Raw genomic sequence first — 57,671 nt, 5'->3', positions numbered from 1 at the left:
GCAATTTCCCCAGCATCGCGCCAAAGCCCATGATCAACGCCAGGCTACCCAACGTACCGCCGACCCCATTCTTAATTGAGGTCATCACTTTTTGCACCGGCATTCCCTGCATCATGCCCACGGCCAGGGCAACCAGAATCAGTGCAATAAAGCCGTTCAATTTAAAGCGAATCATCAGCACCAATAACAGTGCGACGCCCACAGCGACAATTACGAGTGGCATAACTCTCTCCGGCAGCCCTGTAGCGGCACCGCAACGGCGGTGCCAGCAACAGGGTATTTTCTGGTGTCTTGCGAAAGCACCCGGTGTTTTGGCTGCACCTTCGCTACAGTAAGGTCAGGCGTTTAGGGAGGGTTCCCGATGTGATATTCATCACAACGCACAATGTTACCGGTATCATGATACCGGTAACATGTTAAAGTCTGAAACCAGCAAGAAGCATTTAATTTACACTTTGGGATAGAGATCAAATTATGTCAGGACAAAGTATTATTCTGATGGGGGTTTCCGGCAGCGGAAAATCCAGCGTGGGGGCGCAACTCGCCCGGGAGATCAACGCCAAATTCATTGACGGTGATGACCTGCATCCCAAAGCCAACATCCAGAAAATGGCGGCAGGCCAGCCGCTTAACGATGATGACCGCGCCCCCTGGCTGGAGCGCCTTAATGATGCGGCCTACAGCCTGCACCATAAAAATGAAACCGGCATTATCGTCTGCTCTGCGCTCAAAAAACGCTACCGTGACCGACTACGCCACGGCAACGACGGTATGGTGTTTTTGTATCTGCAAGGCAGTTTCGAGGTCATTTTACAGCGCCATCAGGCGCGGGCCGGGCATTTTATGCCCACCGCCTTGCTGCAAAGCCAGTTTGATGCGCTGGAACAACCGGATAAGACAGAGAGTGATGTGATAACCGTTGATATCAATGGCTCAATGGATCGGGTGGTAGAACGCTGTATCGCCGCCCTGCGTGCGCACCTGCCGCACCAGCGCTAAACGCTTTCACCGTTCTGTAGCACAAAGCCGACATCGACATGGGTCGTCGGCAGGATTTCGCCATGCAGCCGCGCCAACAGTTGTGTTGCCCCTATCTCGCCGATGCGCTTACGCGGCGTCAGCACACTGGTGAGGCGCGGCACGGTGGTCTGGCCGATGTCATGACCGTGAAAACCGGCAATCCCCATCTGCTCCGGCACCCGAATCCCCTGACGCTGGCATTCAAACATCGCCCCGATCGCCAGATCATCGTTGGTGCAAAACAGGCTATCGAGCTCAGGGTACTCAAGCTGTGCTCGCCGCAACAATTCACCACCCAACGTATAGGATGACGGGTTTTCACTCATGACGCTGTAGCAGGGCAGCCCGGCATCCGTCATCGCCTGCTGATAACCACGCTGTTTTTGCAGCGTGCGTTCATCCTGACGCGCGCCAAGGTACATCCACCCGTCGGCGGCCACGCTCAAGCATGTAGTGCGTCATCTGGTAAGCCGCTGCGACATTATCAAACCCGACGGCCATATCCAGACAAGGCGATACCGAATCCATCAGTTCCACCACCGGAATACCGGCAACGGCAATCATCTGCCGGGTGCGGTCAGTGTGGGTACGTTCAGCCAAAATCAATCCATCAATGTTGTAAGCCAGCAGTGACATCAAGCGCTGCTCTTCCACCTCCGGTTGATAACCGTAATGGGCCAGCATGGTTTGATATCCCTGCGCTTCCGCCACTTTTTCAATACCGCGCAGCACCTCGGCAAACACCTGGTTCGTCAATGACGGCAACAGCACGCCAATCGCCCGGCTGGTGGAATTAGCGAGAATATGCGGCGTTCGATTCGGGATATACCCTAACTCATCAAGTACGGCGGCAAGCTTGCCCCGCAAGGCCACAGAAACCTGCTCGGGGTTACGCAAATAGCGGCTGACCGTCATTTTGGTCACGCCCACCCGGTCTGCAACATCCTGCAACACCGGTCTTTTTTTCTTGATCATCTCGTTATCGTCCGCTGATAGTCCTGTGCTGAAAAAGCGTGATTATACGGAATAAATGGTTAGCATAATATGAATCACATAAGGTATTTTTCAAAAAAAAGTAATTTCATTAATTTAATAATATAATCAACTTTATTTCTAATGTGATTAATTCTTTATTCGTCAACTGCCATCCGGCCGAAGCCATGTTATTGCCCTATATTCACCAACCACAGCTTCACGACGCAATATCGTTTCCATCTCTGCCATTAAAACATATCGGGTACTGAGTATTAAAAATTTCATCAGGAAATTAATGTTCCCTCTTTAGTCACCGGGTAATCAGGAAAAAGCCGCCTTTTAATGGAAACATACCTGTAGTGAGACTTTACTTCTGTTTACAAAAAAAGTAGTTTATTAATAACCTGTGTTAGGTAACGGTGAACCCAGTTTTTGGATAGTCTCAATGTCTTTTCTAAAGAGGACATTAGGCCAGATAGACATATTCACATTTAAGTTTAATACAAGTAATCACCCCAGTTTAATAATTGGGATAAATTGATATAACCGTAAGAAACCAGGCATCATTGAATTAAATCAAGAAAAAGCATTTCGATATATGCCATCTTTTTTGACATTAACAGTAAAATATATGTGTCGTAGTTTTTATATTTTTTCTTTATAAAAAATCATAAAAATGAATCGGCATCGATTTAGCGTAGATTTTATCGCAGCGTCATTGGCATTTATTCTCGGTTCTGCGAGGGTGGAAACCCGTGTTTCCGCTGAGGCAAAAGGTCTTGAAAAACGTCCCATCAAAGGCGTTTTTAACTAAAAATAAAAAAGATGGCGTTATCGTGATTCAATCCGCACCTCCGTACTCAAAGTACGGCAACGCAGACTGTAGCACAGCGTTCAAAGATTATGATTGTGGCTATATTCATTCATGTAACACTACCTTTGATTTTGGTGCATGGTGTATTGGCATCCCAACGCAGAAAGATATCGGTTCGGGAGGAAAAGATTGCCAATACACCACGCCTGAGCCTAGGTCTATTGCCACACACACGCTGGTACGTAGCGTGCGGTTATCACATACAGGCATACAGGAGAAAATGGTATGAACAGTATTCCTACGCTCGGCTCACTCTCGATGGCCGTTTCAGACTTGAAACTGAATGCAAACGTTTCAGCTCAACAGCAGGCTACAGATGGTTCCACCACCACAAGTGAAGTCAAAACCGAGCGACAGATTGTAGAAATCAGCGCCGAAGCCTTTAAGAAGTATAATTCAGAAAGAAAGACAGGAGACCTGATATCTAAACCAGTAACTATAACTCAAGAGCAACTGCATAACGATTTTATGGAGATACTCACTGCAAAATGGAAAAGAATCGATGAAGCATCGAAAATCGAGCAGGCGATATCAACACAAATTTTTCAAACTTACTTATCTTTTATCGATAAATTTGTCAAAAATAATCCAGATTTAAAAGATACATCGTTTGGCTTTAGCGTGAGCCAGTACGGAAGGCTGGTGGTAACACAACAGGAGGGGCTGACAGAGGAACAGATTACACGCATAGATCGGGCGCTTAACTCATCAAAAGAACTGGTCGAACAGGCCGACAAACTGGCGGATGCACAAATAGCACTCTTTGAAGCCGAAGATCTTGACTTCGGTATCACTTTTAATCGAAGCAACTATGCCAGAACGATTGATATCGGCGCGGATATTACGACAAACCATCTCGCCAATATCACACCTCGTGACCACCCTTTGGCGATGAAAATCTATGGACAGGCTTTCAAGAGTTATTGGCACGAACAATTATACGATAAGGGTGAGCGTAAAAATTCATAGCAGGAACACAGCACAGGGGGTCTGGAACATCATCCCCCAAGACAAGTAGGCAGACATATGGCCTGCCTATATCCTTTAAGATAATCAGCACTGCATCCATTCATAAATGCATCTGGTGCTGATTTGCCGCGAGTGACTATGCGCATTCATGAAAGCGAATATTCAAGATTGCCCCTTCACCCCTCTTCGTCTTATTTTACCGGCGGCAAATCAAACAGCAGGATTTCGCTGTCTTCGCTGGCGCGCACGGTGATGGTTTCCTCATCCCAGATGGCCAGCGCATCGCTGGTGGTCGCTTGCTGACCATTGATCTCAATGGAGCCTCGCACCACCTGAATCCACACCTGGCGGCCCGGCTGCGTCTGATACGTCGAGGTTTCCTGTGCCTTCAGCGCCCAGCGCCACAGCGTCATGTCTTGAAATACCTTCAGCGAACCGTCACGCGCATCGGGTGACAGCACCAGTTGGCGGCCCTGTGGATCGTCAAACCGGCGTTGCTCATAGCGCGGCGTCAGGCCGGTTTTTTCCGGCAATATCCAGATTTGGTAAAGGTGCAGGGGAATGTCCTGACGCGCGTTATATTCCGAGTGGCGAATGCCGGTGCCCGCGCTCATTATCTGGAACTCACCGGCCGGGATCTGTTCCTTATTACCCATACTGTCCTGATGTTCTACCGTGCCTGCCAGCACATAGGTCAGAATCTCCATATCGCGGTGCGGGTGGGTGCCGAACCCCTGACCGGCTTCAATGACGTCTTCATTAATCACGCGAAGCGCGGAAAAACCCATAAAATCAGGATCATAATAATCAGCGAATGAGAAAGTATGCCAGCTATCCAGCCAACCGTGATTGGCATGGCCGCGATCGTGTGCTTTACGTAAATAAATCATGTTGCGCTCCTGTTGCGTTTTTTTCAGTCTAGCGGGCAGCGCATAATATGAAAGCTGAAAAAACTCACCGCTCTGTTCAAAAAATTTCCGCGAGAGCAGGCGTTCTCCGGCGGTGCCAGCGGTGCGAAGCAACAGGAACAGGAACAGGAACAGGAACAGGAACAGGAACAGGGAACAATAGGAAACCAGATTCCAAAAAATACGACGCAAAAAAATAAGCCAGCACCCGAGCTGGCTAAAGTAATACTGGAAGCAATGTGAGCAATGTCGTGCCTTCACAGTCAAACCGCATGAGTCACAAGGAGGGATTCATCAGGTTTTCCCGGAACGCATGGCAATAATAATCATTATCATTTGCATCTGTAAAGCACTTTTTTTGCTCAATATCAGGAAAAGTGGCAAGCCCTTATCGGAAAAGACCGTGGCCTGCTGATTACCTATTCATCATCAATGCGTTACGGCATTCGCTCTCGTGAAGACGCGCCATAAAAAAAGCAGGGAAACCTCCCTGCTTCTGTTGGCCTGCGCTGTAGCACAGTTATGCGGTGGGCAATGCCCTTGCCAGTAAACTGAATGGGTGTTCACAGGGTTTTTGCGTAGACATCTCGATTTGCCATTTGCAGGTTTCGCAATCGGTGATGACCAGGTCAGCGCCACTTTCCTCAATTTGGCGAAACAGCGGCGCACCGATCCCCTGCGCGGTGTCGTAATTCTCTTTCTTAAAACCATAGGTTCCGGCAATGCCGCAACAGCGTGAATCCAGCACCTGCAACTCAAGGCCTGGGATCATACGCAGTAGCTCAAGGGTATAGGCCGTCCAGCCCATGCGTTCAAGGTGGCATGGCGTATGGTAGACCACCTTGAGCGGCACTGGTTGCAGCGCCAGTTTATTCCCCTGCTCCAGTAAGCGGTAGAGATGGCGGGTCGCCAGTTCAATGCCGTCACGCACATGCTGGTTCTCAAGGCCCAGCAAATGCGGGTACTCATCACGCAGGGTGAAAGTGCAACTCGATGACGTGGCAATTACCGGCAGGCTGCGCTGATTGATGGCTTCATCGAGCGCATTGAGGTTAAAACGCGCCTGTTTGCGCGCTTTATCGAGAAACCGGTTGGCAATTAACGCCACGCCGCAACATTTCTCTTTTGTCAGCAACTGTACGCCAACGCCTACGGCATTAAACACCCGGATCAGGTCTCGTCCCAGTTGCGGGTGGTTGTAGTTGACATAGCAGCCGTGAAAATAGGCGACCTGTTGCTCAAAACGCAGCTGTTGCGCCGCCTGCTGGCGATACCAATGGCGAAAAGTGCCGTGGGAATAGCGCGGTAACTGGCGACGATGGTCGATTTTCAGCGCTTTGTCGAGCAACTGCCGCATCGGTTTTAATCCGGTCAGCGTATTGACCAGCGGGGCTAACGGCGTGGCGACGCTACCCATCAAATCGGTGTGGCTTAAGATGGCATCCCGCAGCGTCGGGCGGTGCTTGCTGTGGCTGGCTTTCGCCCGCTGGATAATATCGCCGATACGAACATCAGACGGGCAAGCCACTTCACAGCGCTTACAGTTGGTACAGTATTTCAGCGCTTCATCAAAGAGCGACGGGTCTTTACGCCGCAAGCGCTCGCCGTCCGGCCCGGCCTGTTTTGGCCCCGGATACAGCGGGTTAACGCCTGCGACCGGGCAAGCCGTGGTGCAGACTGTACATTTAATGCAATTCTCAAAACTGGTATCCGCCTGGCTCATTACGGCTTCTCCCTGACTATCGTTTGTGCCACATGCAACGCGCTCAGTAGCGATACCCCGCCGCCACACCCCTGACGCAGCGGGTCATAACCGCGTAATACCGAGCCAATCGCAAACACCCGAGGCTGGCTAACGCCCGCAATCGAGGGATGCAGGTGCGCATCCACCTTCACGCCAAATTGCAAATAGGGCTGAGAGGCGAACACGTCTTGCTGGCTCCAGTCGGCCTGAGTTGGCAAGAAATCAACATCCAGCCCGAACACCGGCTCAATCACCCGCTCGCGTTCGGCCACCAGGCCGTTACTGAAAAAGCTGCCGCTCGCCAGGACGGTGTACTGCGCCCGCAGCGGCATATCGCCGTGGCTACGGGTATGCACCACCACCTCGTTCGCCAGCGCTTGCGCTGATATGACTTTGTCACCCGGCATCACGGTGCCGCCGGTCTGACGAAAACGCGCCAACAGCGCCTGATGTAACTGCATGCCGGGTAGCGAGGGCGGCAATGTCGCCAGCAACCCGACCGGTTTGCCGAGCGCGGCGTTCAGTTGCGCATGGGCCTGAGTACCGATGCACGCAGGCAGAATCACGGCATCATTGCCGTGCGAGCACGTCAGCAGTTCTTCCGTCAGCGCGGCAAGGCCCGCCGGGGTTTCCAGCACGCGGGCCAGATTAAGGGAGCGGAACTCACTCGGGTTCTGGCGCAGATTATCCAGTACCGGCAGACGTAAATCGTCAGCACGCGCGGCGATACCCTGCGCCTGTAGCTCGCCGACCACCAGCCGGGCCTGAAAATCCATAAACCCTTCGATACCGGCAACCAGCGGTTGATGCCAGGCCGGTGTTCCCGGCAGGCCGCGCGATACGCTGTCTGCCGGGCTTAACCAACAATCGCGCCAGATGCCGAGCGGCGTCAGGCGTTGATGCGACTGCGTCAAGGAACCGCGCAGCCATAATCCGCAGCGTGCCAGCAACGCTTGCGCTTGCCCGGCAAGCGTCGCAACGGCGTCGGGCCCCATCAGGCTATAAGGGTGATGCGGAGCCTGATTTGCCAGTTCCCCAAGCGCGTGTAGCGGGTGTGTTACCGGCGTGCCATCGGGCAGCGCGTTGAGTAAATCCAGCGCGCCGGAGGCAAACGTCAGGGCGCTCTGCCCGACGCTCACTATCGCGCAGCGTTTACCCTGCTCTTGTAGCTGGATGCCACAGGCCAGTCCGGCCAGCCCGCCGCCAATGATCACCACGTCATAACGCATCGCCATTCTCCTGCTGCGGCTGTGACTGCAATCCGCACAACCCTTGATAAATCCAACTGGTAAATTCGCTCTCACGCAAGGTGTTGCCCCAGGCTATCGGGCGCATCCCTTTCCAGCGTTCATTAAGGAACTGGCTGAGTTGCGAAATGGCCTGCTGCGGGGTGGATTGCCCCAGGCGGCAAAGTAACCCTGCGGCACGGCACGCGCACAGCTCGCCCTGACAAGTGCCCATGCCTACACGGGTGCGACGACGTAAATCGGTCAGGTTGTTGACCTGAAGCGACTCGACGGCATAGCGCACTTCGCCAGCCGTCACCGCCTCACACTCACACACCAGGCTGCTATCGACGCGCTGGCCGGAAACCAGCGTGGCGGCGCGCTGCCCGTGGCGGTAAATCGCTGACCCCCGCAACGGCGCAGAGAGCGGCGAAGCGGCCTGGGGCTTATCTTCCGGCTGCGACTCTGAGCCGGGCAACGGTGTTGACGCGGTGGTACACGAGGCACGATGGCCCAGCTTTTCGCAGACTTTATCTGTCACCCATTCGGCCATCAGGCGGTAAGTCATCAGTTTGCCGCCGGTGATGGTGACAAACCCTTCCAGCCCGTCACGGCTGGCATGATCCAGCAGCACAATCCCCCGGCTGACGCTGCGCCCGGAGGGGTCGTTGTCACTGGCGACCAGCGGACGAACCCCGGCGTAGGCGCGTAAAATGCGGGTCTGCGCCAATTGCGGAGCCAGCAGGCTGCCTTCACGAATCAGGGTATCGACCTCTTGCGGCGTCACCTGCATGTTGTCTATCTGGTCATAGTCGATACGCGTCGAGGTGGTGCCAATCAGTGAAATGGTATCGCCCGGCACCAGAATGTCGGCATCAGCCGGTTTGCGGCAGCGGTTAATCACCCGGTTATTGATGCGATGACCCAGAATTAACAATGCGCCTTTGGCCGGAAACATCCGCACGCTCAAATCGGCGTATTCGGCAATGCGCTGACCCCAAATACCGCCCGCGTTGACAACCACCTGCGCGTAAATTTCACTGGCGATTTTGCGTTTATGGTCGAAAACGCGCACACCGACGACACGACAGCCCTGACGAATCAGCCCAATAACCTCATGATAGGTTAAGACTTCTGCGCCATGTTCACAGGCATCAACCATGTTGGCAGCCGTGAGTCTGAAGGGGTCTACCGTGCCATCCGGCACCCTGACGGCCCCGATTAAATCCGGGTTGGCCGCCGGTTCAAAGCGTAGCGCTTCCTGTGGCTCCATGGCCTGCGCATCAATTCCCGCCTGTCGGCAGGCATCGATAAACTGCGCCTGATACTCAAGGGAGTCTTGCGGTAGCGTTAAAAACAGCCCATCGCTGGGTTCTATACAGTGGCGAGCAATGCGGCGCAGAATACGGTTCTCTTCAATACACTCACGGGCCGACTCGCTATCCGTCACGGCATAGCGCGCACCGCTGTGCAGCAACCCGTGGTTACGCCCGGTTGCTCCGGTGGCAATGTCATGCCGCTCCAGCAGCAAGCAGCGCAGGCCACGCAGCGCGCAATCGCGCGCCGTCCCTGCCCCGGTTGCACCGCCGCCAATAATGACGACATCGGTTTCCCGCCGTAAGCCTGCGTTAGCCATATCTGTTTTACCTCGGTTGGATCGCGCCCATATTGGGATATTGAGGCAAAGTAAGACATAAACCCACACAACAATGATTGATAAAGAACAAAAACACTCAAAAAACGAAAACAAATTGCGCTAACAAAAATAGAAATGTGACTTAAATCACCTTAATTTGAAAAATGATTATTTCAATTATGTTATTTAGAGCTCAAAATGACGTACTTCGTCATAAAAGTGTAACAGTTGCGCGTTAACTCACATCAAAGACTGCGCACATTCGATACGCTTACGCGCGTTATAGAAAATAACTATCGGGGATTTTTATGCTGAGTATTTTTAAGCCTGCGGCGCATCAGCCGCGAGTGGCAGAGCACCAGGTCGATCCACTCTATCGCCGTTTACGCCTGCAAATATTTCTGGGTATCTTTTTCGGCTACGCTGCTTACTATCTGGTCAGAAAAAACTTTGCTCTGGCAATGCCTTTTCTGGTTGAACAAGGTTTCTCTCGTGGCGATCTCGGTTTTGCGCTGTCCGGCATCTCCATCGCTTACGGGTTTTCCAAGTTCATCATGGGCGCGGTCTCTGACCGCTCCAACCCACGGGTGTTCTTACCCGCAGGCCTGATTCTGGCGGCAGCGGTCATGTTGCTGATGGGCTTTGTGCCGTGGGCGACGTCCAGCATTATGGTGATGTTCTGCCTGCTGTTTATCTGTGGCTGGTTCCAGGGTATGGGTTGGCCGCCGTGTGGCCGTACCATGGTGCACTGGTGGTCACAGAAAGAGCGTGGCGGTATCGTGTCTATCTGGAACTGTGCTCACAACGTCGGCGGCGGTATTCCCCCACTGCTGTTCCTGCTGGGGATGGCGTGGTTCAACGACTGGAAAGCCGCGCTGTATATGCCTGCTTTTGGGGCCATTCTGGTGGCACTGTTCGCCTTCGCCATGATGCGCGACACCCCGCAGTCTTGCGGCCTGCCGCCGATTGAAGAGTATAAAAACGACTACCCGCCGGATTATGACGAAAAGGCCGAGCAGGAGTTAACCGCCAAAGAAATTTTCATGCAGTACATTTTCCCGAACAAGCTGCTGTGGTATATCGCCGTTGCTAACGTGTTCGTGTACTTGCTGCGCTATGGCATTCTCGACTGGTCGCCGACTTACCTCAAAGAAGTCAAACACTTCGCACTGGATAAATCCTCCTGGGCCTATTTCCTGTACGAGTACGCCGGTATTCCGGGTACGCTGCTGTGCGGCTGGATGTCTGACAAAGTGTTCAAAGGCAACCGTGGTGCAACAGGCGTGTTCTTCATGGCGCTGGTGACTATCGCCACCGTGGTGTACTGGATGAACCCGGCGGGCAACCCCGGCGTAGATATGGCTTGTATGATTGTCATCGGCTTTTTGATCTACGGCCCGGTCATGCTGATTGGTCTGCACGCTCTGGAACTGGCACCGAAGAAAGCCGCAGGGACAGCCGCTGGTTTCACCGGCCTGTTCGGTTATCTCGGTGGTTCGGTTGCGGCAAGTGCCATTGTCGGCTACACCGTTGACTATTTTGGCTGGAACGGCGGTTTTATGGTGATGATTGGCGGTGGTGTGCTGTCAGTTATCCTGCTGGTACTGACCATGATTAATGAAACAAAACATAAAGCAGAACTGGCAAAACGCGCCTGATTCTGTCATCCCACCGGTGCCGTCGCACCGGTGGGCCTTAGCGAGCCCTCGCTGATTCAAGCTATACGCTATTGATCACAAAAATCTATTGCTTACAAAAGCCTATTGCTCACAAAAGCCTATTGATTACAACAATCTATTGATTATAACAATCACGCTTTCACCACCCGGTTTTGCCTGACACAGCACAGACTTCCTTCCACTCAAAAAGGACGCTGCAATGAAACCTCTGTTAACACCGCTACTGGCTGCGGGTATTACGCTTACCCTGTCATACCCGACACTGAGCCAAGCGGCTGCGAATACCGATGCTCGCTCGCAGGACGCACACCCACACATTGTCATCGCTCACCGTGGTGCCAGTGGCTATCTGCCAGAACATACGCTGCCCGCCAAAGCCATGGCCTATGCACAAGGCGCGGATTATCTTGAGCAGGATTTGGTGATGACCAAAGATAACGCGCTGGTGGTGCTGCATGACCATTATCTCGATCGCGTTACCGATGTGGCGCAGCGTTTCCCTGGCCGGGCGCGGGCAGATGGGCGCTACTACGCCATTGACTTTACCCTGGCAGAAATTCGCTCGCTGCACTTTACCGAAGGGTTTGATCTAAAAGACGGCAAGCCGGTACAAAGCTATCCGAACCGCTTTCCGATGGGCAAATCGGATTTTCGTATTCACACCTTTGAGGATGAAATCGAATTCATTCAGGGGTTAAATCACTCGACCGGTAAAAACATCGGTATTTACCCGGAAATTAAAGCGCCGTGGTTCCACCGTCAGGAAGGCAAAGACATCTCGCGGGCGGTACTGGAGGTGTTAAAGCGCTACGGCTACAGCCAAAAAAGCGATCGGGTTTACCTGCAATGTTTTGATGCCAGCGAACTCCAGCGCATCAAAAACGAGCTACAACCCGCGCTGGGCATGAACCTGAAACTGGTGCAGCTTATCGCTGAAACCAGCTGGAAAGAGACCCAGCAGCAGCAACCTGACGGCAGTTGGGTCAACTATGATTACGACTGGATGCTCAAGCCGGGCGCGATGGCCAAAATCGCCCGCTATGCCGATGGCGTCGGGCCGGATTACCACATGTTACTGAGCGGCAATGCCGGGAACGTCACCGTCAGCCCGCTGGTCAAAGAAGCGCATGATAGCGGCATGGCGGTACATCCCTATACCGCGCGGGCAGATCGTCTGCCGAAATACGCGCACGATATCAATGCGCTGTATGCCCTGCTCTACCGCAAGGCGAATGTCGATGGGCTGTTTACCGACTTCCCCGATAAAGCCGTTGCATTCTTACACACCGCTCAAGCTTCTTCAGCCAAATAAAGACGGCGTAAATACATCGGCACCGCCTGATCGCGGTTGGTGCCGATAACTTCATTGTGCGGCAAGCGGTCTTTCAGGCGCTGGTGAGCGTTATGCATAATGCAGCCCTTGCCCGCCATCGCCAGCATTTCATAGTCGTTCATGCCATCGCCAAAGGCGATACAGTCTTTAATGGTGTGACCAAGAATCCCGGCTACCTGCTGCAACGCATGGCCTTTGGATACGCCGCCCGCCATCACTTCCAGACAGGTCAACGTCGAAAAACTGACGTTGACGCGCTCGCCCCAGCGCGCATTGAGCGCCGCTTCAAGCGGTAGCAGCTTGTCGTGGTCTTCACAGGTGAAAAAGACTTTGCCCACCCCGTCGGTGTCGAGCGTCTGCGGCTCAAACACCCGGTAGCGAAATACCGTCTCGGTAAAAAAACGCTCCTCTTCGGGGCGAGAGCGGCATAAATACCACTCATCGTCGCGATAGACATGGGTCATTATCTCCGGGTGGTGATACACCATGCCGTACAGCTCGCGGGCGATATCCTGATCCAGATTGTGGCTAAACACCAATTCGCCGTCGCTGTTGTGTACCCGCGCGCCGTTGGAGGTGATCATATACGCGCTGATGGCAAGATTATCGCGCATCTGCGCCACGTCCATATGATGGCGTCCGGTAGCAAAAACAAAATGGATGCCTTGCTCCGTCATTTGACGCAGCGTTTGTTTGGCATAAGGAGACAAGGTGTGATCGGGCGACAACAGCGTGCCATCCAGATCTGATGCAACAATCGGGTACATAAGGTGAACTCCAACCTCCGCTGGTGCCGTGCGGCCAGGCCGCGCAGACGTATTAATGATAATCGTTGAAATGTTGCAAAATCAGTCGAAACGCGGCGGTACGCAGCGCATCCTGTTCCGACAGGATATCGTGCCGAGCGCCCTGAATAATGGCCGGGCCACCGCCCGCACAAGGATGACCGGCAGCAGCCAGCGCCTGACAAAACCGCACCTGACTGCGGTTATCCACAACGCGTTCGTCCTGTGCTTGCAGCACTAACAGCGGCGTCGTTATCTGCGCAGCCTGTTGCAATAGCTGGTCAGGCACCTGTAACGCTTCGCGCACCCAGTGATAGGTCGGCCCGCCGATACGTAAATCCGGGTCATCAGCGTAAAAGCGCACATGGTGGCGATAGCGCACGGCACTGTGGGTCAGAACGTTCATCCGAAATGGCAAGGGCTGCCACGGGCTGGTGCCGATAGCATAGTAATCCCGTATGGACGGATGACGCTGCGCCCAGTTAAGGATACGCCACGCCAGCCAGTGTGGCATCGGCAGCAAAATACCGCACATCGGCGCGCACAATGCAGCGGCATCAAATGCCTGCGGCTGACGCGCCAGCGCTAATGCCAGCACCGCCGCGCCCATTGAATGGGCCAGTGCGAAACGGCGACGATAGGGTGCGGGAGCCACCTGCTGCTGCCACAGTGTCAGCACATCATCAACATAGTCGTTGAAGCGGCGCACGTGGCCACGATGACTGTCTGCCAATAACCGCCCCGAACGCCCCTGACCACGGTGATCCATCATCAGCACATCGTAACCGCACTGAAACAGGTCATAGGCGACCTCGGCATACTTTACATAGCTGTCGGTACGCCCCGGCAACACCAACACCACATCGGAATGCGACGGCGATGTAAAACGCACAAACCGAATGGGCACATCCTCCACACCGATGAACATGCCTTCCTGACGCTGACGCCAGAAATCCAGCAATGGCCCGGTAACGAAGGCAGCATACTGCCATTCTCTGGTCAGCAGGCTCTGCGTATACGGATTCATCAGGCTCTCTCTCAGGGGTGGCTTACTCATCGGCGTGGTTTTTGTGAGCTATGGCACAAACACAGGCATTGGCGTATTGTGGCATAAAACGCCGCATTCAGGGAGTATTCCGCTATGACGCCAGACTGGTGGTTAACCTATCTTGTCACCACACTGATTTTAAGCCTGTCACCCGGTTCGGGGGCGATTAACACCATGAGTACCAGCATCAGTCACGGCTACCGTGGGGCTGTCGCCTCTATTGCCGGGCTCCAGCTCGGGTTATCCATACATATCGTGCTGGTGGGGATTGGCCTGGGGGCGTTGCTGTCACAATCGGTACTGGCGTTTGACCTGCTGAAATGGTTTGGTGCCGCCTACCTTATCTGGCTTGGCATTCAGCAGTGGCGCAGCGCAGGCGCACTGGATTTGCAAACGCTGGCCAACAGCCTGCCGCGTCGTCGTCTGTTCCAGCGCGCCGTTCTGGTCAACCTGACCAACCCGAAAAGCATTGTGTTTTTGGCCGCGCTGTTCCCACAGTTTATTGTGCCGCACCAGCCCCAGGCGATGCAGTATCTGATACTGGGCGCCACAACGGTGTTGGTCGATGTGGTGGTGATGATTGGCTACGCCACGCTGGCGCAGCGCATCGCACGCTGGCTCAAAGGCCCGCGCCAGCTCAAACAGCTTAACCGCACCTTTGGCTCGCTGTTTATGCTGGTCGGCGCATTGCTGGCAACCGCGCGCAAAGCCTGAATAAAGCCTGAATACCGACGACAGTGGCCGCTTGCACGCGGTCACGCAGCCCCTGGCGGTTCTCGCCGACCCACAGCAATACCGCACCCCGCCGGGCCTGCCTGAGCTAGTCAGCCTTCTGCACGGTGAAACGCTGCCACATCGGGTGGCGGCGTAAAATGTTCACCACGCTGCCGAGCAGCACGATGATGACCGCGCCCACCAATACCGGCGTCAGCAAGAACGACCAGCTTTGCCCTGTCAGCATAATCAGTAACGGATTGGCACCCGCAGGCGGGTGCGTGGTGCCGGTCAACAGCATGGCGCTCACCGCAAGCCCGGTCGCCAGCGCCAGCGTCAGCGGGTTAACGTCGCCCCACTGTACAAAGCAGACGCCTATCAACGCGGTGATAACATGCCCCAGAATCACATTCTTCGGGCGCGCCAGCGGGCTTGTCGGGACGCCGAACACCAATACCGTCGTCGCGCCGAACGGTGCCATCAGTAATATCCAGCCCGATTGCAGTGAATCCACATACGACAACAGACCAATCGCCAGGGCTGCGCCCAGGCCGGATACCAACGGAAAAACCCACTTTCTTATCATGCACAGCTCCTGTTAACCAAAGTAGACAACTCTGTCTACATTCAGGGTAGACAAATCGGTCTACTTTTGTCAATATATTCTCAGGAGGAAAGCTATGAATGACAAACGGCAACAGCTCATCATCACCGCCCTGACACTGTTTAATCAGAAGGGCATAAACTCGGTGGGTATCAACGAAGTGCTAGAGGTGTCGGGGATCGCCAAGAAAACCCTTTATCATCATTTTCCCAGCAAGAATGAGCTGGTGCTCGCGGCGCTGGCACACCGGGATCAAATCTTCATGAACTGGCTCTCTTCCGCGTTGGCACAGGCGACCAGCCCCAATGAGGTGGTGCGCTGCCTGTTTCATGCGCTGACGGACTGGTTTAAGGGAAATGTTGAGGTACTGAGCGCCTTTCACGGCTGCTTTTTCATCAATACGGCGGCAGAAATTCGCGACCCTTCCAGCCCGCTGGCGCGCTATTGCCGTGAGCACAAACAAAAAGTCCGTCTGCTACTGCAACAGCATTTACCCACCGTCAGCGCAGAGGGCCTTGAATTGCTGTGCTTACTCAAAGAGGGGGCGATTGTGGCAGCGTTTGTCGGCCAAGACCTCGACGCCGCTGCAAAATGCATTGCGCTCGCCGAGTACGGATTAACCATGAAAGGCTGAGGGTATGACCTTCGGCGCTGGCGACGCGGGCCCTGCCGGACAACGCAGGAGACCGCAGCGCCGTAGCAAAGCGGTTGATGACGATTCGCCAACGGACTATTTGACGACACTCACCCGCTTTTACACATTTACGCTTTTACATATTCACGCCTGGCACATTCGCGTTTGGCAGATTAACGCGAAATAATCAGGTGAAGACCAAAACCGGTAAACAGCGCACCGGCCAGGCCATCAATCCATTTTGCCAACCGCTGATAGCCACGGCGCATTGCAGGCAGAGCAAACACCAGCGCCACAAGGCTAAACCACAGCAGTGTTTCCAGCGAGATCAGCGCAAACAGGCCCCAGCGAGCCGCCGCGCCAACATCATCCCCGACAAACAGCGAGAACACGCTACCAAAATAGATAAGCGCTTTGGGGTTAGACAAGTTGGTCAAAAAGCCACGCATAAAAGTTTTGCCCTGATGCGACAGCGCAGTCTCAGCGGGAGCGTCAGAAGACCTACGTTGACGCAGCGACGAACGCAACAGCTGCCAGCCCATCCAACACAAATACACGCCGCCCCCAACGGTGACAATCTGGTGCAGCCAGGCCATCCGCTCCAGCAGCAAATGCAAGCCCATCAACGCAATACCGGCCCAGACGACGACGCCGAGCGTAATGCCCAGCACGCCCATCAAGGCTTCGCGTCGTGAACGGCTGACAGCGGTTTGAGAGACGAAAAAGAAATCCGGCCCTGGGCTCATCAGCGCCACCCAATGCACCAGCGCCACGGTCATAAACAACATTAACATCGTCTGTCTGCTCCTGTTCTCTTTGGTCAGGGTTGTCAGGCTACCGCTTTACGCTTCGCCATTATCCAGATGTTCACGAATCACCGTCATAAACGGCGTACCAAAACGCTCCAGCTTACGCTGGCCTACGCCATTGACCGCCAGCAACTCACTGGCTGTCACCGGCAGCAATTCCGCCATTTCCAGCAAGGTGGCGTCACTGAACACCACATAGGGGGGAATATTGTCTTCATCGGCAATCGATTTACGCAATTTGCGCAGTTTAGCAAACAGCTTGCGGTCATAGTTGCCGCCATAGCTTTTCTGGCTGGCTTTGGGTTTGCTCAGGCTGCCAACGCGCGGCACCGCCAGTTGCAGCGGCATTTCACCGCGCAGCACCGGCCGGGCAGACTCGGTTAATTGCAGCGCGCTGTGGTGAGCGATATTTTGCGCCAGCAAACCAAGATGGATCAGTTGACGCAAAATACTGACCCACTGCTCCTGGGTTTTGTCTTTACCAATGCCGTAGACCGGCAATGCATCATGGCCGAACTCACGAATACGCTGATTATTCGCGCCGCGCAACACTTCCGCAATATAGCCGATGCCAAAACGCTGGCCGACGCGGTACACGCAGGATAACGCTTTTTGCGCATCCACCAGCGCGTCATAACGCCGTGGCGGGTCAAGGCAGATGTCACAGTTACCGCACGGCTGCTGGCGGTTCTCGCCAAAATAGTTCAGCAACACCAGACGGCGACAGGTTTGCGCTTCAGCGAACGCGCCCATGGCATTGAGCTTGTGGCGCTCAATATCTAACTGCATACCAGCCGGTTTTTCCTCCAGACAACGGCGCAGCCACGCCATGTCCGCCGGGTCATAGAACAACACGGCCTCCGCAGGCAAACCATCGCGCCCGGCGCGTCCGGTTTCCTGATAGTAGGACTCAATGTTGCGGGGAATATCAAAGTGCGCCACGAAACGCACGTTGGGTTTGTTGATCCCCATACCAAAGGCGACCGGTCGCCACCACCACTTGCAGGTCATCACGCAAAAACGCTTCCTGCACCTGTGCCCGACGCTCATTTTCCAGCCCGGCATGGTAGGCTCCGGCACTCAGGCCCCGGTTTTGCAACCGTGCGCACAGGTCTTCCACCTTGGCCCGGCTGTTGCAATAAACAATGCCGCTTTTACCGCGCTGGCCTTGAATAAACAGCCAGAGTTGGTCGAGGGGTTTGAATTTTTCGACCAGCGTATAGCGAATATTGGGCCGGTCAAAACTGCTGATGTTAATCAGCGGGTCACGCAAATCGAGCAGGCGGGCGATGTCCTGCCGGGTAGTCTCATCTGCCGTGGCGGTCAGCGCCACCACCGGCAGCGCTGGAAATTGCTGTTTGATTTGACCGAGCGCGCGGTATTCCGGGCGAAAATCATGGCCCCACTGGGAAATACAGTGCGCCTCGTCAATGGCAATCAGCGTGGTGTTCCAGTAAGCCAGCTGTTCCAGAAACCCTTCGGTGCTCAGGCGCTCGGGCGCGACATACAGCAATTTCAGCTCATTACGGCGGCAGGCGTTGAACACCTCTTGCTGCTGTTCACGGGTTTGCGTGGAATTGAGGCAGGCGGCCGCCACACCGTAAGCCTGTAGCTGGTCAACCTGATCTTTCATCAGCGAAATCAGCGGCGACACCACCAGCGTTAGCCCATCCAGCACCAGCGCCGGAATTTGATAACACAGGGATTTCCCCCCGCCCGTCGGCATAATCACCAGACAGTCACGCCCGCCGATGGCAGCATTGATAATCGCCTGCTGGCCGGGTCGAAACTGCTGATAACCAAAGGTTTCCCGCAATACCTGCACCGCCAGCGTTTCTCTATTCACTACGTCTGCCGTAGACACGCCTTCACCGCTTTAAAGTTATTCCCGCACCGGGAGAAAAACGCAAACAGGCGCTATTTTCAGCGCCGTTTGTCAAAACTGCAACGTCTGTGGCGGGCTTTTCTGCCGCGCCAGTGCCGGTTATCAGAACAGATCGTTCAGCGTCACGCCAATGCCATAGCGGGTCTGACGGTGGTTGTAATCAATGAGTGATTCACCATAACCGCTGAACACCTTGGTATAAAAACGCACATTCGCGTTAATCGGGTAGCTCCAGCCAAGTTCGCCGCCGCCATAACCGCTGTTCCAGTTATAACGCCCTTCGGCACTGATAATCGCCTCACCCCAACGGTAGCCAACGCGCACGCGATAATGCCCCATGTAGTCGATAATGTTCGGGTTATCGTCCTGGCTGTCATGTAAGCGCACCCAGGGTTTGAACTCGACCTGCCAGTTGCCGTTTTGCGCCATCAGCCGCGCGTAAACCCGGTTCCAGCTACGCGAGGTCGGGTCTGCCCGGCCATTGGATTGATGGTTGAACCCCACCTCGACGTCGCGCAGTGTCCAGCCCGCCAAGCGGTAATCCGTCGCCCAGCCTAAAAACAGCTGCGGTTCATAGTTGGTTTCACGAAACGGTGTCGATTGGCTTTTGTTCGACATCTGCCACCATGAACGCTGGGTATAAGACGCCCCCAACAGTGAATTATCACCGGCAATCCCTCGCCACAGCGGGAAGCCCAGGCTTATCTGGAAATTCACTTCGTCTTTGCGGGCATGTTCAGCCCAGCTATAGCTCTCTATCGCCTGTTTATTGATGTTGCTGGTGTAGGTGTAGAGCAAGTAATTGCTTTCATAGGGATAAAGTATAAAGGGCGTGTCATGCTTCTCGAGCAGACCTGCAATAATGCTGCCCGGCACCTGAGGCGCATCATGAATTTCTTGTACCCGTGCTTCCTGCGCCTGAGCGCTGGCCGCCAGCATCCACGCTGCGGCTATCCAGCCCGATTTATACATCATGTTCTCTTCCCACGTTCAATAGACAGGCATAAGGCAGATAACACGCCGCGAGGGTTGCTTCAGCCGTAGTCGAGGCCCAGTCCTGGTCATCACTGGCACGAGGCTCATCAGGCTGCATAGTGTACACAGCTCATGCAACAGGTACAGCGGCGTTTATCGCCACAACGTTGTTCATGCCACAAAGCGCGCCCGGCGCATTGTGATGACATGGCGGGAAACCACAGCGGCGGCTAAAATAACAATTTATTAACTTGCACATAAACAAAAACAAACAACAGGATCGTCATGATGTCCAACGCCCCGCTTTCTCAAGACAGCATCCGCCAGCTTGTCGGCGATCTGTTTATTTATCAGATGCCGTTTAATCAGGAGCTAGGCCTGGTGCTGGACACCTTCACCCCGGAGACGGTCACACTGCATTTTCACCACCAGCGCAAGCTGGTTGGCAATGCGTTGCAGCAGATTTTACACGGCGGCGTGATTGCCGCCGGGCTGGATGTGGCCGCCGGGCTGGTGTGCGTCGGCAGCGCCTTGCTGCGCCATCCTTCGTTAACCCAGCCGGAACTGCACCAGCGGCTGGCGCGCATGGGCACCATCGACCTGCGGGTAGACTACCTGCGGCCCGGGCGGGGCGAGCACTTTACGCTGACCAGCCAGCTTCTGCGCAGCGGCAATAAAATCGCCGTGGCCCGCGCCGAACTGCATAACGAAAAGCACGCACATCTTGCCAGCGCGGTGGCGACCTATATCGTTGGCTAACCCCCTCATCGTTGGCTAACCCTCTCGGTGGCTAATCATCGGCCACTCGAAAACAAGACAGCATGCACATCGTTCGATAGACTGGGTTTTTAGCTTGCAGGGTCAGGTCTCTCCATGCGTGTTTCTTCACAACGTCAGGGCATGCTATTCGCGCTCGGCGCTTATTTGATTTGGGGCATGGCCCCGGTCTATTTCAAACTGCTCCATCAGATACCGGCCAGCGAAATTCTCAGCCACCGCATTCTCTGGTCATTCGTTTTTATGGTACTGCTGCTCAGTCTGAGCCGTAAGTGGGCAGCGGTGCGGCAAGCCTGCCGCCGTCCGCGCCAGTTGTTATTGCTGGCATTAACCGCCGCGCTGGTCGGCTGCAACTGGCTGGTGTACATCTGGGCGGTGAACCACAACCACATGCTTGAATCGAGCCTGGGCTATTTCATCAACCCGCTGGTGAATATTCTGTTGGGCATGCTGTTTCTCGGCGAGCGTTTCCGCCCGATGCAATGGCTCGCGGTGATACTGGCGCTATGTGGCGTACTGGTTCAGCTATGGACGCTCGGCTCGCTGCCGGTCATCGCCCTGACGCTGGCATTCAGCTTTGGGTTTTATGGCCTGCTGCGCAAAAAAATCGCCATCGATGGCCAGACCGGTATGTTATTTGAAACACTGTGGCTGCTGCCTGCGGCGATGATTTATCTGCTATGGCTGGCGGACTCGCCCAGCAGCCATCTCGCCAGCAACCCGATATCACTCAATCTGTTATTGATGATTTCAGGCATCGTCACCACCATTCCGCTGTTGTTCTTCACGGCGGCGGCCGTGAGGTTACGGCTCTCCACGCTGGGTTTCTTTCAGTATCTGGCCCCCACGCTCACCTTTTTGCTGGCGGTGCTGGTGTATGGCGAAACCATCACGCCAGACCGCCTGATCACCTTCGCTTTTATCTGGCTGGGGCTGTTGGTTTTCACGCTGGATGCGCTCTACACCCAGCGGCGCTTACGCCGCAGCCACCACCGCGTGGCGTGAAATATAGCGCGACAGCATTGGGCTAAAAATCAGGGTGGAGAGCAAACGCAAGGTCTGCATCGCAATCACAAAGGCGATATCCACCCGGCTGCCTGCGGCAATAATCGCAATCGAATCCAGCCCGCCGGGGCTGGTCGCCAGATACGCCGTCAAAATATCGACAGACAACAGGTGAGTCAGCATCAATGCCATGCCGCCACAGAGCAGCATCAGCACCACAATCGAGGCCATCATTTTCGGTAAGGTGCGCAGCGCCAGCAAAAACACCGGGCGGGTAAACGCCAGCCCGACACTCCAGCCAATCAGCGCATACGCCAATGCCAGTAACCATTCGGGGGTTTGCAGCGTTAATGTGCCGCTAGAATGCAGCATCGAGCCGATAATCATCGGCCCCAGCAGTTGGCCGGAAGGAATACGTAAGCGGCGGCCAAGCCAGGCGGCGCTAAATGCCACCACCAGTGTGGCCGGAAAATGCCAGTCCAGCGCCGGAAACCACGCCAGCTCGCTGCCTGCCTGCGCGCCGGTGCCAAGACCGGCGCGGGCGACAACGGCTGCCGCCGCCGTTACCATCACCACGCGCAGGTACTGCATAAACGCCACCAGCCGCACATCCGCGCCGAAATCCGCTGCCATCGCCACCATAGCGGACGCGCCCCCCGGCGAAGCGCCCCAGGTGCCGGTGGTACCGGGCAGCTCGCTATAGCGCATCAACAGCCAGCCGGATAACCCGCTGGCCACCAGGGTCGAGAGCAAGACAAACACCACCAGCGGCCACTCGTTGACCAGCGGCGTCAAAATCGATAACGACAAACTTTGCGCCACCAGACAACCCAGCACCGCGTTACTGGCATAAAACAGCGGACGAGGTACGCGGATCGTGGCCCCTTTCAAGCCCATCGTCACGCCAACCAGCATCGGCCCGAGTAACAACGCGGCAGGCACATGGTAGTGCTGCAACACCCAACCAAGCAGTAACGAGACAGCCAGCAAGATGCCCCATTGCTTTATTTTTGATAGGGCTGATTTTGATAGGGCTAGTTTTGATAGGGATGATTTGGATTCGCAAGGTGGCATCGCGCCAGTAAACCTCTCCATGACTGACACCCGGTCACAGCAGAAAGACAGAACAGCGATTTTAGCGCGGAAACTCCACGAACAGGCATCTATCTGTGCCAAAGCTGTTCGTTATCAAAAAATACCGGTTATCAAGTATCAAGAGACGACAGAGCGTCAGACGGCAGGCCCGTCAGTCTCGACGACCACAGGCTGCCTGAACGATAGGGTTGACGACGCGAGCATTACAGCCAGTTGCGGCGTTTAAAGTAGAGATAAGGAGCCAGACCAGCCAGCAGCATCAGCAACATCGCCCCCGGGTAGCCATACGCCCATTTCAGCTCTGGCATAAACTCAAAGTTCATCCCGTAGCTGGAGGCCACCAGCGTCGGCGGCAGGAACACCACGGACACCACCGAGAAAATTTTGATGATGCGGTTCTGTTCGATATTGATAAAGCCCATCGCCGCCTGCATCAAAAAGTTCACTTTCTGGAACAGCGATTCGTTGTGCGGCAGCAGGGACTCGATATCGCGTAAGATTTCACGCGCCTGCTCAAGCTGGCCGCTCGGCAACCGGGCGCGGCGCACCAGAAAGTTGAGCGCACGCTGGGTATCCATCAAGCACAAGCGCACCTTCCAGCCGATATCCTCAAGCTCTGCCAGCGTGGAGAGCGCATCGTCATATTCATCACCCTGACGGCCATCCATGATGACGCGGCTCAACGCCTCTAAATCGCTGTAGATATTTTCAATTTCGTCAGCCAACTGCTCGATTTTGGTCTCAAACAGATCCAACAACAGTTCATAGGCATTGCCGTCTACCAGCGTTTGCAAGCGGGCGCGCATCCGGTAGAGGCGAAACGCGGGCAACTCACGCTCACGCAGGGTATACAGGCGGCCATCACGAATAGTGAACGCGACCGTTGAGTTACCGGCGTGGTCATCGGCGTCTTCGTAAAAGAAAAAGGAGTGGATATGCAAGCCGTCTTCATCTTCAAAAAAACGGGCCGAGGCCTCGATATCTTCCAGCTCAGGCCGTGTTGCCAGGCTTTGGCCGAGTTGCTGCTGCACCCGCTCTCGCTCTTCGGTTTCCGGTTCCACCAGATCCACCCATAACGAGGTGGTCAGGTCATCATCGTCATCCAGCTCCAGACGAGTTAGACGGCAGTTATCGAGTTTGAATGCACTCAGCATAGGCCATGCTCCCAATATGTAACTAAAGAGGGACCAGACGCGATTGAAACACAGAAACAGGATGAAGAGTCACCATCAGGTTTCAGGCCGTGAGACGGTGCTGACTCGATGCGACAACATGATATCGCTGACAACCACTAAGGCTATCAGCACGAGGGAAGATAGCCTTAGAAGTGGAACCTAATCAGTAGGTTAGTGAGCCAGTATCGACTGGGTGTGTCCAAGGCGTGGGTCCTCCGGGAATAATGATGGGCGCATGTTACGCCGAGATGAAAAAGGCTGTCAACAGACAAACAGATGATTAGTCTGTGTCCAGCCGTTACAGTGGGTAAACAGTGGCAACGCGGCGTCAGGCGCAGCAGTTCAGAGGGTTAGAGCGCCTCCAGACGCGCATAGGCCGCCACCAGCCATTTGATGCCCTGCCCTGCGAAAGCCACCTGAATGCGGCAATGCTCACCACTGCCTTCAACGTTAACAATAGTGCCCTCGCCAAACTTGGCATGACGCACCCGCTGCCCCAGTTTATAGCCGCTGTCGCTCTGGCTGACCGGCGTGCCCAGGCGCTGATGATTGACCGGGCGCGACACGCTGGCGCGCAAGCGCACTTCTTCAACGCACTCGACCGGCAGTTCGCCGACAAACCGCGACGGACGATGATAGGTTTCCTTACCGTAGAGGCGGCGACTCTCGGCATACGTCAACGTCAGTTTCTGCATCGCCCGCGTCACGCCGACATACGCCAGACGGCGCTCCTCCTCCAGACGGCCGCCTTCATCCAGCGACATCTGGCTTGGGAACATGCCCTCTTCCATCCCGACGATAAAGACCTGCGGGAATTCCAGCCCTTTGGCTGAGTGCAGCGTCATCAGTTGCACCGCATCCTGATAGGCATCGGCCTGGCCTTCGCCCGCCTCAAGCGCCGCGTGGGATAAAAACGCCTGTAGCGGCAGTAAATCCTGATCGTCATCCTGATAGCTGAACTGACGGGTCGCCGTCACCAGTTCTTCCAGGTTTTCCACCCGCGTCTGGCCTTTTTCGCCCTTCTCCTGCTCGTACATGCTCCACAAACCGGAATCACGGATCACCCGGTCAGTTTGCACATGCAGCGGCAGTTCCGCCGTATCGCTGGCGAGTGCCTCCACCAGTTCCAGAAAACGTTGCAACGCCGCCGCCGCGCGCCCGGCCAGCGCTTTTTCCTGTAGCAAGGCGCGAGTGGCCTGCCACAGCGTCAACTGACGATCGCGCGCCGTCTGGCGCACCACATCAAGCGTGCGATCGCCAATGCCGCGCGTCGGGGTATTCACCACCCGCTCGAACGCAGCATCATCGTTACGGTTCGCCATCAAACGCAGATAAGACAGCGCGTCCTTGATTTCCTGGCGTTCGAAAAAGCGCATACCGCCATAAATTCGGTACGGCAGGCTTTGTTGCAGTAACGCCTCTTCCAGCACACGCGACTGGGCGTTGCTGCGATAAAGAATGGCGCATTCACTGAGCGCACCGCCGGTTTCCTGCCAGACTTTAATCCGGTTCACCACGAAGCGCGCTTCGTCGAGCTCGTTAAACGCGCAATAAAGCGAGATAGGCTCGCCGTCGATGCCGTCAGTCCACAGGTTTTTGCCCAATCGGTCGCCGTTATGGGCAATCAGCGCGTTGGCGGCGTTGAGGATAGTGGCCGTCGAGCGGTAGTTTTGCTCCAGCCGAATGGTCGTGACCTGCGAGAAATCGCGCAGAAAATGCTGGATGTTTTCTACCTGCGCCCCGCGCCAGCCGTAAATCGACTGATCATCGTCGCCCACAATCATCACACGCGCACTGTCGCCAGCCAGCAGGCGCACCCAGGCATACTGAATGCGGTTGGTGTCCTGAAATTCATCCACCAAAATGTTGTGAAAGCGGTCGCGGTAGTGTTGCAGGATGTGCGGCTTATTGAGCCACAGCTCATGAGCGCGCAGCAGCAACTCGGCAAAATCAACCAGCCCGGCGCGATCACAGGCTTCCTGATAGGCCTGATAGATGCGCAGCCAGGTCTGCTCGACCGGATTGCCATAACTTTCAATGCTGGCAGGCCGCAGCCCTTCGTCCTTTTTGCCGTTGATGTACCACATCGCCTGCCGGGGCGGCCACTGTTTCTCGTCAAGGTTCAATGCCTTGATAAGCCGCTTCAACAGCCGGAGCTGATCTTCACTGTCGAGGATTTGAAAGTCCTGCGGCAACCCGGCATCCAGATGGTGCGCGCGCAGCAGGCGATGCGCCAGGCCGTGAAACGTCCCAATCCACATGCCACCCTGACTGGTGCCAATCAGCTGGTCGATACGGTGGCGCATCTCAGCGGCGGCTTTATTGGTAAATGTCACCGCCATAATGGAGTACGGCGAGCAGTTCTCTACCGTCAGCAACCAGGCAATACGGTGTACCAGCACGCGGGTTTTGCCACTGCCAGCCCCCGCCAGTACCAGCATATTGCTGCGCGCTGCCGCTACGGCATCGCGCTGTTTATCGTTCAGGCTGTCAAGCAGGTCAGATACGTCCATAGCCGTTGGTTTTCCGTCAACAGGGAACCCGGCCCCGGAGCGGAGACCCATCCCACTGGTTTTGTATACAGTAAAAGTCGCTGGATTATAGCAACGTGGTCAGGGATGCCAAACTGAAAATCTCGACATGCGGCAACAAGCGGGCATCGGGTTGGTGCATCAGGTTGCCGCCCTGGGTGTTTATCCAACAGGCTTGCATACCACAACGCAACGAACCCGCCACATCGGTGGTCAGATCGTCGCCCACATGCAGCAAGTGGCGCAGCGGCTTATTCAGACGTTCAGCCGCCAGATGGTACATATCATGATAAGGCTTCGCGCGGCCATCCGGCCCAGCGCGCAAGATGAAGTGGAAATACTCACCGAGACCGCAGGCATGCGGGTCGGCATTGCCGTTGGTGATAGCCACCAGCGGCCAGAGCTGCGCCAGCGCGCGCAGCGTCTCATGCGTTTGCTCCGGCACCGCAATGCGGCTGCGCCAACGGGCGAACTCCGCCATCGCCGCATCCGCGCCCTCTTTCGCCTCCTGCTCCGACAGGCCCGCTTCACGCATCGCCAGTTGCACGCTCTGCCAACGCCAGCGTGTCACATCGTGATAAATCTCTGGGTCTTGCGCCAATAACTGCTGGCGTAGCTGACGTAACTTTTCGCTGGTCAACGCCTGCAAACCGGGGTGATAACGCTGCAAAAACTGCAACGATTCCACCTCGGTGCGCCGAATCACCTCTGCGTTATCATACAAGGTGTCGTCCAAATCGAAGGTGATGGCCTCAATTTGGCCAAGCGGGCGATAAAAATACATCAGGGTTTACCTCGTTTGGCGCGGGGGTGGGCTGCATCGTACACCGATGCCAGATGTTGAAAATCCAGATGGGTATAAATCTGGGTGGTCGTCAGATTCGCATGGCCTAACAACTCCTGTACAGCGCGCAAATCGCCGCTGGACTCCAGCAGATGGGTGGCGAACGAGTGGCGTAATTTATGCGGGTGCACATGGCTGTTCAGCCCCTGCTTCACGCCCCATTCGGCAAAACGTTTTTGCACATTGCGCATCGAAATCCGTCGGCCAAGGCTTGAAACAAACACCGCATCGTCATCCGGCGCATAGATATCACGGATAGCCAGCCACTGGCGTAACCAGGCCACGGCTGTCTTCCCTATCGGCAAACGGCGCTCTTTGCTGCCTTTACCCATCACCCAGACTTCGCCGCTGTCGAGATTAACGTGGCCGCAATCAAGCCCAACCAATTCCGCTAAACGCAGGCCCGCGCCATACATCACCTCCAGCATGGCGCGATCGCGCACCGCCAGCGGGTCGTGATTTTCTATCTCCAGCAGGCGGCTCATTTCATCCACATCCATGTTTTTAGGCAAGTGGCGACCTGCTTTGGGAGCAGGCACCCCTCTTGCCGGATTCGCCGGAAGCTCGCCACGCCCCACCAGCCAGTCAAGGAAGCTGCGCAACGCTGACAGCCGCTGGGCAAGGCTGGCGGCATTTAGCCCGTCGCGCTTACTACGCGCCACCAGCGAGCGCACCCCGGCGGCATCCAACGCCGTCCAGTCCGCGACACCAGAAGCAGTCAGCATCGTGATGAGGGTGTGCAACTGGTGAGCGTAGCTACGTTGGGTCAGTGGGCTCAGTTGCCGCTCAACCCGCAGATAGCGCAGAAAGGCCTCGACCGGCGTTATCAGGGCGTCGTCACAATTCATAGGCGCTCCAGCCACCGTTCCAGCAGCAGTGGCAATAACGCGGCCAGATGCGCGAGCAAATCCGTGCCCATCCCTTCCTGATAATGATGGCTATCGCGACTGCTAAAAATCAACACGCCCAAATCGCCTTGTTTACCGAGCAGCGACAGCGCGACTGACCCGACATGACGCGCCTGCGGCATGAGGAACAATAACTCCGGGCCATTGAGCGTACCCAGATAGTGGGCGCGATTGCCCAGGCGGTGGATACGTAGCGGCTCAAACAACGTGCGGTTCAACGCCAGATGGGTAAAGTCTGACGGCGCGCCAATGCGCCAGCGATCGGCAAACAGGCGAATAGAGGCACCCACCAGCCCAAGCTGACGAGCCCAGCGGTTTAACTGGTCAAGCAAGTCCTGCAATGATGCAGCGTTTGAGAGCGTCAGCTGGAGCTGCAATAACTGATTGAACAGTGTCTCATTACGCATCGCCTGCTCCGTCAACAGGCGAATCTCTTCTTCAAGATAGGCAATGCGCTGGCGCTGGCGGGACAGCTTCCACTCCACCAGCGACACCGCCCCGCGCACCGGATGCGGAACCTGCAATACGTCAACCTGACGGGCGTGATGAATGAAAAAGTCAGGGTGCCGATGTAAATACGCTAACACCTGCTCGTCAGTCAGTTCGTGACGTTCAACCTGCTCTTCCAGACTCTTCATAGGTGAATAAATCCGTCATAGACATGCGTTGCCGGGCCGGTCATAAAGAGCGGATGGCCAGGGCCGTCCCAATGGATCTCCAGCACACCGCCCGGTAGTTTGACTTTCACATCGGCGGCCAGCAGCCCTTGCTGAATACCGACGGCAACTGCCGCACATGCGCCGCTACCGCAGGCCTGCGTTTCACCGGCACCACGTTCAAATACCCGCAATTGAATAAGATTCGGGTTGACCACCTGCATAAACCCAATGTTGGCCCGTTCGGGAAAACGTTCATGGCTTTCCAGCAATGGCCCTAACGTCTCAACCGGCGCGGTGTCTGTCGAATCGACCTGAATCACACAATGGGGGTTGCCCATGGAGACGACGCCACATAACACCGTGTGGTCGCCGGCACGGAAAATATAGGTTTTCTCGGCTTTGGCGGCGCGAAACGGCACCTGCTGCGGCTCAAAATTGGGCTCACCCATATTGACCCGCACCAATTCGTCATCCGTCACCGACAACACCATACGGCCATTGTGGGTACTGACCTGAATCTCGCGTTTATTGGTCAGCCCTTTAAGACGCACAAATCGGGCAAAACACCGGGCGCCGTTGCCACACTGCGCCACCTCGCTACCATCAGCATTGAAAATACGGTAGTGAAAATCGAGTTCTGGATCGTAAGGCGGTTCGACTATCAATAACTGATCAAACCCCACCCCACAGTGCCTGTCGGACAAACGGCGGATCAAGTCCGGCGAAAAGTAGATGTTCTGAGTGACGGCATCAACAACCATAAAGTCGTTGCCAAGGCCGTGCATTTTGGTGAACTGCATTTTCTGACCCCGCTGCGTTAAGCGGGCATGCGCGGCGTCCTGCCGCTGCCCGCGCTATTTATTTATCACCTTGCCTGCTAGCCGATAATTACCGGACAGGCGCAGTTTGCGGAGCCTGAGTTTGTTGTGTCTGGGTTTTCTTCACCGGCGCAGGTTGCTCCGGTGGCATATACAGCGGGCCTTTCAAACCACAGCCAGCCAGCGACAACACCAGCATAGCCAGCGCGCCCTGACGAAAAATTGTTTTCATGTCGTTAAAACCTGTTATTCAGATAGCTATGCTCTCTATAATCGCAGGTGGATCTTGAAAATCAATAGGAATCGAATATGAACGATAGCGAGTTTCACCAATTGGCCGACGCGCTGATGCTCAAGATAGAAGAAACGCTGGATAACTTTGAGGGCGATGCGGATATCGATTATGAAACCAATGGCGGCGTGATGACTCTCGGCTTTGAAAACGGTAGTAAAATCGTCATTAACCGTCAGGAACCCATGCATCAGGTGTGGCTGGCCACCAAGAGCGGCGGCTACCATTTCGGCTATCAGCAAGGTCGCTGGCTATGTGACCGCAGCGGCCAGGATTTTATGGCATTACTGGCGCAAGCCTGCACGGAACAAAGCGGCGAATCAGTACAGTTTGACGAGTGACGTGACCGGCAACAGCACCGCGCTCAGACGCCGCCAGCTGCCGGGTTCCCCGGCGGTTGGCGGTGACAGACTTACTGAATTTGAAGGCGCTGATTGAGTACCCGGTTTTTCTCTTCCGATGACGGCGTCACACACAAATGCGATAACGCGCTACTGCGAAATGGAATCACCTGGGTGCGGCCATCCAGTTGAACTATCTGATAAAACTGCGGCAGGTTAAAGTTAATGAAGCTGGAACCGTAGGTGAAACGATCGTGCGAAGAGGAGTAGAAACGGCTGACATCGCGCACCAGATCCTCTTTGCTGCCTTCACAGTGGTGATACACCTCAACACGGTTGGATTCGTCCAGAATATAGATATTGAACCCTTTATTGTCCGGCTGATCTTCAAAGAAGAATTGAATAATCCCTTCGCTCGCGACCCCATCCACCACCGGCGGCAAATGAATGTGATTGGTTTCTACCTGAACCGGCAAGCCCTGAAGTTTGTTATTCGAAATCGCCCCGTAGAACTCTACCGCATTTTCCAGTTTTTGCGCGGACACGCTAAGGCGCTCAAAAAACAGGCCCCAGGTTTCACCAGCCACTTTCACCGCTTTAAAACGCCCCGGCTCCTGACGCGTACTGGATAAACGCAGCTCAATACATTCCGACACCAATTGCTGCACACGGGTGCGAATAAGGCCGCGTAAATGCTGGCTGTAGCAGAGCACTTCCAGCGATTCAGGCAACGCCGCATCCTGATGCATTTTGCCAAGAATCGTCTTCAATGCTTCCAGCATCGCCTGTTCGCCGCTGAAATGCAGGGTACGCACCTCATTCCACGAATTGCGATACAGTAAATCAATACTACCAATCAGGCATTGCTGCTGCTGGCCGAAGCTAAATACATCCAACTGGCGGAAATCAAAATGTACCACCTGATTGCGGAACATGGCCGTCGGGTCATGCTCCAGATTGACGATAATCGCCAAATGGCGAATTTCACACGGGCTATACAGCGCTTTAGGCGTCGGTGCCGCAACGCGCAGCGGGAAATGGCTGGAAACGTCTGACACCAGTTCCTGGAGTTTGGCGATATCACACAGCCCGTGCCCTTTAATGTGCAACCGGGTTGACGGTGTCAGCAGCCCATTGAAATATGCCCAGGCCACCAGTTTGTTGAGGTAACGGTTATATTCCAGCGGCTGGTGGCTGATAATGGCATCCATTGACGGTGCCTGATTGTATAAATACCAACCTGAGCGATTCGCTCTCCCGGCAGGCACGTAGATAAAGGTCAGATTCGGCTCGGACAAATCAGGCGAGATCTGTGGATTAACCAGCGTGACCTTACCCGGCAGCGCTTCGAACGCCGCATACAATTTACGGGTCAGCACGCCAATATCCTGCGGGCTGGCGCTGGCGCTCAAATTATTACGGCGCGCAAAACGAATCAGGTTGCGGTAGCTTTGCATCATCGCATCCAGCAATTCGTTGTGCGCCTCACGCACCTGACCGATTTTCCAGTTAGCGCGATTATCCAGCATCACCAGACGTTCTCTGCTCCATCCCCACTCTTGCACCAGTTGCGTCAGAATCTGCCGACGCCATTGGGTGCAGGCGCGTTCGCGAGACAGTTTTTCGCAAACCTTGAGATAAAAGCAACGACGCACCAGATCAAGCCGGGTTTGATCATCAATCTCAGTAAGATAATGGGTGACGCGCTCTAGCATCATGCAGTAAGGATCAAGACCGAATGAGACTATCTCGCCATTATGTAAACGGGATTTAATCTCGCTGGAGAGCAAGCGGGTATTCGGGTATTCCCATGAGTACGCCTCCAGCAGCAGCGTTTTCAACACGGCTTTATAGGGGGAGTCAATACTCTTATAGAGCTGCCACAGACTGGCACCGAAATACTCTTCTGCAGAAAGCGCGCCAAGCCCGCCTAAATCAAGCCACTCGTTAGGTGCGATTGCGCCACGGGCGTAGAGCGACAAGACGAACTCATCGTAATGCGCTTCTTCTTCTTCCGGCACCATGTTCCACAGAATGCGTTTACCCGCCATGCGCACGGCAGTACGGTAAAACTCATCCAGTAGCAGAATGTGTTGCGTAGAGCCGCAATCTTCACCACCCAGACTACCGCTCTCGTTGTGGCGGAAACGGTTTTCGTCCATCAGGAAAAAACTGACGTCCAGCGCCGTGCCCGGCGGCCCATTTTTCCAGCAACGAACATTTCTGCTGTAAACGCTGGCGCTCTTCACCATCCAGCCAGGACTGATGACACACCCAGATATCCAGATCAGAACTGCAACTCTGCCCGATAGACGAGGTGCTGCCCATCGAATAGACGCCGGTTATCGGTAACTGGCCTTTACGGTCAGGCGTGGTAAGTTCGCCCCAGCGCAGCTCGACGCTATCAAGATAATGCTGCTGTCTTTCGTCCGGTGAGAAAAGACAAATACCGTGCGGCACTTTGCCTTCCAAATAACCGGGCATGAGAGGGTGGTGGTGATGTAGTAATACTGGCAAAAGACTGTATACCTGCTGAAAAGCCGGTTTCATTGCTTCCAGAGCACGATCCACACGCAGTTGGTTGATCGCATCCAGTCTTTGCTTCAGGGTCTCGATGTAGAAGTACAAGACGTTTCGCCTGCTTATCCCAGTGCCGATAAAAGAGCCATTATTTCCGAACCCGCCCTGAGTAGATATTGGAAGAATGATGGGCAGATGATTGCTGGAAACGTGATCAATTTAACACCTTGCTGAAAGAGCGTAAAGAAACTAAAGAAAGTTAGAGGTGATTAATGATGCTACAACGCTGTATAGATTATCGCCGTTTTTGCCCCCTGCGACTATCCCTCAGCAAAGATTTATCCTGGACATTATCCCTTCCGACATCAAGGCGATTCTACCGGCTTGCCTTCAATGGCCGGGGCTTCGATGTTACGATAAAAAGACATGATACGATGAAAAAAAGGATCAAAACGGTATCAGCATGGTAGACACGACTCTGAGAATTGCCACCCGACAAAGCCCGCTGGCGTTATGGCAGGCCCACTTCGTCAGACAACAGCTGGAAGCCTGCCACCCGGGATTGCGGGTGGAACTGGTTCCGATGGTCACTCGAGGCGATGTACTGCTCGACACGCCCCTGGCAAAAGTGGGCGGCAAAGGATTGTTCGTCAAAGAACTCGAGCTGGCGCTATTGGAAAATCGAGCCGATATCGCCGTACATTCGATGAAAGACGTGCCGGTGGAGTTTCCTACAGGGCTTGGGTTAGTGACCATCTGTGAACGTGAAGATCCGCGTGATGCGTTTGTCTCAAATCACTACGCCAGTCTGGAAGCATTGCCGCAGGGCGCCTGTGTCGGCACCTCTAGCTTGCGTCGGCAGTGCCAGCTCCGCGCAGCGCGCCCGGATCTGCGCATTCGCGACCTGCGCGGCAACGTCGGCACTCGTTTATCCAAGCTCGATAACGGTGAATACGATGCCATTATTCTTGCTGTCGCCGGGCTCAAACGCCTTGGTCTGGAAGAGCGCATCCGTAGCGCCCTTAGCCCGGAACAATCGCTCCCGGCGGTCGGCCAGGGCGCGGTCGGCGTCGAATGCCGCCTGGACGATCTGCGCACCCGTGCGCTACTGGCACCGCTGAATCATGAGGATACCGCCATCAGGGTTCTGGCCGAACGTGCGATGAATACGCGACTCGAAGGGGGGTGTCAGGTGCCGATTGGCAGCTACGCCGAATTACAGGGTGAGCAGTTATGGTTACGCGCACTGGTTGGCGCACCGGACGGCAGCCAGATTCTGTATGCGCAGCGCCACGGCTTGCGTCAAGACGCCGAGCAGTTGGGCATCAGCCTGGCGGAAGAACTGCTTGAGCGTGGGGCTCGCGACATTTTACAAGCGGTTTACGGTGGAACCCTGTCATGACCATTCTGGTGACTCGCCCCTCTCCGACAGGTGAGCAACTGGTCGCCCGTTTGCGTTTGGCTGGTTTGTCGGCCTATCATCATCCGTTAATCGAATTTTCGCCGGGCCGGGAACTGTCACAGCTCCCTGCCCTGCTACAAACACTGCCAGCAGGTTCACTGGTGTTTGCGTTATCCCAGCAGGTGGTCGAATTTGCCAGCCCTGAACTCAGCCGCGCGGGTATCAGTTGGCCTAAATCGCTCACCTATTTTGCCGTTGGCCGGTCAACCGGGCTGGCATTGCATACCGTCAGCGGCATGCCGGTACACTATCCGCCAGAGCGTTCAACCAGTGAAACGCTGTTGCAGTTACCCGCGCTACAGCAGGTTAAAGGGCAACAGGCGCTACTATTAAGGGGTAACGGTGGGCGTGAGTTATTGGGTGAAACGCTGCACCAGCGCGGCGCGATGGTACGCTATTGCGAATGTTACCAGCGAATGCCCGTCGTTTATGATGGCGCGCAGCAATGCCTGCGCTGGCAACAGCTTGGGGTTGATACGCTGGTTGTCACCAGCGGAGAAATGCTGCAACAACTCTATACGCTGGTACCGGAGTATTATCGCAAGACCTGGCTGTCAGGTTGCCATCTCGTTGTGGTCAGCGAACGCCTGGCAAGCCAAGCCAGAGAACTTGGCTTGCGTGATATCTGTGTCGCCGATAACGCCGATAACGATGCGCTGATGCGCGCCTTACAACACAACCGCTAAGCTAAAGCAACCTCTGCTCCGTCGGCTATCGGTAAGACGGCGCGTCTTGTGAACATCGCGTGCTGATAACCGGATTAATTAACGGCATAATAACTGTCTGGGTTGGTCAAATAACAACAGCATTAGATTAGCATTAGCCGGATATTGAACTGCCCCTAATGCGGCTCGCTGCAACCCGGGCAATTACCATTACCTGATCATAGGATGTCCCCATATGACGGAACACATTACCCCCTCAACCGCCTCTGATGCGGTGGTCGAACGGGTTGAACCCGCACATCCGCCAAAGTCACCGGCGTCTCCCGGCCAAGGGCGCTATGGTCTGGTGCTGGGTGCGGTCGCGATTGTGGTCTCACTGGCGGTCGGCGGCGGGCTCTATTATCTCGCCCAGCAGCAATTTTCTCGCCAAAACGCTGAACTGGCGCGGTTACAAGAACAACTCAGCACACTACAGAAGCAGCAATCGCAAACGCAGCAGCAATGGCAGCAAACGCTAGAACAGCAAGCCAAAGCGCTCAGTGCCGATGAGCAGCGACTCGCTGCGCTCACGCGTCAGGCTGGCGAAATGCAGGAAAAACTGGCAACACTCGCCAGTAACGACTCAAAAACCTGGCTGCTGGCACAGGCTGATTTTCTGGTTAAACAAGCCGGAAGAAAGCTGTGGAGCGATAAAGACGTGACGACCGCTGGCGCATTACTGAAAAGCGCAGATGCGAGTCTGGCAGACATGAATGACCCAAGCCTGCTGGATGTACGCCGCGCGATTACCCATGATATCGGTACGCTGGCAGGTGTCAGCCAAATCGATTTTGACGGCATCATTCTCAAGCTCAATCAATTAGCCGATCAGGTCGATAACCTGCGTTTGGCTGATAACGATACCGATGATGCGCCCATGGAAGAAAACGATACCACGTTATCCGCTTCGCTCAGTGAATGGCGGCAGAATCTGAGTAAAAGTTGGCACACGTTCTTGTCAGACTTCATTACTATTCGCCGCCGCGATGACAGCGCCGAACCGCTGCTGGCACCGAATCAGGACGTGTACCTGCGTGAGAATATCCGCTCGCGCCTGCTTATCGCGGCACAAGCGGTGCCACGCCATCAAAATGAAACCTACCGCCAGTCGCTGGAAACCGCAGCCACCTGGGTACGCGCTTACTTTGATGAGAATGACCCCAGCACAAAAGCCTTTCTGGAACAGCTTGATACCTTGAGTCAGCAGACCGTTGCCATGGATGTTCCCACCGAACTGCAAAGCCAATCGCTGTTAGACAAACTGATGCAGACCCGGGTGCGCAACCTGCTGGCTCAACCGTCAGCCAAGCCACAGGAGGGCTGATCAATATGCTCAAAGTCTTGCTGTTATTTGTGGTGCTCATCGCCGGAATCGTACTCGGCCCAATGCTGGCTGGCCATCAGGGTTACGTGCTCATTCAAACCGATAGCTACAATATTGAAACCAGCGTCACCGGCCTGGTGATTATGCTGGTCTTGTTTTTACTGGCATTTTTAGCGCTCGAATGGATAGTGCGGCGTCTCCTTCGTACCGGAGCGCGTACCCGAGGCTGGTTTATCGGCCGCAAACGTAGCCGGGCACGCCAGCAGACCAAAGCGGCATTGTTAAAGCTTGCTGAAGGTGACTATCTGCAAGTGGAGAAACTGCTTACCCGCAATGCCGACCATGCCGAACAGCCGGTGGTCAACTACCTGCTCGCCGCCGAAGCCGCCCAACAACGCGGCGATGATTACCGCACCCGTCAGTATCTGGAAAGAGCGGCAGAAATTGCCGACACGAACCCATTACCTGTAGATATCACCCGCGTACGCATTCAGTTGGCCCGCAATGAAGATCACGCCGCACGTCACGGTGCCGATCGTCTGCTGGAGATCGCCCCTCGCCATCCTGAAGTGTTACGGCTGGCGGAACAGGCTTTCTTACGTACTCATGCCTACAGCGCATTGCTTGATATTCTGCCGATAATGCGCAAACTGCGCCTGCGCAGTGAAAGTGAGTTTGATGAATTGCAGCAACGGGCCACGGTGGGTTTGATGGATCAAGCGATGGCAGAAGGCGGCAGCGGCGGTTTAAAACAGTGGTGGAAAAACCAGCCGCGTAAAATACGGCAGTCGCTCGCGATGCAAGTTGCCATGGCAGAACACCTGATTGTGTGTGACGACCATTCCACCGCCCAAACAATCATTATTGATGGACTCAAACAGCAATTTGACCCTCGTCTGGTTCAGTTGATCCCGCGCCTGAATAGCGGGCAGCCGGAGCCGCTGGAAAAACTACTGCGCCAGAGGCTGAAACAGCACAGTGACGACGCACTGCTGCACAGTACGCTCGGCCAATTGCTGATGAAGCATAGCGACTGGCAACAGGCGAGTGAGGCCTTCTCCGCTGCGCTGGCACTCAGGCCGGATGCTTATGACTACGCCTGGTGCGCCGATGCGTTTGATCGCCTTAAACGCCCTGAAGATGCGGCCCGTATGCGCCGTGATGGTCTGTTACTGACGCTACAGCCCCCTCATGATGCGTGAGTCGATGACACGCGGTTATTCCTCCCCTGACGACCGGCGCGCTGCGCCGGTTTTTTTGCCGAAAATCGATGCAATACAAGAAATTAAGGCAAAAAAAACGCTTGCCGACCAGCGACAAGCGTGCAATAAAAATCAGGTCTGAAAGACAACATTAAGGCGCCCCACTCAACGTGACGTTCAACAATGATGAATGAGCGTTACACCATCATTAAACGACAGGCACCATAAATGGCTCTGCGTCATTCCCAGGTTTATGAAGCCGAAGCAAGCATAGAAGGTGGAATGAGCATCTACACACAGTGTTTAGCATTAATGATGCCAACTTTTAAAGTTGGAATAAAATTATTTATTAGCTATTGATAAATAACAAATAATTATTTTATCTCCCTATTTGATGGCCTCTACATCCCCCACGTCAATCGTGACCTCCAGGCAAAATGTCGCCAATTAGAGACACCATGGCAGCGGAAAGTTATTATCTATTAAAATCAATCAATTGAGTGTCACTCTTTGGCGACAGAGCAATAGGGAAATGTCGTCAAAAAGCCACACCTCTGAGCCGGACGCATAAAAAAACCGCCACAACGCAGTAGTGGCGGTTAGGCATTACGTCATCAGGTAAATATCGCGTCAGGCAGCGTGTGACAACTGCTCCAGACTCTGCGTGGCCAGTTGATACAGGTAATGCGCGGTGGGAAACAGCGCGCGGTCGTCCACCCGGAATTTAGGATGGTGCAGCGCGTAAGGGCCGCCGGAGCCAACCATCATGAACGTCCCCGGTAGCTTTTGCTGGTAGAACGCAAAATCTTCACCAATCGGGCTCGCCTCGACACGGCGCGCCTCAAAACCTTCGGCATCAGCCACCTGTAGCGCAAACTCCACCCAATGCGGTGTATTGACCACGGAAGGCGGCCCGGCGTGCCAAATCAGCTCGATTTGCGCCCCAAATGTGCTGGCAAGGCCAGCAACAATCTGGCGAAAGCGCTGCTCGATAAGGTCACGCGCTTGCTGGCTAAACGTACGTACCGTCCCTTCGAGATAGGCCGTATCGGGGATAACGTTCCAGGTGCTACCGCTGTGTACCTGAGTAATCGACACCACCGCGTTATTATCAGACGGCACGGTACGGCTGATAATAGTCTGCACCGCGCTAATCAACTGCCCCAAAATGATGATAGGGTCATTGCCTTCATGCGGCTTGGCAGCGTGGCAGCCTTTGGCGGCAATGTTGATTTCAAAGCGGTCAACGCCCGCCGTCAGCGCGCCGTCTTTACCGCCGATAACACCAACTGGCAGCGTCGGGTCGTTATGAATGCCGAAAATGGCCGCCGCACCGTCTAATGCGCCTGCGGCAATCACCTCGGGAGCACCAAGGCCGGTTTCTTCGGCAGCCTGAAACAGAATACGCACGGTACCCTTTAATTCAGGCTCGATGCGTTTTAGTAAAATCGCCGCACCCAGCGCTGCCGAGGAGTGGAAATCATGGCCGCAGGCGTGCATGACGCCGCTATTTTTCGAACTGAACGCCACGCCGGACTCTTCTTCAATCGGCAGCGCGTCAATGTCAGAACGCACCACCACCAGCGGGCCATCCTGTAAGCCGCCCACTTCGGCCACCAGACCGGTTTTTAGCGGCAAATCCAGAATGCGAATGCCTTCTTTTTCCAGCACGGCGCGAATTTTCCGCGTGGTTTCAAACTCCTGATTGGACAACTCCGGGTGTTGATGCAAATCGTGCCGGAATGCCTGAATAAATTGAGCCAGCGGCTCATACTGGGCATGCTGTTTCATGCAGGGTGACTCCTCTTTTTCTCGCCCTGTCACTCAGGGCAGCCCAACTGAGAGGGCTTGCAGGTGAATAGGGTTCTATCAAATATCGAACTCGGGTGGTTCCTGAATCTGGGTAAGCTGGCGCAGGAAACGGCGCGTTTGCGGATTATCAGAAAAGCTGATCACTTTCTCCGCTGGCCCTTGCTCAACAATATGGCCGTCCGCCATAAAAATCACCCGGTCAGCCACCTCTTTGGCGAATTGCATCTCGTGGGTGACTATCACCATCGTGGTGTTCTGCCCGGCAAGATGTTGAATCACCTGTAAGACTTCATGCACCCGCTCCGGGTCGAGCGCCGACGTCGGTTCATCAAATAAAATCGCCTTCGGATCGACCGCCAGCGCGCGCGCGATGCTCACCCGCTGTTGCTGCCCACCGGAGAGCGTCACCGGGTATTGGTGCGCCTGTGGCCGTAGCCCTACGCTTTCCAGCAGCGCCAGACCGATTTCATCAGCCTGTTTCTTCGGCATTTTTTTCACCACAATCAGCGCTTCGGTGATGTTCTCCAGTGCCGTTTTATTCTTAAACAGGTTGTAGTTCTGAAACACCATCGCTGTCTGCCGCCGCAAGGCATACTCTTCACGGGTGGTATAACGGCGCGTATCCAGTGACTGACCTGCAATGCTGATAACGCCAGACTCAGGCTTTTCCAGCAAGTTCAGGCAGCGCAGCAAGGTGGATTTTCCCGAACCAGACGGCCCGATAATCGCCACCACTTCGCCCTCGGCAATATCCAGGCTGATGTTATCGAGCACCACCTGGTCGCCAAAACGTTTGGTCAGGTTTTTTACGCTAATCATAGGGGCTCCTTAACGCTGCCGTGAGTGGCTCAGTTTCTTTTCTAACTGGGTCTGAAGCCAGGAATAAACCATAATCAGCATCCAGTAAATCAGCCCCACCACCAGGAAGGTTTCAAAGAAACGCAGCGATTCGGCAGCAATCATCTTCCCTTCGGCAAACAGTTCAGATACACCGAGTGCGAACGCCACTGACGTATCTTTAATCAATGAAATAAACGTATTACCCGTTGCTGGCAGCGCATTGAGCATCGCCTGCGGCAGCACGATACGGCGGTAAATCTGCACTTTATTCATGCCAACCGACAGCCCGGCTTCGGTCTGGCCAAAATCCACCGACGCCAGCGCCGCACGGAAAATTTCTGCCATATACGCCGAGTTTTTCAGGCTAAAGCCGATGATCGCCGCCGTCATGGCTGACAGGCCGTTAAGCGCAGGAAACAGTTGCGGCAGACCAAAATAGATAATGAACAACTGCACCAGCGAAGGAATGCCGCGAAACAGTGAGATGTATAACTCAACCAGTTTCACCAATACGATAAAACGGCTTTCGCGCACCAGCGCCAGCACCAACCCCAGCACAATCGCAAACAGCATTGATACCACCGCCAGTAACAGCGTGGTGGGTAAGTACATCAGTACCTGGGGAAAGACCTTTAACAGGTAGGAGAGATCGATATTCATGAACCATACCATTACGGGCGGCAGCCACACCGACGAAGATGCAGCGGCCACCCGGGGAGTTGAGTGGGCGACGGATTATTTGGCCGCCGTAATATCCTCACCAAAATATTTCACCGACAGCGCTTTCAGTCGGCCATCATTGCGCATTTTGGTGAGTTGGTCGTCAAACTGTTTGCGCAGCGCATCGCCCTGGCTGTCCTTATGGAAAGGAAAACCAACCTGCTCGACCACCAACGGCTCACCCACCATCTTAAAAGGCAGATTGCGCTTATTGATTTCCGCCAGCAGAATCGGGCGCGAGTTAATATAGCCCTCAACGCGCTTGGCCAGCGCATCGCTCATCGCACCATCACGGGTTTCGTAAGTACGAATCGTGACGCTGCCGTCAGCAAAAGCTTTTTTCAGGTTGTTAACGTGGTTAGAGCCCAGCACGCCCGCCACGGTTTTCCCTTTCAGGTCATCGAGCGTATTGATGTTGGTGTTGTCTTTGTGTGTGACAATCTGGCTGCCATAGTAGCTATAAGGCGTAGAGAAGCTGTATTTCTCCTGACGCGCTGGGGTAATCGCTACCACATTGGCAATGGTATCAAGCTTACTGGCTTCCAGTTGCCCCATCAGGCCGCTGAAATCCGCCGTCACCCATTCAACCTTGTAGTTCAAATCCTTGGCTATGGTTTCTGCCACTTCGACATCGAAACCTACCAGTTTGTTATCCTGTTTGAACGCGCTCGGGTAGCTTTGCCCGGTCGCGCCGACACGCAGCACTTTTTCGCCGCTTTTTTGTCCATCACAACCCGCTATCAGGAAAGCCGCCGCTAAGGTGAGTGCTGATAAAGTTATTTTTTTCATTTAGGTCTCCGCTCTTGGGTGTGTTTTTTTCCACTGGTTATAACGCTGCGGGTCGAGCACTTTTTCCATAAAGATGGTTTGGTGTCCTTTACCCAAATCAGCCTGACACACGTCCTTGAATCCATAATTTCTGTACATCTCAAGTAGCCAGGGGTGGTTTTTCGCTGTCCCCAGCGACACCGCCGGTGCTTTTAATTGCGTCAGCAAAATGTCCTGCTCCAGCCAGTTCAGCATCTGGCGGCCTAGCCCCTGCTGTTTGAAGTCGGGATGTGTGGCAAACCACCCGATGTGCGGTAATCCAAACGGCCCTGGCTCCGGGCCCCATGGGTAGCGAATGGAACACGACGAGGCGAAGCGCCCCTCTTTTTCCATAACGTAAACGCCGTTGTTTTGAATATGAAAGCGAATCCGCTCAATATCGGCATAGGCGGCATCAAATTTGATACCCAGCTCGCGCACCGGAGCATACGCCGCCAGCGCCAGTTCGAGGAAGGCTTCATCATCCGCCAGTGTGACCTGGCGAAATACTGTGCTCATGGCCGCCCCCGTTACTCTGCCAACAAACCGCTGTCATCGGCATAGCGAATCACGTCATCCACTTTCTGCGGCGCGCTGCCAAGATAATTTGCCGGGTCAAGCCAGGCTTCCAGAGCTTCTGCGGTGAGGTGTTCAGATAACACCGGGTGCTCCAGCAACACGCTCTTGAACGCCCGGTTCTGCTCAAATGCCACCATCGAACACTCATAGACCAGATGGTGGGCCGTCTGCTTGCCGAGAAGTTTGCCGATTTCGAACATCACTTTCTCAGACAACAGCAGGCCGTTTTGCACATCCAGATTGGCGCGCATCTGTTTTTCATTAACCGACATACCACGCAAAATGCCGAGCGCATTCTGTAACTGTGCGGAGAGATAAATATTGATTTCCGGCAGTGCTATCCATTCGGCACGCCAGCTCATGGCATCGCGCTCATGTTCAACTTTCATCGACTCATGAATCAGCGCCGCGCTCTTAAACAGCGGAGCCGTCAGGCTCGCCAGCCCTTCAAGCGCCGCCGGGTTGCGTTTATGCGGCATGGTGGTCGAGCCAATTTTCCCTTCAGAGAACGGTTCTTCAATCTCATTGATTTCCGTGCGCATCAGGTTGTAGAGCTCGTTACCGATTTTACCGAGCGTCCCGCTGATTAACACGGTAACAGACGCGTATTCAGAAAAACGATCGCGTGCCGATTGCCAGCCGATATTCGGTGTGTTCAGGCCCAGTCGGGTGAGGGTACGGCGTTCAATTTCCGGCCCCAGTTCGCCAAACGAAGCATAAGTACCGATAGCGCCATTGATATTACCAACCAGCACCCGTTCACGGATTTCATTCAGTCGTTGCAAATGGCGAATAAACTCATCCAGCCAGACGGCCAGCTTAAAACCAAACGTTGTCGGCAGGGCCTGCATGCCGTGGGTTCGACCGGTCATCAGAGTATATTGATGCTTTTTCGCCAGCCGTTTTAGCTCAAGCGCCACCAGACGGGTATCGCGCACAACGATGTCAAACGCCTGGCGCAATTGCAGTACCGTCGCGGTATCCACCACATCCTGGGTAGTGACGCCATAATGAATGTACTCTCCCGCCTCACCACACTGTTTCTGGATAGCGGCAATGGTCGGCATCAGAGAGTGCTTCATGCGCGCGGCATCTTTGGCGATGTCCTCTACATTGAGCGCCGCCGCATTGGCATGGGATGCAATCACATTCGCGGCATCCTGAGGAATAACGCCCAGTTCACCTTCAGCCTGCGCCAGCGCAATTTCCACCTCGACCTGACGGGTCAAGCGGGTTTGCTCTGACCAGACATCACGCATTTCTGGTGTGCCAAAATTATTGCCAATAAGAAGAAAATCAATCAGATGTGATGCCATAGATTACTCGTTAGATTGTAATAATGGGGGAATGGAGGCGGGCCGAGACGTCGCTGTTGTTTGTAGATGACTATAGCACTGGCGATATTCGCACCGATATATCGCTTCGATATAACATATTCTTTATGGTTTTATAATCACTATGGAAATTACTTCATTTGAAATAACCTGCCGAACGGCCCTGCGCGATGAAAGATGCTTCCATCGCGACATGAAATGCATAATTAAGCAAAATAGAACCGGGCACTGGTGATCAACCCAGCGTTAACCTCAAACACAGCGATGCTCTCGACAGGCTGTTCAGCTATGCCATAAATTTTTTCATGATCAAAGACATGGCAGCCCAGCACGGTACGGGAGATCAGTTCGGCTCGTAGGGCGGGATTATTAAAACGGTGATCGCGATAGAACTGTATCAATGCCGCTTTCCCCTGCAGCGAAAGCCGATTTTCCGGCATACGATAGGCTTGAAAATCATCATGAAAGCAGGCAGCGAATGCCACCAGATCGTGAGCGTTATAAGCGGAAAATTGTTTTTCGACGGGCGTGATTACTGACATGCAAACCTCATTTAAATTCTATAAAAGTGAATATATATTCAAATGATATACAGCAGTAACGGCTGGCGTGCAATGCGTGTCTGCGAATGAAAGCAAAAAAAACGGCAACCTGTTAAGGTTGCCGTTCTTCTGAGTAAGTGGTCGGCGAGAGAGGATTCGAACCTCCGACCCACTGGTCCCAAACCAGTTGCGCTACCAAGCTGCGCTACTCGCCGATGGTACTGCTTTACTACTATTCCCACGCTTCTGGCATGGTACAAAGCCTGTGTGGTGCGAAGAGAGGGACTTGAACCCTCACGTCCTAGGGACACTAACACCTGAAGCTAGCGCGTCTACCAATTCCGCCACCTTCGCCTGACACAAACCTTTGAATCTGGGGTGGCTAATGGGACTCGAACCCACGACAACTGGAATCACAATCCAGGGCTCTACCAACTGAGCTATAGCCACCATATACCACTGCTTAACTACGTATTACGGTACTCGATTACGGGGTACCTCCGCAGCTCTGCGCACAACTTAATGGCGCGCCCGACAGGATTCGAACCTGAGACCTCTGCCTCCGGAGGGCAGCGCTCTATCCAGCTGAGCTACGGGCGCGTAGCGCCGTTGCGGGTGGGGATAGTACGGACTTAGGGGGAAGCTGTCCAGTGCTTTTTTACAGAAATGATGCGTTAAAGGCGCGTTTGCTTATGCTTTGCTCAGTTCTGCTCAAAACTTGACTCAATCCGCCACTATCCCCCGCTGTTACTCTGCCTGCGCCTCTATTTGCGCTGTTTTTTTACCCAACCCGAGCCCAATATAACCCAGACTGACCACCGCCAGGAAAATGCCACCGACGACCAGCGACATCCGTGTATCTTCGTTGATGTACATCCCCACCAGCACACAGAGTAAAAACGCCATCGTCAGATAATTGCCCCAGGGGAACAAAATAGACTTAAACGGATGAGCCGCCATCGCCTCGCGGTGCTGCTGGCGAAAACGCAGTTGGCTAATTAACACCACGAACCACGGGATCATGCCCGGCAAAACGCTGGCGCTATAGACATACACAAACACCTTTTCCGGGTTAGGAATAATGTAATTGAGCGCCGAACCCGCTATCAGACAAAGGATCGACACCATCACCCCGGCCGCCGGAACGCCGCCTTTCGTCACGCGTCCTAACGCGGCGGGCAACTGGCGATTATTCGCCAGCGAATACAACATGCGACCGCAACTGTACATCCCGCTATTACAGCCCGACAACGCCGCCGTGAGCACCACGAAGTTAATGATACCCGCCGCTGCGGTAATGCCGATTTTAGCGAAGGTCAATACGAACGGGCTGCCGGAAGTGCCAATTTCGTTCCACGGGAAAATGGTCACAATCACGAAGATAGCGCCCACATAGAAAATCAGAATACGCCACAGGATGTTATTAATTGCCCGCTTGAGCGTCACCTGCGGGTTACGCGCTTCACCGGCAGTAATCCCCACCAGCTCGACCCCCTGATAGGACGCCACCACCAGACAGAGCGCAAACAGCAGCCCTTTCCAGCCGCCGGCCAGAAAACCGCCGTGTTCAGTCAGGTTAGCAAACCCGGTAGACTGGCCGTGATTGCCGATACCAAAGAAAATAATGCCGACACCCACAGCTATCATCACCACGATAGTGGTGATTTTGATCATCGAAAACCAGAACTCGATTTCACCGTATAAACGCACCGCCGCCAGATTAGCCGCCGCGACCAGCGCAACAGCACCGATGGCAGGCACCCATTGCGGCAAAGTGGGGAACCAATACTGAACGTACACCCCGATGGCGGTGATTTCCGAAATCCCTACCGCCATCCACATAAACCAGTATCCCCAGGCGGTGAGATAACCGAAAAACGGGCTCATATACTTGTGCGCATACACCGCAAAAGAGCCGGTGACGGGCTCTAGAAACAGCATCTCCCCCATCGAGCGCATGATGAAGAACACAAAGATGCCTGCAACAATATACGCCAGCAGCACCGATGGGCCGGCCCATTTCAGAGCGCTGGCCGCCCCCATGAACAACCCAACCCCAATGGTGCCGCCAAGCGCGATCAGTTCGATATGTCGCGCTTCCAGCCCCCGGTGGAGGGTTTCTTGTTTCTCTGTATTTGCCATATATCCTCTGTCTTGAAAGGTTCCTTTTGATGCCGGTATAAGAAGCGTTATGGTTTGACCGGCGCTCTCCCGGCAAGGCACGAGCACGTTCCGGCCGGAAAAAACGGCCGAAAAGATACCGCAATGCACGCCGGATTCCTACTTTTCCTGTACCGGAGCATGATGAAATAAACAGCGATGCCAGACCTTGATCACAACGATAAAGCGGCTAAAAAAGTGTGCAGTTGACACGCGCTACTGCCATTCACGCCACCGAAACGGCGTGGTGTGCGCATGTTGCAGATATTCATGTTTCAGACATTCATGTTTCAGACATTCATGTTGCAGACATCAAAGAACACCGCGCAGATACCACCACAGATAGCGCGCCAGTTTAAGCTGGCGACGAAAACGGGTCGGCTGGGTGAGCAGGCGATACAGCCACTCCAGCCCGTGCTGACGCCAAAACAGCGGGGCGCGTTTTACCTTACCGGTAAACACATCATATGTGCCGCCAACGCCCATGTAGAGCGCGTCGGGGTATAACTGCCATGCCTCGCGGATAAATAATTCCTGACGCGGCGAGCCCATCGCAACCGTCACCAGTCTGGCGCCGCTATCACGAATGTGCGCCAGCACCTGCGGGCGTTGCTGCGCGGAAAAATAGCCATCCTGCATACCGACAATATTGACCTGCCAGCGCGTTTGCAGCAGGCGCGCGGTCTCGGCCAACACCTCTGCCCGCCCGCCCAGCAGGAACACCGGTGTGCCGGTTTGCCCGGCGCGTTGCATCAGTGCCTGCCATAAATCCGCCCCGGCAATACGCGTGACGGCAGCCCCCGGATATTTGCGGCGCACCGCGCACACCACGCTGATGCCATCAGCATAATTACAGTTTTCCGGCTGTAACATCAGCGCACGTAATAGCGGGTCATTTTCGGCGCTCACCACCTTTTCCGCATTAATGGCGACCAACACGCCGGGGCGTGGGGCATCGGCGGTGAACAGATGAGCCACGCACTGCGCCATGTCCCGAAACCCTTGCAGCGGAATACCGCGCACGTCACATTGCAGCGGTTTATCACTCATGACCCTCTCCTGACGTCACCATACCCATACGCAATAGCAACGCGTAAATACCTTTAGCCAGCAGCACACAGGCACTAAATATCAGGCAGAAAAACACCATGCGTGAGAAGAAAGCGTCCAGCCCCTCACGCACCAGCACCACCAGGTTAAATAACGCGCCGAAACAAAACGACTGCAACAGTGCCGATAACGCGCGGTTTGCGCTGTGCTGCGCGCATCGATAAAGCGCGTCAAACCCTTTAATCATCATCGCCACCACCAACGCCCCCGGCGCCAGCAGCCATGGCCCGCCCATCACCAGAAGCGAGCCCAGCACTGTCGGCGACATCGCCAGCCCGGCATGATAACCGAGTACCTCCCAGGTGAAATAGTTGGCGGTGTTCAGCACCTGCGCCGGGCGCTCCGGCCATAGCCAGGTGGGAATAAACACATAGAAATCACGCACGATTGGCGCGAGCCCCTGTAATTGCGTTTGCGGCTGGTGCTGCCATAACGTCGCCAGATTCTGCCACGGTGAGAAGGTGTCGCGCGTTAAATACAAAAACGTATAGAAAGCTTCATCGCCCTGCACAGCCAGTCGATAACGCAGCAACGCCAGCCCGAACATCGCCAGCACCGCCAGCGCGCCCGCCAACGCCAGCATCCACCAGCGCAGCCAGCGCTGTTGCAGGCCAATCAATAAAAACAGCGCCACGGCTATCAGGATATTGGCGCGCGTGCCGCCCACCAACAGGTAGGTAAAACCGCCAAACGCCGCGCACACCAGCAGAAACAGCAGCCAGGCGCGCCGGGTCTGGCGCTGGAAATACACCATCAACATCGCCGGAATAAAGAAATAGAAGAAGCGTTTTAGGGCAACGCCTGCGATATCACGCGAGAAAATCTGGTTATAGGCGCTGAGTTTAAACAGCAGCAGCCCATTGTGTGCGAAAAAGACCGCCGCTGTGCCAAACGCCACCAGCGCCAGCAGCGCGGCGCTCAGGTGCAATTCATGGCGATTGACATGCGCTAACGCACGCGGCACAGGCGCGCGTGCAGGCCATAGTCGGGCGTGATAACAGACGTCGTAGAGCCCATAAAACCCTGCCGCAGAGAGTAGCGCCAGCAGCAGGTTGATTGGGTCGGCGGTGGTGATACTAAAACGGAACACCAGCACCCCGGTGAGCGGGAAGCCGAAAAAAAAGGTCAGCCAATAGAGCAGTGAAAACACCATATTAAAGGTGAAGCGGCATCGGCAGTATTCACGCCAGATTCGCCACGCCACCATGCCGCTGCTGGCAAGCCACACCAGCAAAAGGCCGAGAAAATCGGCTTTAGTCACGCGAATCTCCTGCCGCCAGGGCTAACGCCTGATGCCATCCTTGCTGGTACTGCGGGGCAAAAAAGGCAATGCGCCGGGTGTCGATACGCGCCAGACGCGCCCGCGCCCGTGCGAGCGTGGCCTCATCTAATGGCGCATCGCTGAACAACACCGGCAACTGTTGCTGCGCCAAATCCTGCCAGAACGGGTTATGGCGGCTGATAACAAATGGGATAGCCAACTGAATCAGCTGGCATAAGGTGCCAATACCCTGCTGTCGATGAAACAGAAAATAGCCAAGATGACAGCGGCGCAGCAGCGTCAGGTAATCGTCAAACGCCAGCGCCTCACGCAGCACCTCAATATCATCGCCAAACAGCGCCTGCCCGCAGGCCGCCACCTGATTGATATACGCCTCATTGCCCGCCGGATATCCCATCGGTACGATGAGCCGCACCGCACGGCCAAACTGACGATGAATCGCCGCCAGCGCCGCCAGATGGCGGTTGCTGCGATCGCCGGAATTCCCTACCAGAATGGTCAGTGGCGCATCCGCAGGCTCAACCGTGCGCGCAGGCGCGAGCGGGCTCAGGCGCGTCGGGAAATAGAGCAGCGACGCGGGCACCCTCGGGTGACGCTGATGAAATACCGCCATGTCGCCCAGTGTGGCAAACACCCGCCCCACGCGGCGCTGGGCACGACGTCGCAGAGCATAGAAGCACTGATAGCGCCAGCCGCGCGCCTCTTCATACAGATCCGCGCCCCAGATGTGCCAGCTGACACGCTCACGGGCGACAGCCCCGCGCAAGAGCGCCAGCCACAGCCAAGGGTTGAACTGCCCGTGCAAGAAAAAGCGCGCCTCGCGGTCACGCCGCGCCAGCGACACCACCGCCCGCGCTAATAGCCGTGGGCTAGAGAACCGCTCTATTTCAAGCGAGTGCAACTCAGGCCCGGCCAAGTCCGTTGCCGACACCACCATAAAGCGCCGCACCTGATGCGCAGGCAGCACCGGGCTAAGGGTGTCATTAAAAAAGCGCAACAGAGTGTCATTGTGATGGGGAATATCCGCGCCCAGCACATGAATTAACGTCGCCATAGCCACCTGTTATAGCCACCTGTTAATGAAAGTTTTCCGCACGCAGGTCTTTCCGTCCGTCATATCACTGGAGCGGGTTTGCTCAAATGTGTCGGCAGTAGCGCCAAAAAGCCGCGCCGCAGAGCAGGAAATAGAGCAAATAGCTCAATAAATACGCCTGTGCCGCCCCCACGGCCCCTTGCAGGGGGATCAACCAGCAGGCAAAGCCGGTCAATAACAAAAACTGGCTGATTTCCGCCAGCCAATAATAGCGCAGCGAGGCTTGCGCCAGCACCAGATAACCAAAAACGTAAGCGCTCACTTTGAATACATCGCCCGCCAATTGGAAAGTAAGCAAGTCACGCATCGGCAAAAAATCATTGGAAAACAGCACCCATATCACCCCATCGCGCAACAGCCAGATAACGGTTGCCACGCTTGCCGCCAGCAGCATGACAAAACGCAGCGCCTGAAGCACTTCACGGCGGATAGCCGCCTTATGCTGATGGCGGGATAACGCAGGCAACAGATACACGCTAAACGATGAGGTAATCAGCGACAGCCAGGCATCTGAAATAATGCTCGCCCCCTGCCACACGCCAACCGCATGCCAGCCCGCGTGCGCCGCCAGTTGATTACGCATCAACAGGTAAGCCGTCGGCAACGTCAGCACGGTGATGAGCGTCATCAGGCCAAAGCGACAGAGCTGTCGCGCATCGGGCCACGACCACGACGGTGTCAGTGCTTGCACATCCACCGTGGTGCGCCGTTTCAGGATGAAGAATGCAGGCACCACCCCCAGCGCCGGAATCAACGCCAGCCCTATCAACGCGCCCTGATAACCCCACACGCCGACGCAAACACCATACGCCAGCACGCCGGACAAACTCGCGGTGCTCACCGCTAACGCCGTGCCCGGCGCATCCTGATACCCTTTTAGCACCGCCAGCAGCACGCTGGCGGCCGCTATCGCCGGTTGCAACACCGCCAGCACGCGTATTACCGGAGCATACCCCGCGTCGCCAAACAACAGGCGTGAGAGTAGCGCCGCCTGCCACCATAGCGCCGCTGCCAGTAACAGCGAAAAGCCGATTGCCAGCGTGACCGCCGTGCCTAACCCGTGCGGTGGATCAGTCGCCGATGCCGCTCGCGCCACAAGCCGCGTCACCCCATTGGCAATACCGGCTCCGGCCATCACACCCAGCACGGTGATTAACTGACGGTAATTCCCCGCAAGCCCAACCCCCTGCGGGCCAAACAGCACGGCGAGCAGCTTTATTACCACCAGGCCGGTGCCGATTTTGACCAGCATCGAGGCCGCCGTCCAGAGTGATGCACGCGCCAGCGACATCAGGCGAAAAACCCTAACACCGCGTCAATCACCGCCTGCTGACTGGCATCCGACAGGTTATAAAACAGCGGCAGGCGCACCAGCCGCGCGCTTTCAAGACAGGTGTAGCGATCGTCGCCGACAAAACGCCCATAACGCTGACCGGCCGGACTTTGGTGTAACGGCACATAATGGAAGACCGCCAGAATCCCGGCGGCCTGCATCTGCCGGATGAACGCGGTGCGTTCACGCTCATCACGCAAACGCAGGAAAAACAGATGGGCATTGTGCTGACACGCTGGCGGCACCACCGGCAGGGTGACGCGACCGGCCTGCGCCAGCGGCAACAGCGCCTGCCAATAACGCTGCCACAAGACCTGACGCCGCGACTGGATAACGGCTGACGCCTCCAGTTGGCCCCACAGGTATGCCGCCTGCACTTCCGCCATCAGATAGCTTGAACCGAGATCTCGCCAGGTGTATTTATCCACCTGGCCGCGAAAAAACTGGCTGCGGTTGGTGCCTTTCTCACGCACAATTTCCGCCCGCTCGACCAGCGACGGGTCATTAATCATGATGGCACCGCCTTCGCCGCCAGCGGTGTAGTTCTTGGTTTCGTGAAAACTAAAGCAACCGATATGGCCTATCGCCCCAAGTGCCTTGCCCTGATAGCGGGACATCACGCCCTGAGCCGCATCTTCGACCACCCATACCCCGTAGCGCTGCGCCAGCGACAAGATGCTGTCCATCTGCGCGCTGACCCCAGCGTAATGCACCACCACGATCGCTCGCGTCCGGGCGGTGATGGCCGCTTCAATCAGCGCGTCATTAATATTGAGTGTATCGGGTCGGATATCGACAAAGACGATGGTCGCCCCGCGCAGCACAAAAGCATTGGCGGTGGACACGAAGGTATAGCTCGGCATGATCACTTCATCACCCGGCTGGATATTGAGCAGCAACGCCGCCATTTCCAGCGCGGCGGTGCATGATGGCGTCAACAACGCCCGGCCTGCGCCCGCATACTGCTCCAGCCAGTGCTGACAACGCCGGGTAAACTCACCGTCGCCGCTGAGTTTGCCGCTTTGCATCGCGGCGTGCATGTACTCAAGTTCCGTTCCCACCACCGGTGGCGCATTAAATGGGATCATGTCGTCACCTACAGCGGGCTCATGGTGTGATTCGTCAATATGTTACTGCGACAATAGGTTATTGCGGCAACAGGTTATTACGACAATAGGTTATTACGACAATATGTTATCGCGGCAACATATTATTGCGACATCAGTGCGCGTTATTGCGATACCAGTGCGCGGTAAAACCAGTAGGCGGTGCTTTCTACCCGCGCCCCGCTGCGCAAATAGAGCCGTATCGCCGCCAGATTGCTGGTTTGCGTCGCTACCGCAAGGCGGCGAATGCCCCGTTGCTGGCACCAGACGCGCGCCATCTGCATCAGGCGCTGGCCAATGCCTTGCCCGGTCATGCCGGGCCAGGCCGATAACACGCCGATACGCGCCGCCTGCGGCGAGGTTTGGCGCAGCGTGACAAACCCCTGCAATCCGTGGCGATCGCCCGGTGCTTCAATCACCAGGCACACATCGTCAAACGTGCCGTGCACCGCTTTTTCCACCCAACGCGCGTAGAAGCGGCCACAGTCATCAGCGCCATACCACGGCGTGCGAAAACGACTTAACACAAAGCTGCGTGCTGCCGCCTTGCGCAGCGCTGAAATATCTTCCGCATCGGCCTGGCGAACACCAACCGCAAACACGGCGCGCGCCGCTGGCACCACCGGCATACTGAAATCCACCTCGCCTTCCGCCAGCCGAAACCCCAGCTCAGAAAGCGCATCGGCAGCGGCCAAATCGCTCGCCGCCAGCTTTGCCTGGCACAGTTGATACGCATCCAGACTCTCCGACGCCAGCGCAGGCGCATCGGCAGAAAAATTCAGGCGACCACTGACTCGCTTAAAAAACTCACTTTCCCAGACCAGCGGCTCAATCTCAGCATGTACCACCATAGGTCAACTCCGGTTAAGGGCATGCATGACCGGTGTTTCGCCAGATCCCTTTGGTATCCACCACCCAATGTTGCGTTACCTGTTCAGGCGTAATCGCCCGAAATTGGCGATGATCGACCAACACCACCATAATATCGGCCAATGCCAACGCCTGAGTGCTATCCACCAAGACTGCACGGCCCTGCAACGCAGGGGGAAGTTGCGCCAGATTCGGCTCCACCACCCAGGTGCGGCCCGGATGCCATGTGGCAATCTGCTCGGTAATCGCCAGCGCCGGACTTTCCCGTAAATCCGCCACATCGGCTTTGAATGCCAGCCCAAGACAGGCAATGCAGAGTTCCGTAGCGGGTTGCCGTCGGCTTGCCAGCGCATCCGCCACCGCGATTTTTACCTGTTCCACCACCCAGTGCGGTTTGGTGTCATTAACCGTCCGGGCACAACGAATCAACTGCGTTTGCTCGGGGTGACGGGCTATCAGAAACCACGGGTCAACCGCGATACAGTGCCCGCCCACCCCCGGCCCAGGTTGTAAAATATTCACGCGTGGATGGCGGTTAGCCAGACGAATCAATTCCCACACATCAATCTGCTGCTGCGCGCACAGCATCGAAAGTTCGTTGGCAAACGCAATGTTGACGTCACGAAAGCTATTTTCCACCAGCTTGCACATTTCCGCCGTGCGCACGTCGGTGATAACGCATTCGCCGTCAACAAACAGGCGATACAGCTCACGGGCCCGCGCCGAGCACGCGGCAGTCATGCCGCCAATCACCCGGTCATTGCTCACCAGTTCGCTCATAATACGCCCCGGCAGTACCCGTTCCGGGCAATAAGCCAGATGCACATCGGCCTGTTCACCCGCCTGATGAGGAAAGCGCAAATCAGGGCGCGCCTGCGCCAGCCACGCCGCCACACTTTCGGTAGTGCCGACCGGCGAGGTCGATTCCAGAATCACCACATCACCGCGCTTTAGCACCGGTGCCAGCGATTCTGCCGCCGCCTGCACCTGCGATAAATCAGGCTGATGCGTTGCCGTAACAGGCGTTGGCACCGCGATAATAAACACCTCAGCCGCCCTCGGCTTTGCGCCTGCCTGCAAATAACCTTGCGCACATACCTGCTGCAACGCGTGCCCCAAACCCGGCTCGTCAATATGAGTATGGCCCCGGTTGAGCTGCTCTACCACTCGCGGGTTCACATCTACACCAAAAACCTGGCGCTGCGTCGTCGCCAGTAACACCGCCGTCGGCAGGCCAATATACCCAAGCCCAACCACACAAATACGTTCAATACTCATGCCATTACCCGGTGTTCTTTTAATACCGACAAAATACGTTGGCTGGCGTGACCCTCGCCATAGGGAGAGTGCGCGCGACACATCGCGTTGTAAGCGTCATCATCGCTTAACAGTGCCGAGACATGATGCACAATCGCGTCACTGTTTGTGCCAACCAGCCTGACCGCACCCGCCGACAGCGCTTCGGTACGCTCGGTCGTTTCTCGCATCACCAGCACCGGTTTACCCAGCGCTGGTGCTTCCTCCTGAATCCCGCCGGAGTCGGTTAATATCAGCCAGGCACGGTTCATCAGGTAGACAAAAGGCAGGTAGTCTTGCGGTTCAATCAGAAAGACATTCTCGATACCGCTGAGAATATGCTGCACCGGTTCACGCACATGCGGGTTACGGTGCACCGGGTAGACAATTTGTAGCGCAGGATAACGATGCGCCAATGCGGCCAGCGCATGACAAATCTGCCCAATACCGCGACCAAAGCTCTCACGCCGGTGGCCAGTCACAAGCACGGTTTTACGCCGCTCATCAAGAAAAGCATACTGTTCAGCCAGTTGCTGGCGCAACGCGGCATCAGCCGCGATACGCTCTCGTACCCAACACAGCGCATCAATCACCGAATTGCCCGTCACCCAGATACGCGACGGTGGAATATTTTCCTGCAACAGGTGTTGTCTGGCAGGCGAGGTCGGTGCGAAATGGTAAGCCGCGAGCTGGGCGGTTAAACGGCGATTGGCCTCTTCAGGCCAGGGGGAGTCAAGATTACCGGTACGAAGCCCGGCCTCAATGTGTGCAACCGGAATGCGTTGATAAAACGCCGCCAGACTCGCCATCAAGGTGGTGGTGGTATCGCCATGCACCAGCAGGATATCGGGCTGGCAGTGCGCCAGCACCGGCGTCAGATCGGTCAGGATCCGCGCCGACGTCTGAGCCAGGTTCTGATCGGGCTGCATGATGTCAAGATCGTAGTCCGGCTCAATAGCAAACAGCCGCAGAACCGGATCGAGCATGTCACGGTGTTGTGCCGTCACACACACGCGCGGCTCAAAAAAGCGATCCTGGGCCATTGCCCGGATAACCGGAGCCATTTTGATCGCCTCAGGACGGGTGCCAAAAACTGTCAACACTTTCACAGGTTAATACCGGCGCATGATCAATATTCTGGCGCAGGGTATCACGGGTTGCCGACAACGGATATCTCCCGTCGCAGGCGTACAGCCATTGAGTGCAGGCCGCTTTTTGCTGCCCTCATCGCACATCAAGGGCTGCCCACGTCCCTGCGCTGCATACGTCGAACGGTTCGCGCCAGCCGCCATGAGCCCTTGAGGGCGTAGCCATAACAGCAAAACACCAGCAGGAAACCAATAAGCATCAGGTATTCCGGCACAGCCAGTATTTCCGCACTGATTCCTAGCACAGCCAACAGTGCCGCGCACAGTGTAATCACCGCACATGCCTGATGCGAAGACCAACCGGCACGCATCAATAAATGGTGAACATGCAGGCGATCGGCTAAAAATGGATTACTACCACGGCGCAAGCGACGATAAATGATCGCCACCAAATCGATGAGGGGAATCGCGATAATCCATAATGCGGTGACGGGCCTTAATGACATGCTCTCTCCCTGAGAGCCTTGCAGCAGCAACCAAATCACGCTGAACCCGACCATCGTACTGCCTGCATCGCCCATAAAAACCCGGTAACGCCGCCCAAACAGGCCAAGGTTCATCGCACAGTAAGGCAGTAAGGTGGCGATCAGCGCCATACTCCAGACCAACAGAGCCTCATTCGCGCCCTGATAAAACAACACCGCCAAAGCCATAAATGACACGCCGGCAAGCCCGCCTAGCAGGCCATCAATACCATCCATCATGTTAAAGGCGTTAATGGCCGCCCAAACCACAAAAACAGTGATCGGATAATTCATCACCCCCAGGCGGATATCCCATTCCGGGCCGAGAAGATGCCCAAGATGCTGTAACGTCAAACCACCGGGTAATATCATTATCATCGCAACCGTGGCCTGGGCCGCAACACGCCACCCGATCGGTATATCAAAACGATCGTCCAGCACACCGACCAGCATCAATATGAACATACCCGACAGGTAAGCGAGAAAACCGGGAAGCGCCACCGGGGAGAGAAAGACAAGCACGCCGATACCGCAAAAAACCGAGATACCGCCAACCAATGGTATCGCACCATGGTGATGCTTACGGTGATTGGGCCGGTCAACCAAGCCGACCCTGTTTGCTATTTTCCGGGCGGCCAGCAGTGCAGCGCAGGCAGTGACAACGACGACGAACAACAGCATGGCGAATACTGGAGCACTTATCATGATATCCCCGTCATACCCTATAATATCGCTCCGACCATACTATCTGTAATCCGGCTGTAATCCGGTACTCCTGCGTCTGTAGGCTGGGTTTTCAGAAACGTCTGTGTGCAATATCCGCAGGTATTCTGACGGGCATCAGGCAACCGGCACGCCTGAGAAAAAACAAAAACGCCACGTTTACGTGGCGTTCAGTGGCGCTATTTCAATCGCGGAATGTCGATAAGGTAAGATAGACGTCATCGACCTCGTAGTCCGCTATCGAAGATTATGAGCGCTTCATCATATCGAAGAACTCATCATTGGTTTTGGTCATCGCCAGTTTGTTGATCAAGAACTCCATTGCATCAATTTCACCCATTGGATGGATGATCTTACGCAAGATCCACATTTTCTGGAGCTCTTCAGAGGTGGTGAGCAGTTCTTCTTTACGCGTACCGGAACGGTTGTAGTCAATCGCCGGGAACACGCGTTTTTCAGCAATTTTACGCGACAAGTGCAGTTCCATGTTACCGGTGCCCTTGAACTCTTCGTAAATCACTTCGTCCATCTTCGAACCGGTGTCGATAAGCGCCGTTGCAATGATAGTCAGGCTACCGCCTTCCTCAACGTTACGCGCCGCACCGAAGAAACGCTTCGGACGATGCAGGGCATTGGCGTCCACACCACCGGTCAGCACCTTGCCGGAAGCTGGCACTACGGTGTTGTAGGCACGCGCCAGACGGGTAATGGAGTCGAGCAGAATAATCACATCTTTCTTATGCTCAACCAGACGCTTGGCTTTCTCTATCACCATTTCGGCGACCTGAACGTGGCGAGAAGCCGGTTCGTCAAAGGTTGACGCCACCACTTCTCCTTTCACCAGGCGCTGCATTTCCGTCACTTCTTCAGGACGTTCGTCAATCAGCAGCACCATCAGCACGCAATCAGGATGATTGTAAGCGATGCTCTGGGCAATATTTTGCAACAGCATGGTTTTACCGGCTTTCGGCGGTGCC

The 57,671-nt window shown here is 55.2% G+C and carries 49 protein-coding genes, 4 tRNA genes and 3 pseudogenes (2 of these 56 cut by a window edge); 13 read left to right on the top strand and 43 right to left on the bottom strand.

The features are described from left to right. Positions 1–223: the start of a gluconate transporter gene (gntT, locus tag O1Q98_RS13085; RefSeq protein ID WP_125260933.1), read on the bottom strand. The gene continues 1,094 nt to the left of window position 1, outside the view; only the first 223 of its 1,317 coding nucleotides appear in the window; it begins with the start codon at positions 221–223; its stop codon lies beyond the left edge, outside the window. A gap of 251 nt (positions 224–474) precedes the next feature. On the opposite strand from gntT, the gene O1Q98_RS13080 reads away from it, so the two are divergent. Further along, entirely contained in the window at positions 475–999 is a 525-nt protein-coding gene (locus O1Q98_RS13080; RefSeq protein ID WP_125260934.1) for a gluconokinase, read from the top strand. On the opposite strand, the pseudogene gntR reads toward O1Q98_RS13080, so the two are convergent. Then, positions 996–1,992, bottom strand: a pseudogene (gene gntR / locus O1Q98_RS13075) (gluconate operon transcriptional repressor GntR). The gene O1Q98_RS13080 and the pseudogene gntR sit on opposite strands and share 4 nt — an antisense overlap. 1,102 nt (positions 1,993–3,094) lie before the next feature. Here gntR and O1Q98_RS13070 point away from each other — a divergent pair. Then, positions 3,095–3,838: a hypothetical protein gene (locus O1Q98_RS13070; RefSeq protein WP_125260936.1), complete on the top strand. Its 744-nt coding sequence runs from the start codon at positions 3,095–3,097 to the stop codon at positions 3,836–3,838. A 191-nt stretch (positions 3,839–4,029) separates the two neighbouring features. Here the strand turns inward: O1Q98_RS13070 and O1Q98_RS13065 are convergent, their stop codons facing one another. The 4 genes from O1Q98_RS13065 to glpA form a co-directional block, all read right to left on the bottom strand. Further along, a complete protein-coding gene (locus tag O1Q98_RS13065) occupies positions 4,030–4,728 on the bottom strand; it encodes a pirin family protein (RefSeq protein WP_125260937.1) in 699 nt (232 codons plus the stop codon). Between the two features lie 538 nt (positions 4,729–5,266). Beyond that, positions 5,267–6,469, bottom strand: a complete 1,203-nt coding sequence (glpC, locus tag O1Q98_RS13060; RefSeq protein WP_125260939.1) for an anaerobic glycerol-3-phosphate dehydrogenase subunit GlpC — start codon at positions 6,467–6,469, stop codon at positions 5,267–5,269. Then, on the bottom strand, positions 6,469–7,719 hold the full coding sequence (glpB, locus tag O1Q98_RS13055) for a glycerol-3-phosphate dehydrogenase subunit GlpB (RefSeq protein ID WP_125260940.1): 1,251 nt from the start codon (positions 7,717–7,719) through the stop codon (positions 6,469–6,471). The genes glpC and glpB overlap by 1 nt, the downstream gene beginning before the upstream one ends. Further along, on the bottom strand, positions 7,709–9,352 hold the full coding sequence (gene glpA, locus O1Q98_RS13050) for an anaerobic glycerol-3-phosphate dehydrogenase subunit A (RefSeq protein WP_125260941.1): 1,644 nt from the start codon (positions 9,350–9,352) through the stop codon (positions 7,709–7,711). The genes glpB and glpA overlap by 11 nt, the downstream gene beginning before the upstream one ends. Positions 9,353–9,660: 308 nt before the next feature. Here glpA and glpT point away from each other — a divergent pair, with 308 nt between their 5' ends. Then, positions 9,661–11,010, top strand: coding sequence for a glycerol-3-phosphate transporter (gene glpT / locus O1Q98_RS13045; protein ID WP_125260942.1), 1,350 nt, complete (start codon positions 9,661–9,663; stop codon positions 11,008–11,010). Positions 11,011–11,230: 220 nt separating this feature from the next. After that, positions 11,231–12,343: a glycerophosphodiester phosphodiesterase gene (gene glpQ, locus O1Q98_RS13040; protein ID WP_125260943.1), complete on the top strand. Its 1,113-nt coding sequence runs from the start codon at positions 11,231–11,233 to the stop codon at positions 12,341–12,343. On the opposite strand, the gene yigL is transcribed toward glpQ, so the two are convergent. Beyond that, positions 12,322–13,131 carry a sugar/pyridoxal phosphate phosphatase YigL gene (yigL, locus tag O1Q98_RS13035; protein WP_125260944.1) on the bottom strand — a complete coding sequence of 270 codons (810 nt, stop codon included), beginning with the start codon at positions 13,129–13,131 and terminating at the stop codon, positions 12,322–12,324. The two genes, glpQ and yigL, sit on opposite strands and share 22 nt — an antisense overlap. Positions 13,132–13,183: 52 nt before the next feature. Then, positions 13,184–14,176 carry a lysophospholipase L2 gene (gene pldB / locus O1Q98_RS13030; RefSeq protein WP_125260945.1) on the bottom strand — a complete coding sequence of 331 codons (993 nt, stop codon included), beginning with the start codon at positions 14,174–14,176 and terminating at the stop codon, positions 13,184–13,186. A 114-nt stretch (positions 14,177–14,290) separates the two neighbouring features. Between pldB and rhtB the strand changes: the two genes are divergently transcribed. Then, complete coding sequence (rhtB, locus tag O1Q98_RS13025) at positions 14,291–14,911, top strand: homoserine/homoserine lactone efflux protein (protein WP_125260946.1); 621 nt, start codon at positions 14,291–14,293, stop codon at positions 14,909–14,911. A 106-nt stretch (positions 14,912–15,017) separates the two neighbouring features. Here the strand turns inward: rhtB and O1Q98_RS13020 are convergent, their stop codons facing one another. Then, complete coding sequence (locus O1Q98_RS13020; RefSeq protein ID WP_125260947.1) at positions 15,018–15,497, bottom strand: HPP family protein; 480 nt, start codon at positions 15,495–15,497, stop codon at positions 15,018–15,020. Positions 15,498–15,591: 94 nt separating this feature from the next. Here O1Q98_RS13020 and O1Q98_RS13015 point away from each other — a divergent pair, with 94 nt between their 5' ends. Beyond that, entirely contained in the window at positions 15,592–16,149 is a 558-nt protein-coding gene (locus O1Q98_RS13015) for a TetR/AcrR family transcriptional regulator (RefSeq protein WP_125260948.1), read from the top strand. Between the two features lie 173 nt (positions 16,150–16,322). On the opposite strand, the gene rhtC is transcribed toward O1Q98_RS13015, so the two are convergent. From rhtC to pldA, 3 genes and pseudogenes are all read right to left on the bottom strand, one after another. After that, positions 16,323–16,943 (bottom strand): threonine export protein RhtC, encoded by a 621-nt coding sequence (gene rhtC / locus O1Q98_RS13010; RefSeq protein WP_125260949.1) that lies wholly within the window; start codon positions 16,941–16,943, stop codon positions 16,323–16,325. A 48-nt stretch (positions 16,944–16,991) separates the two neighbouring features. After that, positions 16,992–18,822 (bottom strand): annotated as a pseudogene (gene recQ / locus O1Q98_RS13005) (ATP-dependent DNA helicase RecQ). Positions 18,823–18,945: 123 nt separating this feature from the next. Continuing rightward, positions 18,946–19,815 carry a phospholipase A gene (gene pldA / locus O1Q98_RS13000; RefSeq protein ID WP_125261005.1) on the bottom strand — a complete coding sequence of 290 codons (870 nt, stop codon included), beginning with the start codon at positions 19,813–19,815 and terminating at the stop codon, positions 18,946–18,948. A 291-nt stretch (positions 19,816–20,106) separates the two neighbouring features. Here pldA and O1Q98_RS12995 point away from each other — a divergent pair, with 291 nt between their 5' ends. Then, a complete protein-coding gene (locus O1Q98_RS12995) occupies positions 20,107–20,577 on the top strand; it encodes a thioesterase family protein (protein ID WP_125261006.1) in 471 nt (156 codons plus the stop codon). A gap of 114 nt (positions 20,578–20,691) precedes the next feature. After that, positions 20,692–21,600 (top strand): EamA family transporter RarD, encoded by a 909-nt coding sequence (rarD, locus tag O1Q98_RS12990; protein ID WP_125260951.1) that lies wholly within the window; start codon positions 20,692–20,694, stop codon positions 21,598–21,600. Here the strand turns inward: rarD and O1Q98_RS12985 are convergent. From O1Q98_RS12985 to lptM, 8 genes are all read right to left on the bottom strand, one after another. Further along, positions 21,571–22,674 (bottom strand): AbrB family transcriptional regulator, encoded by a 1,104-nt coding sequence (locus tag O1Q98_RS12985; protein ID WP_416232434.1) that lies wholly within the window; start codon positions 22,672–22,674, stop codon positions 21,571–21,573. The genes rarD and O1Q98_RS12985 overlap by 30 nt on opposite strands. A 224-nt stretch (positions 22,675–22,898) precedes the next feature. Beyond that, positions 22,899–23,849, bottom strand: coding sequence for a magnesium/cobalt transporter CorA (corA, locus tag O1Q98_RS12980; protein WP_125260952.1), 951 nt, complete (start codon positions 23,847–23,849; stop codon positions 22,899–22,901). Between the two features lie 371 nt (positions 23,850–24,220). Further along, entirely contained in the window at positions 24,221–26,383 is a 2,163-nt protein-coding gene (uvrD, locus tag O1Q98_RS12975; protein WP_125260953.1) for a DNA helicase II, read from the bottom strand. Between the two features lie 85 nt (positions 26,384–26,468). After that, positions 26,469–27,185 (bottom strand): 5-amino-6-(5-phospho-D-ribitylamino)uracil phosphatase YigB, encoded by a 717-nt coding sequence (gene yigB, locus O1Q98_RS12970; RefSeq protein WP_125260954.1) that lies wholly within the window; start codon positions 27,183–27,185, stop codon positions 26,469–26,471. Beyond that, positions 27,185–28,093, bottom strand: coding sequence for a tyrosine recombinase XerC (gene xerC / locus O1Q98_RS12965; RefSeq protein ID WP_125260955.1), 909 nt, complete (start codon positions 28,091–28,093; stop codon positions 27,185–27,187). The genes yigB and xerC overlap by 1 nt, the downstream gene beginning before the upstream one ends. Beyond that, on the bottom strand, positions 28,090–28,791 hold the full coding sequence (locus O1Q98_RS12960) for a DUF484 domain-containing protein (RefSeq protein WP_125260956.1): 702 nt from the start codon (positions 28,789–28,791) through the stop codon (positions 28,090–28,092). The genes xerC and O1Q98_RS12960 overlap by 4 nt, the downstream gene beginning before the upstream one ends. Continuing rightward, positions 28,788–29,612 (bottom strand): diaminopimelate epimerase, encoded by an 825-nt coding sequence (gene dapF, locus O1Q98_RS12955; protein ID WP_125260957.1) that lies wholly within the window; start codon positions 29,610–29,612, stop codon positions 28,788–28,790. The genes O1Q98_RS12960 and dapF overlap by 4 nt, the downstream gene beginning before the upstream one ends. 88 nt (positions 29,613–29,700) lie before the next feature. Then, complete coding sequence (gene lptM / locus O1Q98_RS12950) at positions 29,701–29,862, bottom strand: LPS translocon maturation chaperone LptM (protein WP_240632842.1); 162 nt, start codon at positions 29,860–29,862, stop codon at positions 29,701–29,703. A gap of 77 nt (positions 29,863–29,939) precedes the next feature. Here lptM and cyaY point away from each other — a divergent pair, with 77 nt between their 5' ends. Then, on the top strand, positions 29,940–30,263 hold the full coding sequence (gene cyaY / locus O1Q98_RS12945) for an iron donor protein CyaY (protein ID WP_125260959.1): 324 nt from the start codon (positions 29,940–29,942) through the stop codon (positions 30,261–30,263). Between the two features lie 71 nt (positions 30,264–30,334). Here cyaY and O1Q98_RS12940 read toward each other — a convergent pair. Beyond that, positions 30,335–32,891: pseudogene (locus O1Q98_RS12940) on the bottom strand (class I adenylate cyclase). A 355-nt stretch (positions 32,892–33,246) separates the two neighbouring features. Here O1Q98_RS12940 and hemC point away from each other — a divergent pair. The 4 genes from hemC (at position 33,247) to hemY (ending at position 37,475) form a co-directional block, all read left to right on the top strand. Then, positions 33,247–34,185 carry a hydroxymethylbilane synthase gene (gene hemC, locus O1Q98_RS12935; RefSeq protein WP_125260961.1) on the top strand — a complete coding sequence of 313 codons (939 nt, stop codon included), beginning with the start codon at positions 33,247–33,249 and terminating at the stop codon, positions 34,183–34,185. Next, entirely contained in the window at positions 34,182–34,931 is a 750-nt protein-coding gene (hemD, locus tag O1Q98_RS12930) for a uroporphyrinogen-III synthase (RefSeq protein WP_125260962.1), read from the top strand. The genes hemC and hemD overlap by 4 nt, the downstream gene beginning before the upstream one ends. A gap of 214 nt (positions 34,932–35,145) precedes the next feature. After that, positions 35,146–36,273 carry a uroporphyrinogen-III C-methyltransferase gene (gene hemX, locus O1Q98_RS12925; RefSeq protein WP_125260963.1) on the top strand — a complete coding sequence of 376 codons (1,128 nt, stop codon included), beginning with the start codon at positions 35,146–35,148 and terminating at the stop codon, positions 36,271–36,273. A gap of 5 nt (positions 36,274–36,278) precedes the next feature. Continuing rightward, positions 36,279–37,475, top strand: a complete 1,197-nt coding sequence (gene hemY / locus O1Q98_RS12920; protein WP_125260964.1) for a protoheme IX biogenesis protein HemY — start codon at positions 36,279–36,281, stop codon at positions 37,473–37,475. 630 nt (positions 37,476–38,105) lie between these two features. Here hemY and O1Q98_RS12915 read toward each other — a convergent pair. The 22 genes from O1Q98_RS12915 to rho all read right to left on the bottom strand — a co-directional run. Then, positions 38,106–39,266 (bottom strand): amidohydrolase, encoded by a 1,161-nt coding sequence (locus O1Q98_RS12915; protein WP_125260965.1) that lies wholly within the window; start codon positions 39,264–39,266, stop codon positions 38,106–38,108. A gap of 78 nt (positions 39,267–39,344) precedes the next feature. Then, positions 39,345–40,106, bottom strand: coding sequence for an amino acid ABC transporter ATP-binding protein (locus O1Q98_RS12910; protein WP_125260966.1), 762 nt, complete (start codon positions 40,104–40,106; stop codon positions 39,345–39,347). A 9-nt stretch (positions 40,107–40,115) separates the two neighbouring features. Then, complete coding sequence (locus tag O1Q98_RS12905; protein ID WP_125260967.1) at positions 40,116–40,787, bottom strand: amino acid ABC transporter permease; 672 nt, start codon at positions 40,785–40,787, stop codon at positions 40,116–40,118. Between the two features lie 75 nt (positions 40,788–40,862). Further along, positions 40,863–41,636: an amino acid ABC transporter substrate-binding protein gene (locus tag O1Q98_RS12900; RefSeq protein WP_125260968.1), complete on the bottom strand. Its 774-nt coding sequence runs from the start codon at positions 41,634–41,636 to the stop codon at positions 40,863–40,865. Next, a complete protein-coding gene (locus tag O1Q98_RS12895; RefSeq protein ID WP_125260969.1) occupies positions 41,637–42,173 on the bottom strand; it encodes a GNAT family N-acetyltransferase in 537 nt (178 codons plus the stop codon). It abuts the gene before it with no gap. Between the two features lie 11 nt (positions 42,174–42,184). Beyond that, positions 42,185–43,549 carry an adenylosuccinate lyase gene (purB, locus tag O1Q98_RS12890; protein WP_125260970.1) on the bottom strand — a complete coding sequence of 455 codons (1,365 nt, stop codon included), beginning with the start codon at positions 43,547–43,549 and terminating at the stop codon, positions 42,185–42,187. 224 nt (positions 43,550–43,773) lie between these two features. Further along, positions 43,774–44,109 carry a nuclear transport factor 2 family protein gene (locus tag O1Q98_RS12885; protein ID WP_125260971.1) on the bottom strand — a complete coding sequence of 112 codons (336 nt, stop codon included), beginning with the start codon at positions 44,107–44,109 and terminating at the stop codon, positions 43,774–43,776. A 138-nt stretch (positions 44,110–44,247) separates the two neighbouring features. Further along, positions 44,248–44,324 (bottom strand) — tRNA-Pro (locus O1Q98_RS12880). 53 nt (positions 44,325–44,377) lie between these two features. Next, positions 44,378–44,463 (bottom strand) — tRNA-Leu (locus tag O1Q98_RS12875). Positions 44,464–44,483: 20 nt separating this feature from the next. Continuing rightward, positions 44,484–44,559, bottom strand: a tRNA-His gene (locus O1Q98_RS12870). Between the two features lie 73 nt (positions 44,560–44,632). Further along, positions 44,633–44,709: transfer RNA gene (locus O1Q98_RS12865), tRNA-Arg, on the bottom strand. 147 nt (positions 44,710–44,856) lie between these two features. Beyond that, positions 44,857–46,251 carry a bifunctional threonine/serine APC transporter ThrP gene (gene thrP, locus O1Q98_RS12860; RefSeq protein ID WP_125260972.1) on the bottom strand — a complete coding sequence of 465 codons (1,395 nt, stop codon included), beginning with the start codon at positions 46,249–46,251 and terminating at the stop codon, positions 44,857–44,859. Between the two features lie 330 nt (positions 46,252–46,581). Beyond that, the gene (wecG, locus tag O1Q98_RS12855; protein ID WP_125260973.1) at positions 46,582–47,319 is read right to left on the bottom strand and encodes a lipopolysaccharide N-acetylmannosaminouronosyltransferase; all 738 of its coding nucleotides are present in this window, start codon (positions 47,317–47,319) and stop codon (positions 46,582–46,584) included. Next, entirely contained in the window at positions 47,312–48,640 is a 1,329-nt protein-coding gene (gene wzyE / locus O1Q98_RS12850) for an ECA oligosaccharide polymerase (protein ID WP_125260974.1), read from the bottom strand. The genes wecG and wzyE overlap by 8 nt, the downstream gene beginning before the upstream one ends. Beyond that, on the bottom strand, positions 48,633–49,715 hold the full coding sequence (locus tag O1Q98_RS12845) for a TDP-N-acetylfucosamine:lipid II N-acetylfucosaminyltransferase (protein ID WP_125260975.1): 1,083 nt from the start codon (positions 49,713–49,715) through the stop codon (positions 48,633–48,635). Before O1Q98_RS12845 ends, wzyE begins: the two co-directional genes overlap by 8 nt. An 82-nt stretch (positions 49,716–49,797) precedes the next feature. Beyond that, positions 49,798–51,045, bottom strand: coding sequence for a lipid III flippase WzxE (gene wzxE, locus O1Q98_RS12840; protein ID WP_125260976.1), 1,248 nt, complete (start codon positions 51,043–51,045; stop codon positions 49,798–49,800). After that, a complete protein-coding gene (gene rffA, locus O1Q98_RS12835; protein WP_125260977.1) occupies positions 51,045–52,175 on the bottom strand; it encodes a dTDP-4-amino-4,6-dideoxygalactose transaminase in 1,131 nt (376 codons plus the stop codon). The genes wzxE and rffA overlap by 1 nt, the downstream gene beginning before the upstream one ends. A 143-nt stretch (positions 52,176–52,318) precedes the next feature. Next, on the bottom strand, positions 52,319–53,044 hold the full coding sequence (gene rffC, locus O1Q98_RS12830; RefSeq protein WP_125260978.1) for a dTDP-4-amino-4,6-dideoxy-D-galactose acyltransferase: 726 nt from the start codon (positions 53,042–53,044) through the stop codon (positions 52,319–52,321). Positions 53,045–53,057: 13 nt separating this feature from the next. Next, complete coding sequence (gene wecC, locus O1Q98_RS12825) at positions 53,058–54,341, bottom strand: UDP-N-acetyl-D-mannosamine dehydrogenase (protein ID WP_125260979.1); 1,284 nt, start codon at positions 54,339–54,341, stop codon at positions 53,058–53,060. Beyond that, complete coding sequence (wecB, locus tag O1Q98_RS12820) at positions 54,338–55,468, bottom strand: non-hydrolyzing UDP-N-acetylglucosamine 2-epimerase (protein ID WP_125260980.1); 1,131 nt, start codon at positions 55,466–55,468, stop codon at positions 54,338–54,340. The genes wecC and wecB overlap by 4 nt, the downstream gene beginning before the upstream one ends. A gap of 125 nt (positions 55,469–55,593) precedes the next feature. Then, positions 55,594–56,676, bottom strand: coding sequence for a UDP-N-acetylglucosamine--undecaprenyl-phosphate N-acetylglucosaminephosphotransferase (gene wecA / locus O1Q98_RS12815; protein ID WP_125260981.1), 1,083 nt, complete (start codon positions 56,674–56,676; stop codon positions 55,594–55,596). Between the two features lie 265 nt (positions 56,677–56,941). After that, a protein-coding gene (gene rho / locus O1Q98_RS12810) for a transcription termination factor Rho (RefSeq protein WP_012886501.1) crosses the window boundary here: on the bottom strand, positions 56,942–57,671 show its 3' portion. The gene runs 530 nt beyond the window's last position; 730 of the gene's 1,260 nt are visible here — the last part of the coding sequence; its start codon lies off the right edge, out of view — the gene reads right to left on this strand; the stop codon is at positions 56,942–56,944.

The sequence above is a fragment of the Dickeya lacustris genome (assembly GCF_029635795.1).
In the GTDB taxonomy this organism is placed as follows: domain Bacteria; phylum Pseudomonadota; class Gammaproteobacteria; order Enterobacterales; family Enterobacteriaceae; genus Dickeya; species Dickeya lacustris.
Note: the sequence above shows the minus strand (reverse complement) of the source record. Positions and strands in the feature narration are given on the sequence as shown.

Excerpts from the sequence above, each read along its gene's own strand:
- O1Q98_RS13080 (WP_125260934.1), top strand. The coding sequence starts at position 475 with ATGTCAGGACAAAGTATTATTCTGATGGGGGTTTCCGGCAGCGGAAAA.
- O1Q98_RS13070 (WP_125260936.1), top strand. The coding sequence starts at position 3,095 with ATGAACAGTATTCCTACGCTCGGCTCACTCTCGATGGCCGTTTCAGAC.
- O1Q98_RS13065 (WP_125260937.1), bottom strand. The coding sequence starts at position 4,728 with ATGATTTATTTACGTAAAGCACACGATCGCGGCCATGCCAATCACGGT.
- glpC (WP_125260939.1), bottom strand. The coding sequence starts at position 6,469 with ATGAGCCAGGCGGATACCAGTTTTGAGAATTGCATTAAATGTACAGTC.
- glpB (WP_125260940.1), bottom strand. The coding sequence starts at position 7,719 with ATGCGTTATGACGTGGTGATCATTGGCGGCGGGCTGGCCGGACTGGCC.
- glpA (WP_125260941.1), bottom strand. The coding sequence starts at position 9,352 with ATGGCTAACGCAGGCTTACGGCGGGAAACCGATGTCGTCATTATTGGC.
- glpT (WP_125260942.1), top strand. The coding sequence starts at position 9,661 with ATGCTGAGTATTTTTAAGCCTGCGGCGCATCAGCCGCGAGTGGCAGAG.
- glpQ (WP_125260943.1), top strand. The coding sequence starts at position 11,231 with ATGAAACCTCTGTTAACACCGCTACTGGCTGCGGGTATTACGCTTACC.
- yigL (WP_125260944.1), bottom strand. The coding sequence starts at position 13,131 with ATGTACCCGATTGTTGCATCAGATCTGGATGGCACGCTGTTGTCGCCC.
- pldB (WP_125260945.1), bottom strand. The coding sequence starts at position 14,176 with ATGAATCCGTATACGCAGAGCCTGCTGACCAGAGAATGGCAGTATGCT.
- rhtB (WP_125260946.1), top strand. The coding sequence starts at position 14,291 with ATGACGCCAGACTGGTGGTTAACCTATCTTGTCACCACACTGATTTTA.
- O1Q98_RS13020 (WP_125260947.1), bottom strand. The coding sequence starts at position 15,497 with ATGATAAGAAAGTGGGTTTTTCCGTTGGTATCCGGCCTGGGCGCAGCC.
- O1Q98_RS13015 (WP_125260948.1), top strand. The coding sequence starts at position 15,592 with ATGAATGACAAACGGCAACAGCTCATCATCACCGCCCTGACACTGTTT.
- rhtC (WP_125260949.1), bottom strand. The coding sequence starts at position 16,943 with ATGTTAATGTTGTTTATGACCGTGGCGCTGGTGCATTGGGTGGCGCTG.
- pldA (WP_125261005.1), bottom strand. The coding sequence starts at position 19,815 with ATGTATAAATCGGGCTGGATAGCCGCAGCGTGGATGCTGGCGGCCAGC.
- O1Q98_RS12995 (WP_125261006.1), top strand. The coding sequence starts at position 20,107 with ATGTCCAACGCCCCGCTTTCTCAAGACAGCATCCGCCAGCTTGTCGGC.
- rarD (WP_125260951.1), top strand. The coding sequence starts at position 20,692 with ATGCGTGTTTCTTCACAACGTCAGGGCATGCTATTCGCGCTCGGCGCT.
- O1Q98_RS12985 (WP_416232434.1), bottom strand. The coding sequence starts at position 22,674 with ATGCCACCTTGCGAATCCAAATCATCCCTATCAAAACTAGCCCTATCA.
- corA (WP_125260952.1), bottom strand. The coding sequence starts at position 23,849 with ATGCTGAGTGCATTCAAACTCGATAACTGCCGTCTAACTCGTCTGGAG.
- uvrD (WP_125260953.1), bottom strand. The coding sequence starts at position 26,383 with ATGGACGTATCTGACCTGCTTGACAGCCTGAACGATAAACAGCGCGAT.
- yigB (WP_125260954.1), bottom strand. The coding sequence starts at position 27,185 with ATGTATTTTTATCGCCCGCTTGGCCAAATTGAGGCCATCACCTTCGAT.
- xerC (WP_125260955.1), bottom strand. The coding sequence starts at position 28,093 with ATGAATTGTGACGACGCCCTGATAACGCCGGTCGAGGCCTTTCTGCGC.
- O1Q98_RS12960 (WP_125260956.1), bottom strand. The coding sequence starts at position 28,791 with ATGAAGAGTCTGGAAGAGCAGGTTGAACGTCACGAACTGACTGACGAG.
- dapF (WP_125260957.1), bottom strand. The coding sequence starts at position 29,612 with ATGCAGTTCACCAAAATGCACGGCCTTGGCAACGACTTTATGGTTGTT.
- lptM (WP_240632842.1), bottom strand. The coding sequence starts at position 29,862 with ATGAAAACAATTTTTCGTCAGGGCGCGCTGGCTATGCTGGTGTTGTCG.
- cyaY (WP_125260959.1), top strand. The coding sequence starts at position 29,940 with ATGAACGATAGCGAGTTTCACCAATTGGCCGACGCGCTGATGCTCAAG.
- hemC (WP_125260961.1), top strand. The coding sequence starts at position 33,247 with ATGGTAGACACGACTCTGAGAATTGCCACCCGACAAAGCCCGCTGGCG.
- hemD (WP_125260962.1), top strand. The coding sequence starts at position 34,182 with ATGACCATTCTGGTGACTCGCCCCTCTCCGACAGGTGAGCAACTGGTC.
- hemX (WP_125260963.1), top strand. The coding sequence starts at position 35,146 with ATGACGGAACACATTACCCCCTCAACCGCCTCTGATGCGGTGGTCGAA.
- hemY (WP_125260964.1), top strand. The coding sequence starts at position 36,279 with ATGCTCAAAGTCTTGCTGTTATTTGTGGTGCTCATCGCCGGAATCGTA.
- O1Q98_RS12915 (WP_125260965.1), bottom strand. The coding sequence starts at position 39,266 with ATGAAACAGCATGCCCAGTATGAGCCGCTGGCTCAATTTATTCAGGCA.
- O1Q98_RS12910 (WP_125260966.1), bottom strand. The coding sequence starts at position 40,106 with ATGATTAGCGTAAAAAACCTGACCAAACGTTTTGGCGACCAGGTGGTG.
- O1Q98_RS12905 (WP_125260967.1), bottom strand. The coding sequence starts at position 40,787 with ATGAATATCGATCTCTCCTACCTGTTAAAGGTCTTTCCCCAGGTACTG.
- O1Q98_RS12900 (WP_125260968.1), bottom strand. The coding sequence starts at position 41,636 with ATGAAAAAAATAACTTTATCAGCACTCACCTTAGCGGCGGCTTTCCTG.
- O1Q98_RS12895 (WP_125260969.1), bottom strand. The coding sequence starts at position 42,173 with ATGAGCACAGTATTTCGCCAGGTCACACTGGCGGATGATGAAGCCTTC.
- purB (WP_125260970.1), bottom strand. The coding sequence starts at position 43,549 with ATGGCATCACATCTGATTGATTTTCTTCTTATTGGCAATAATTTTGGC.
- O1Q98_RS12885 (WP_125260971.1), bottom strand. The coding sequence starts at position 44,109 with ATGTCAGTAATCACGCCCGTCGAAAAACAATTTTCCGCTTATAACGCT.
- thrP (WP_125260972.1), bottom strand. The coding sequence starts at position 46,251 with ATGGCAAATACAGAGAAACAAGAAACCCTCCACCGGGGGCTGGAAGCG.
- wecG (WP_125260973.1), bottom strand. The coding sequence starts at position 47,319 with ATGAGTGATAAACCGCTGCAATGTGACGTGCGCGGTATTCCGCTGCAA.
- O1Q98_RS12845 (WP_125260975.1), bottom strand. The coding sequence starts at position 49,715 with ATGGCGACGTTAATTCATGTGCTGGGCGCGGATATTCCCCATCACAAT.
- wzxE (WP_125260976.1), bottom strand. The coding sequence starts at position 51,045 with ATGTCGCTGGCGCGTGCATCACTCTGGACGGCGGCCTCGATGCTGGTC.
- rffA (WP_125260977.1), bottom strand. The coding sequence starts at position 52,175 with ATGATCCCATTTAATGCGCCACCGGTGGTGGGAACGGAACTTGAGTAC.
- rffC (WP_125260978.1), bottom strand. The coding sequence starts at position 53,044 with ATGGTGGTACATGCTGAGATTGAGCCGCTGGTCTGGGAAAGTGAGTTT.
- wecC (WP_125260979.1), bottom strand. The coding sequence starts at position 54,341 with ATGAGTATTGAACGTATTTGTGTGGTTGGGCTTGGGTATATTGGCCTG.
- wecA (WP_125260981.1), bottom strand. The coding sequence starts at position 56,676 with ATGATAAGTGCTCCAGTATTCGCCATGCTGTTGTTCGTCGTCGTTGTC.